Origin of the sequence: Melioribacter sulfuriphilus (genome assembly GCF_051488685.1) — a bacterium.
Classification (GTDB): domain Bacteria; phylum Bacteroidota; class Ignavibacteria; order Ignavibacteriales; family Melioribacteraceae; genus Melioribacter.
The window spans coordinates 173,014-230,684 of the sequence record NZ_JBPSEH010000006.1 but is presented as its reverse complement, the minus strand read 5'-3'; the positions used below and the strand labels follow the sequence as shown (position 1 = coordinate 230,684).

Genomic DNA, 57,671 nt, shown 5'->3' with positions numbered 1-57,671 from the left:
GGATGGCAGAATTGTCTTTATGCGGGTTGCACGATTTTGGCAGTGCCATCTTTCAGAGACAGGATTCCTATAATTGTCGACAATGTAACAACATTGTGCGGTCCAGGAGATTTAATCGATGTCGTAATTACAGAACGTGGTATTGCTATTAATCCAAAGAGAACTGATTTAATAAAAAAAGTAAAGAATAGTTCTCTGCCAATACGTTCAATTGCCGAAATTCAAAAAGAAGTATATGAAATATGCGGTAAACCTGAAAAGCCCAGAATCGACAGACGAAAAGTAGTTGCCGTCGTTAAGTGGGTAGATGGGACTTTACTGGATTCAGTTTATAGGGTAACCGAATAAATTTAAAAGTTACCCTTTTTTACTTTTGCCAGTCCTCCTCCAAAAGTAGCTATCCACAAATTACCGTCGGCAGCAATTTTGATATCGACGACCTGGCTTGCAAGCAATTTTGAATTCGAGGTATTAAAGAAATATCCGTCTAAAGGATTGGTTCTGAATTTAGTCAATCCGTTTTTAGTACCGATCCATTTATTCCCTTCCTCGTCTATATAAATTGACTCAACAAAATTCGAGGGCACGCCGACAAGCTCCACCTGTTCCCAGGTGCCGTTTTTGAATCTTGTCAATCCCCCTAATTCGCCTTTTTCGGGGCTACAGACATGAGCCACATAAACATAACCTTCTTTATCACACGCAATATCTTTTATTGAATTTCCAAGATTTTCACTTAGATTCATATTCGACATATCATAAACTTTCCATTTGTTGCCGTCATACATATTTACTCCAGCGCTGTTTGTTGCCACCCAGATGTTATTAAAATTGTCAACTGCAATTCCAGTTACAAAATCGCTCGACATTCCGGAGCTTCTATCAAAAATTTTCCAGACCGTTCCATCGTATCTTACCAAACCTTTTTGAGTACCGATCCACATTACATCATTCTTATCGAAAATAATGCTGGTAACGTATGAATCGGGTAATTTTGAAGTAAGGTCGACCCACGATACACCGTCGTATTTTTGAAGGCTGCCACTTGTCGCCACGTACAATTCATTGTTGTGTATGTAAAGATGATTGATAAAGTTATATTTGAGCTGAGAATTTGATGTCTGAAAAATGTCAAATTTATTACCGTGAATCCTTACAATTCCTTTGTCTCTTGTTCCGACCCAAACATTATTAGCATCTACAGCCAGGCAAGAAAGGTGGTTGCTTGTCAAATCTGAATTACTGAGATTATAATTAACCCATTTACTTGTATCGTCCAGCTTGAAATTAACGTATTGTATTTTATTATAAGTTACCTTTACAATTGTACTATCTGAACGATGCAGTGGCAAATCGCACCTCAATTTATATTCACCTACTAATAAATCAGTTATATATTTTGGTGTTACGAATCCGGTATTTTTGTTATTCAGATAAATTAAAGCTCCAGCCGGATTACTATTAACATAAATAGTTCCGAAATTTATTGGATTCTGATAAAAGTCAATATAAATAGACTTACTTTCAGCATAACCAAGTTGGACTGCAAAAGTTGTATCTTTGAACAAGTCTTTTTTCAAAGTAACATAGTGCAAACCTTCTGACAATCCTTTAATAGTGTCGGGAGTTACAAATCCCGAATTTTTGCCGTCGATATAAATAAGAGCTGAATCCGGTTTACTATCCAGAATTACCTTGCTTTTAGATAAAATTAGTGGTTCTGTTGAACCTGTGTAAACTTCCCTATTGCATGAAATAAAAATGTTGAGCAGCAGTAAAGCTGACAATAATTTGATGAAACTTTTCATTCTTTCAATCCTGGTATGTAACCAAATGACCTGATATAATCGTGTGTAAATCGGAGTACATAGTAATTCCGATTATAAGCACCAAAAACGCCATATCCACCTTTAATATTTGAATAATCTTTTTCGTCGAGTTTTACGGAAAAAGCATTGTCGGCATTTGCGGTGGTGTTGTAGTAAATGCTCAAATTTTCGTCGAGTGCAATTACCTCCAGAATGCAACTCAGTATTTCAAATTTGCTCTTGTCAGATTCTCCTTCCGAAAGAAGTTTCATCGCTTTATCAATTGTTGTCATATCATAACTGAAACGACTTTGAGTTATTGGCTCCGGATAGTCAGGTACAAATTTGCCCTCGTATTCGACATAACTGTGCGGCACCACATAAATATATCTTTTTTTCGTACCGCCTTCGTGCTTAAAATAGTAAATACCCAATCTTACCACAAAGACCGGTTTGGTTTGATTGCTGTTCCAGACGACCTGAATGTAATCACCTTTTTTGGGAGGAATAAGAGTATCCGACAAAGCTCCGCTGAATGTTATTTGTTGAGGAACTGTTGTGGACGAAGATAAAACCCTTCCGTCAGGAAGTATTGCTTCGATTTCAAGCGGCTGACCGGCTACTGGTTTAAAATTCTCAGCATAATAAATTCTGTAAGGAGATTTGTATTTGTCATCAGGCGCGCGCTCAACAATCGTATCTTTCAGAATTACGACATTGTCATTTCCACTCCATAACCTGACCAGTGCATTTTGTATCGATTTATCCTCCGTATTAGAGTATGGATCAAAATTTTCTGAGATGTAACTTTTCGATAATAACGCCACCTGATAATTTGTATCGGCTCTAACAATGCAATTCAGAACATATTTTTCTTTTAAATCTCCGTATGGGTTGAAGGCATCGTTGCAAGATAGAATAGTTAGCATGAATAAAATCAACATCAAATAAAAAAATTTCATTTTCATAATTCCACCTTAAGTGAGAAAGTGGGAAGAAACGGCAGCATATTGACTCTTTCCCCGGTATCCTTTTTGAAATAAAAAATATTAGCTCTGTCGTAAAGATTAACAATATTGAAATCGAGGTATAAATTCATAAAAGGAAAAATGAACTTTTTAGAAATATTTAAATCGAGTCTGTGATAGTCTGGTAATCTTCCAAGATTTTGAATGCCAATTAATGTATAAGGTTTTCGGGGATCATTGTAATTCCACGAATCGAAGAAATTATCGAGATAAAGTTTGTCGTAATAACCGAGAATTTCAGTAAAAGGAAGACCTGATGAGTAAACCCATATAATACTTGTATGCCAGCTATTACCAAAATCGATGTCCAGCATAACATTAAAATTATGTCGTGTATCGTAACGCGGATAATATCTTTTCCCGTCGATTACTTTGTAGGCATAAGCGTGTGTGTAAGAAGTGGTTAGTTTGACACTCGATGTTGTGATCGATGCGTTAACTTCCAGACCATACGATTCACCCTCACCTGCTTTAAAATCGTTGTCCGTCGCATAAATTTTATCTTTGTTTAATACTGGCAAGTTATTCACAGTTTTATAGTACGATTCAACGCCGAATTTCCAGAAATTTCCGTTATCAAACTCAACACCAAATATTGCATGCATAGCTTTTGCCGGCGGAAGATACGCTGGAGTAATAATCCATGGTTCGAATATATTTATAATTTCGTCTTCATCTGAGACCGTTGTCAATGTTTGTTGATAAATGCCCCACGCGCCTTTAACCGTCAGAAAATTCCAGAATGTATAAAATGCATTTAATCTTGGTTCAATAAAGATTTTCTCTTTGTTTGGTGAAACCGATGCAAGATTAAATCGGAGCCCCGCATCAATTGCGAAGTTATCGAATCTCAAGATTTTATATTTGGTGTAAAGTGAAATATCTGTGCCTTTGTTATTAATATCTGTATCCTCGTCAATCCTGTTTTCAATAAACAAATTTGTATTTATTTGATTAATATGAAATCCTACACCCAACTCGTCCTTTGAATTGAAAATATAAGTCAGATCCATTTTCATCGAAATATCGTTAATTTCATTTCTCGATTTACTGAGTGAGCTCAACTGCGGTAAAACTTCGCCCTGGAAATTGCTTAAAGATAAACCGAGTTCAAGAAAAAGAGGAATATCGCCCACAAAGAACCATCTGAAACCGAACAAATTATTTTTCCATCCGAAATCTTCTATTGTAGGATCCGGATTATCAATTTTATCGCTGCTAAAAAATCCGTTCACAATAAACTTACTGCCCGGTATAAAATCCTGATTCGAGTAATTCATTTTAAAGGATAGATCGTAGAAGTCCGCCGGTACATTTTGATTATCCAGGAATTTCTTAAGAATTTCGGTTGAATAACTTTTTCTACCACTCAAAAAAAACGAGCCGTGAGGCAATGGACCTTCAAGGAATAATTTGGTGGACAAATAACTTGCACTTGCCTTTGCACCAAATCGATTTTTATTACCGTCGTTTGTTTTGATATCGACGACGGACGAAATACGTCCTCCGTAATTTGCAGCAAATCCACCTTTATAAAATTCGATATTATTTATAACATCCGGGTCAATTACACTGAAAAGCCCGAGTGCATGAAATGGATTGTAGAGTGTAATTCCGTCGACTAAAATGAGATTCTGATTGCTTGCCCCGCCTCTTACATAAAACCGTGCCGAAACATCGCCGGTCGATTGAACACCCGAAAGATATTTTAGAGAACGGAATAAATCGGATTCGACTCCTTTGGGAAGATATTCTAAATCCCGACTTAAGATTCTGCGTATACTTATATCCGTTCTGCTTTCTTCAACGAGCTTTTCTACTTTCTCAATTGCTTGCAGTTCAATTTCGGAAGGTAAAAGTTGAACGTCGTAATGTGTTATTTTATTCGGAGAAATTTTAATATTTATCTTTTTGGTATGATAGCCGATATAAGAAATTATCAAAGTAAAATTTTGATTTGCTGGTATAGACGGAATCAGGAAATATCCTCTGGAATCGCTTGCCGTACCTATTCCCAATTCTTTCAAAAATACATTACAGTAAGCCAGCGCCTCAGAAGTTGTCGAATCGGTAACCAGCCCTCTCAATGTACCTGTGTTTTGAGCCGCGATGTTCGAATAAATTATTGCTAACAGTGTAAAGTGATAAATTATATTCTTCATTAAAAGCAGATAAATATTGCATATGCAATATATGATAATTTCATTACATAACATTATTGAATTGGATAGTAAAATAAAAAAGGCTGTTCCAAGCAATCCCGGGTAATGTATCTAGGAGGCTATGAAGTTGTGTTAAAAAACTTCCCCGGTCGGTTCGGAACAGCCTTTATAAGGCGGGGGTGTTAATTGTTTACTGCTACTGGTATTTTCATCAATTTATTCGAAATTTCATGAAAGAACAGATCTGGATTTTCCTTTTCTACTTCTGTTATTTTAATATCTGCAAACATATCATAAAAATTAAAGTAGAGACTTGCCAGTTGAGCTTTGTATCTGATAGAAGGAGTATTTCCTTCTAAAGCCAGTTCGTATAATTTTCTAACCAATCTACTATAATCTTCATTCGGAAATTTGCTTTTGACCTCCATTATATTGAAGATGGAAGATTCAACTATTCCCGAATGTTCGACATTCAGATTGTAAAGAAAACGCTCGTTGACTTTTTCAATCAACTTTTTGTATTCCGGCTGCTGCGCAAAGATATTAGTTGCCAAAAATGTAACTAAAAGCACAGCTGCTATTTTATTAAGTTGCTTCATTTTTTCCTCCTTGTTAATAGTTCGTTTATAACAATTCAAAGCCCGTGCCAGAGTATATAATTTATTAACCTGCACAAATAACAAAAGATTAGGTATTTAGGTATTGCCACATTTTTTCCTAATTTTTGTAGGTTTCGACGTAACTAATAGAAAAATAATAACTTACGGAATTGCACTAATGTGGCACCTGCAGTTTTGTGGCACCCCTTTAGAGAGAATTACGGATTATTTTTTTCTACTGAGTCTATTATTGAGGGCTCTTCTACTTAAACCCAGCAGTCGTGCAGCTATCGACTGATTATTGTCAGCTCGTTTAAGTGCTTCTTTAATAAGTGCTTCTTCAATTTCTTTGAGCGTCGGTAAATTTTCGGGGAATACAATTTTGTCGAGAACTTCTTCTGTCTGTTCGGGAGGGGTATCTTTTTTCATACTGGAAAAAATTTTATCGCGTATCGAGTCGAGCGAAAGCACTCCAAACCGATGTCTACTAACGGCATCGTATATCAAACCTTCGAGTTCTCTAATATTGCCAGGGAAATGATAATTTGAAAGGAGCGTATAGAGTTCCTTAGGTGGAGTTGGTTTTTTCTTATTAAGTTTTTCTGCTGCTCTTTCAAGAAAATGATCGATAAGTAAAGGTATGTCCTCCTTCCTTTCTCTCAATGGAGGAATGTGAATATGATGAGTTTGAAGTCTGTAATAAAGATCTTTTCTGAATTTGTTACTTCCTTTCAAATCTTCGATTTGTAGATTAGTAGCACAAATTATTCTAACATCTGCCTGTTTTGGAAGATCTGAACCGAGCGGATAATACTTGTTATCCTGTATGAGCCGTAATAATTTAACCTGTGATTCGATACTTAAATCTCCAATTTCATCAAGAAAGAGTGTCCCTTTTTCTGCCTGTTCGATCAATCCTTTGCGGTCCTGTTCGGCACCTGTAAACGCGCCTTTTTTATGACCGAAGAGGGTATCGGAAAACAATGTATCGTCGAGACCTGCAACATTGACAGCTATCAAATTGCCGGTTCTTGAACTCACTTTATGAATTGCCCTGGCAATTAATTCTTTTCCGACGCCGGTTTCGCCGGTAATTAAAACTGGCAAAGGGGAATTTGAAATTGCTTCGATATATTTGAAGATTGAACGCATCGATTTGCTTTTTGTGATAATTTCTTCAAAGGCATCGGGATTTTCGATTTTGTCTTTGAGTAAATAATCTTTCAAACGTCGATTTTCTGAAAGCACTTCCCTGTATTCAAGCGCTCCTCTGATGGTTGTAACCAGACGGGTATTGTCTACAGGTTTTAAGATATAATTATAAGCCCCTAACTTTATACTTTCGACAGCACTCTCAACATCGTTCAGAGCAGTTAAAATTATTACAGGTATCTCCGGGAATTGATCTTTGATCTTAGGCAAAAGCTCAAGCCCAGAAATTCCAGGCATATTTACATCGAGAACAATCAACGAGAATTTATCTTTTTCGAGCATATCCAGTACTTTTGTACTGTCGTGCTGCAGTCTAATATTATTAATGCCATCGGAGTTTAATGAAGTCTCGACGCTGTAGAGGAACTGTTCTTCGTCGTCGACCAGTAAAATCGGTAATTCAGGATAATCTGCTATTCCCATCTTTCCTCTTTTAATTTATCGGCAAAAGAATAGTAAATTTGGTTCCGTCAACGTTGCTTTCCACAAGAATATCTCCGCCGTGATTTTTGATAATATTATACGAAACATAGAGGCCCAGACCTGTGCCGCCAGAATTTCTTTTGGTCGTGAAAAAAGGATCGAAAATGAACTTAATATTTTCGGGTTCAATTCCAGTGCCTTCGTCTCTAACTTCAATTGCCACAAAGTTTTCTTTTTGATAGATCGAAATTTCAATACCGCGATTTTTATCCGGCAACGCCTGACATGCGTTTGCAATTAGATTGATCATCACCTGTTCAATTTGCTGTGAATTGCCTTTTATATTCGCTATTTCATAATTGTAATTCACTTTTAAATTATTTGTCGATTTTTTTATGAGATTTGATGTAATCATAACAGCTTTTTCAATCACCTTATTCAGGTCAACCGGTTGATCTAATCGTCCGGAATCTTTTTTTGCAAATTCTTTTAAACTGTTTGTAATTTTTTCAATTCTCGTAGAACCCTCGATAATTCCATCCAGGGCTTGAGTAATTTTTACAAAAGCCTTTTCCGATGGAATACCAGCAACATAATAGTCGTTGTTGATTGTTGCATATTCTTTCAGGACTGGCATGATATCGTCGAAAGCTTTTTTAAGGAACTGTGCATTTAACAGGATGAAATTGTTGGGATTATTTATTTCGTGAGTAATTCCGCTAACCATTGTTCCGAGCGCTACCATTTTATCTGCCTGGATCAATTGCTTTTGTTTCAATTCTGCCAGCTCCTGCGCTTTTTTTAATTCAGTTATATCGTTAATAAGTCCATCGTAATAAATTACGTTTCCGAATTCGTCTTTCGACAAAACGATGCTGTTTTTTACCCATCGAATAGAACCATCTCGATGGATGATCCGATGCTCGAGTGGTTTCACTTCAATTCCTGCGAGAGCGTCTTCAGCTTGTTTCAACACAGCAGGTCGGTCGTCGGGGTGTACCATTCTATACCAGAGTTCAGGGTCGTTTTGATAATCTTCCGAAGTGTATCCTGTAACAGCTGCACAACCAGGTCCATGATAGGTTTTAACTGCTTTGCCGTTTTCGACTTTTACAGAATAGATATAGTCGGTAAGATATCTTATTAGTCTGTAATACCGTATTTCAATCGGGTCTAATTTAAGCTCTTCTTCCATAGCGCCTTCAAATTTACAGCGCAAATTTAAACAATCCCGAACTAATTTGTGTACGATATTACACTAATTATTCTTCCATTGTCGAAATATTGCCGGGGTCAAGACCCAGTGCTCGTGCTTTCAATACACGGCGCATTATTTTACCGCTCCGAGTTTTGGGTAATGAATCGACAAATTCAATACTTTCTGGTTTAGCTATTGGTCCTACTTCGTGGGCAACATGTTTTCTCAATTCTTCGATCAATGCAGTCGATTTTTCATATCCGTTTTTCAGAATAACATAAGTATAAATTGCGTTTCCTTTTACATCATGTGGCAAACCAATTGCTGCGGCTTCGGCAACCGCTGGATGACTAACAAGAGCACTTTCGATTTCAGCTGTACCGAGTCGATAGCCCGATACTTTAATAACGTCATCAACTCTTCCGATAATCCAGTAATATCCATCCTCATCCCGACGCGCGCTGTCGCCGGTCATATAATACCCCGGATATTTACTCCAGTATTGACTGACATATCTTTCTGGGTCCTTATGGACGGTGCGCAACATAGCCGGCCATGGAGTTTTAATAACAAGATATCCTTCTTCGTTCGGTTTGACAGAATTACCATTTTCATCGAGGATGTCCATTTCGATTCCAGGAAATGGTCTTGTTCCAGATCCAGGTTTAAGCGGCACAGACGGCATGGGCGTTATCATAAACATCCCTGTTTCAGTTTGCCACCAGGTATCCATTATGGGGCATTTTTCGTTACCCACAACTTTAAAGTACCATTTCCACGCTTCAGGATTTATTGGTTCGCCAACAGTACCTAACAATCGCAACGAAGATAAGTTGTGTCTTTTAACCCACGATTCGCCAAACCTCATTAAACCTCTGATTGCGGTAGGAGCAGTATAAAGAATGTTAATGCCATATTTTTCTATCATTTGCCACCAGCGATTTGGATATGGAAAATTTGGTGCTCCTTCATAGACAAATGAAGTTGTACCGTTCAAAAGCGGGCCATAGACAATATAACTATGACCGGTAATCCAGCCAGGATCAGCTGCACACCAGTACCTATCTTCTTCTTTAATATCGAATACAAATTTAAGTGTGGTATAAACTCCAACCATATAGCCGCCATGAGTATGCAGGATTGCTTTTGGCTTTCCTGTTGTGCCAGAAGTATAGAGAATAAACAATGGATCTTCAGCATCCATAATTTCGAGAGCACAATTTTGTGTGGCAATTGGGAGATTCATTAAGTCGTGATACCATAAGTCTCTGCCCGCTTCCATGTTAATTTCCTGTCCAGTCCTTTTGACAACGAGCACATGTTCAACCGTGCCGCAGCGTTGAAGTGCTTCGTCAGCAATTTGTTTTAAAGGAACAATTTTTCCTCTCTGGAACGCCCCGTCAGCCGTGATTAATACTTTCGAGTTACTGTCTTCAATTCTTTCCGCCAGAGATTCAACGGAAAAACCTCCATAAACTACTGAATGAATTGCCCCAATACGCGCCGATGCTAACATGGCAATAATTATTTCCGGTATTCGTCCCATATAAATTGTAACCCTGTCGCCTTTATTCACACCCATGCTTTTTAATACATTGGCAAATTTGCAAACTTCGCGATGAAGCGCGAAATACGACATAGTTCTTAATTGTCCGTCTTCTCCCTCCCAGATAAGCGCAAGTTTATTTCGCCTGTATGTTTTAATATGTCGGTCCAAACAATTGTAAACAATATTTGTTTTTGCTCCGGTAAACCATTTATAAAATGGTTTATTGGAATCATCAAGAACCTTTTGCCATTTTTCAAACCAATCAAGTTCATTAGCCATTTCTTCCCAGAAACCTGCGTAATCTTTTGTTGCCCTCTCGTTCAATTCATCCCAGTTCTTAATATTGGCATTTTTAATGACTTCTTTGGATGGATAATAAACTTCACCGGATAGCATAAACCCTCCTTGTTTTTTTTCAGCCAATAATTTATTTTAGGGCAAGAAAATAAGATATAACGTCTATAAATGCAACATCTTTATGCCAGGTAAAAAAATTATAAAAATATTCTCATTATTTAGCCTGACGCTTTATGTTTCAATATTAGGGACAATTTTTTTTCATTCTCATATCAGAAATATACATAGCAATCAAGTTTCTATAGGCAAGCATTATGAAAATGTAGATCCTTATGCCGATAAAAATGGCATTTGTTCGATTGAAGTTTTTCTTCTCTATAATTTTAACTCCGAATCAATAGCTTATTTCAATTTACCCAATTTTGATAATGTTTTAGATACTGATTTAACGCTCGTATTAGAGTTCCCACATATTTTATCTCTTTCATCCATCGACTCGAGAGCTCCACCGTTTAACTCCTGAATTTCAACACTATTTTTTTTCTTAATTAATTAAAAAGGAGCTCTGAAATGAAAGAGTTAATCATTTCTTTTATGCTTTTATTCACTATTGCAATACAGGCGCAGTCCTACTCAATTAAAGGATATGTTTACGACAAAAAAAACAACGAGCCGTTAGTAGGCGTTAATATCTATTTGCAGGAATTGAAAACTGGTACATCCACAGATGAAAAAGGTTATTTTGAATTAGGAAATTTAAAAGAAGGTAATTACACTTTGCGGTTCAGTTATATAGGGCATAAATCATTAACAGAAAAAGTTTATGTCCCCTCGAAAACATTAATGATATACCTTGAAGACGTCACAATTGATCTTAACGAGGTAGTAGTCACCGGCAATCCATTTAATAGCGATCCAAAGGAGTTGTTACAGAGTTCATTGAGCGTTGCTAATTTAGAACTACAAATTAAACGAAATACAAACATCGGTGAAACCTTGAATTTTCTTCCCGGAATTTCGATGCGTTATAATGGCAAAGCTACCGCTCGTCCAGTTGTAAGAGGATTTAGTAATAATAGAATATTGATTTTAGAAAACGGTTTGAGAATGGGCGACCTGTCCAATACATCGAGCGACCATGCTGTTTCAAGCGATGGAGCTATACCTGAGAAAATTGAAATTATACGGGGTCCATCAAGTCTTATTTACGGAAGCAATGCTCTTGGTGGAGTTATCAATATAATTACAGAAGAGATACCCGACTATATACCTGATGGATTTGAAGGCAATTTTTTAGCTGGAAATTCTTTCAACAATAATGAATTCAATTCAAGCCTCGACTTACATTTCGGTACCAATAATTTTGCGGCTCACGGTAATTTAACAAAAAGAAAAGCAGGCGATTATACTGACGGAACCGGCAAAAAAGTTAACAACACTTACCTCGATTTCAGCGGCTACCAGTTTGGACTGTCATATATTCCAGAATTTGGACAGACAGGCATCGGTTATAAAAATTACGAGTTTAATTACGGCATACCGATGCATCAACATCATCATGAAGAAGACAATGAAAGCCACAACGAAGAAGACGAACCGGAAAGCATTGGTATTGAAATGCATAAAGAAGAAGTAAAATTTAATATGTTAAGTGACCTGAAAGGTGTACTCGAAAAAATTTCCTTAAAAGGTGGTTATCAAAATTATAATCACAAGGAAATAAACAGGGTTACAAATGAAATCGGGACAGCATTCGGATTAAAATCATATGTACTAGATATTTCTGCTAAACATACTCCTCTTTTAAATAATTCAGAAGGTCTTATAGGACTATGGTATCAGAATCAAAAATACACAGTCGAAGGCGAGGAAGCATTTACGCCCAACGCCGATTATATGTCCCTTGCATTTTTCGTCCTTGAACAATTTAGAATTCGTAGAACACTTCTTCAAATCGGTCTGCGCTATGAATATAATTCAATTGACATACCGCAGACAGAATTATCCGGCAGATCGATTACCGCCATGCAAAAAATATTTAATACATTTAGTGGGTCAGCTGGTTTAGTTTTAAAAATATCTCCTTATTTATCTTTCTACTCTAATTTTGCTACTGCATTCCGTTCGCCGACAATTGAGGAATTAACCTCTTACGCTATCCACGAAGCCACAGGAACATTCGATATCGGTAATATAAACCTCGATACTGAAAAAAATCTGGGGATCGATTTCGGTTTAAGATATCAATCAGTACAAGTTAATTCAGAATTGAATTTATATTATAATTTAATCGAAGATTACATTTTCAAAATGCCTACAGGCCAATACTATGATCCTTCAGAAATGGAATTTGTAAATACTACAGGGATCCCTGTCTATGCATATACACAAACAAAAGCTTTCGTTTACGGCTACGAGTTCAAAGCACAATTTGAATTTGCCCCCCATTTTTCGTTGACTTTAATGAATGATTATACTGTAGGAAAAAACTCAGTAACAAAAGAGTATCTACCATTGATGCCTCCCCTAAGGTTTGCAATTGAACCGCGATATTCTAAAGATAGTTACTGGCTTGGTTGTCAATTCAACTTAGCTGCTGATCAAAATAAAGTTAGTCCTTTTGAAGAGCGAACGCCGGGATACGGATTAATTAATTTTTATGCAGGCACAAAACTCATAATCGGCAAATATATACTCATATTTACACTTAAAGTTGATAATATTTTTGATACAGCTTATAAGGAACATTTATCTGCAGTAAAAGAATTTATACTTATGCCTGGCAGGGAGATAAAATTAAATTATAGATTTTTATTTTAACTATACGATTATTATATTGGCAGCGCTGATATGAACTCACTTGTTCTTTTCATAATGAGAATATTTATAACTCGGAATCGAGAGATTTTAAACAAGAGAACCAGATTAAGAGTTATAAAAGTGGCGAAGCATTTCGCAGATTAATTAACAAATAATCTGAACGAGTTATATTCTTCGCTGCAGTATTTTCAGCTCGGAGAGGTGGGTGAGTGGCTGCCATCGCCTTTAGGCGAGGTTCCGCCACAGGCGGAAAAACCAACGGTTTGCTAAATATGTTTTATGTTTACATACTAAGAAGCGAAGTAACTGAAAAATATTATATTGGTCATACAGCTAATTATGAAAAAAGATTGAAAGATCATAATCGAGGCAAAGTCAGGTCGACTAAGCCTTTTGTTCCTTGGAAAATTGTTTACTTAGAAGAGTATAACTCAAAGTCAGAGGCTTTCAAGCGAGAGATGCAGATTAAGAGTTATAAAAGTGGCGAAGCATTTCGCAGATTAATTAACAAATAATCTGAACGAGTTATATTCTTCGCTGCAGTATTTTCAGCTCGGAGAGGTGGGTGAGTGGCTGCCATCGCCTTTAGGCGAGGTTCCGCCACAGGCGGAAAAACCAACGGTTTGCTAAATATGTTTTATGTTTACATACTAAGAAGCGAAGTAACTGAAAAATATTATATTGGTCATACAGCTAATTATGAAAAAAGATTGAAAGATCATAATCGAGGCAAAGTCAGGTCGACTAAGCCTTTTGTTCCTTGGAAAATTGTTTACTTAGAAGAGTATAACTCAAAGTCAGAGGCTTTCAAGCGAGAGATGCAGATTAAGAGTTATAAAAGTGGCGAAGCATTTCGCAGATTAATTAACAAATAATCTGAACGAGTTATATTCTTCGCTGCAGTATTTTCAGCTCGGAGAGGTGGGTGAGTGGCTGAAACCAACGGTTTGCTAAACCGTCGTACTCTTAACGGGGTACCGCGGGTTCGAATCCCGCCCTCTCCGCAATATCTAATTCTTTCCAAACAAAAAATTAAGATTTACTACCACCTTCAAGAATAATTCATTTTTTGAAATCCGACAACTCAATAAACAACTTTAACTATTCTGTTACTTACTTAAGTGTTAATTTTGTTTTTAATTTTATATCCCGCGATGAAGCTCCGATTAATATATCGAAATCCCCTGCTTCTGCTTTCCAATTGCCGGTTTGCGTATCCCAAAATGAAAGTTCTTTTTTAGTAAGCTCAATTGTAACTTTTTTTGTTTCGCCTTTTTTGAGATACACTTTTTGAAAACCCTTTAATTCTTTTTCAGGACGTAAAATGCTCGATTCGATATCTTTGACATAAAGTTGGGCTATCTCTGCTCCATCATAATTGCCAGCATTGGTTATATCGAAAGAGACTTTGACTTTCCCTTCTCCATCAAATACGTTCGGCTCTACTGTTAGATTATCATATTTAAACGTTGTGTAAGATAAACCATACCCAAATGGGAAAAGGGGTTCAATTTTTTTTGTGTCGTACCATCTGTAGCCGACAAGTATTCCTTCTTTATATTCGATATTATTGATCGGGAAATCCATATTTAAGTCGTCATCCCAATCTGTATTAAGGTCTGAGCCTTCAGGTAGATATCCATAACCTGGTGAATCTTTAAATTCTTTTTCAATTGTTATTGGCAATTTACCTGAAGGATTGAGATCTCCCGCCAATACTTCAGCCAGTGCTATATTGCCATTTTGTCCTGGATACCATGCGTACAATATGGCACCCGCTTTATCGTACCAGTCGGTCATTCTTATACCACTTCCAGAATTAATGATTATCACTGTATTAGGATTTAAAGACGTAATTCTGAATATGTTTCTTTCTATCTCTTCGGGTAGCGAAAAAGGTCTGTCCCAACCTTCACTATCCAAAGTGCCTGCACTAAGAAATACAATATCTGCATTTTTAATTTCTTCGTCTGTTGGCTCTTTAATATGAGTAATCATATCGCCGAATTTATTTTTCAAGGCATCGTACATTGTAATTATATCATAACCTTCCACGTCTGCAGAACCGCCACCTTTGGGTAATTTTTCTACAAATTCACCTGTCAACAAGATCTTCCTGTTTCCAATCACGGGTAATAAATTATCTCTATTTTTCAAAAGCACTATCGACTCACGTGCAGTTTGAAGAGCTATTTCTTCATGGAGTTTAAAATTATTTAGATATTGTAAATCTTTAACCGGTCTATCATAAAGCCCCATTGCAATAAAAGTTTTGATAATATTTTTTGCCATCCGATCGATATCTGCCTGGCTTACTTTACCTTCTTGAATTAATTTCATTGCATTCTTTTTAATTGTAATATCTCCCCTTTTTTGAAAGGCAGGTTTATCCATCAAAGGGTCGCCTGGCATTTCGAGATCGAGGCCAGATTTAATTACCTTTTCAGGATTCCATGTAGACCACCAATCTGACATTACAAGCCATTTAAAGCCGAGCCTGTTACGCAACAAAGTATCAATTACGAATTTACTTTGACCAGCCCATTCACCGTTGACTTGATTATACGAAGTCATAACGGCCATAGCTCCGGCATCTATTCCGGCTTTAAATGCCGGGGTATAAATTTCGTGTATTGTTCTTTCGTCAACAATTGCATTCGTAGTTCTACGATGGTACTCGTTATTATTACAAAGGAAATGTTTTAAAGTGGCAATCGTACCGGTACTTTGCACCCCTACAACATAATTCTCTATCATTCTTGAAGCTAAAAAAGGATCTTCGCCAAAATATTCAAAGTTTCTTCCATTTTGCGAGATTCTATAGATATTCATTCCAGGAGCAAGTAATACTGCAATATCACCAGCACGGCATTCTTCGCCAATTGAGCGTGCATATTCAAATGCAAGTTGAATATTCCATGTGGCTGTCAGTGCCAGAGGGCAAGGAAAAGCGACCGATTTATCAAGAGATGAACTGAGTTCTTTTCTCAAATGGACACCTTGAGTTGCATCTGAAAGATAAAACTGTGGTATTCCGTATTTCTCGAATCCTTTGATATAGAAAAAGTTATGCCCTCCGACCAATTGAATTTTTTCTTCGAGGGTCATTTCAGATATAATTTTTTCCGCTCTTTGTTCCGCTGTTTTAATATCTACTGGCGGTTTGAACGGCTTATATTGATAGTCAGGATTATAATAGATTTGTGGAATTGAATTAGATGCCATAATAAATACCATAATTATTGTTAATAAATACTAATTCATAAAACCCCCTTCAGCTATAATTTTTTACAATTAAGGCAGAAGCCTCGCCACCTCCAATACACAAAGAAGCTATGCCGTATTCAGAATTTCTCTTTTTCATTTCGTGTAGAAGGGTGGTCAAAATTCTTGCACCGCTGGCTCCTATTGGATGACCTAATGCTACTGCTCCGCCATTAACATTTACTTTATCTAATTGCAATCCGAGTAATTTATTAACAGCAAGAGAAACGACGGCAAAAGCTTCGTTTATTTCGAATAGGTCAATATCTTCGATTTTCATATTCGCCTTTTTTAATACTTTCTGAATGGCATCGGCGGGGGCAGTAGTAAAATGGACAGAGTCTTTTGCAGCTGAACTTTGAGCAATAATTTCTGCCATCGGTTTAAGTCCGAGCTCTTTAGATTTCTCTTCGCTCATAATCAATAATGCAGCTGCACCGTCGTTTATTTTCGATGCATTTGCAGCTGTTACAACCCCTTGCGAATCAAATGCCGGCTTCAATTTTGGAATCTTATCAAAGTCAACACGTTCGGGTTCTTCATCTTTTTTTATAATAGTTTCGCCCTTCCGTGATTCAATTTTTACTTCGATTATTTCATCGTCAAAACGACCTTCCCGTTGAGCTTTAAGCGCTCTATTGTATGATTCAACTGCGAATGCATCCAATTCTTGCCGAGAGAAATTAAATTCTCGGGCACAAATTTCAGCACAATTTCCCATATGAATATTTTCATATACATCCACAAGTCCATCGATTAAAATCGAGTCGTAGATGGTTGAGTTACCCAGACGGAAGCCAGACCTTCCATCTTTTATAAGATACGGTGCATTAGACATGCTCTCCTGTCCGCCGGCAATAATTATATCTGCATCCCCGCACTGGATTGCCTGAGCTGCCAGCATAACTGCTTTAAGACCGCTGCCACACATTTTGTTAATTGTGAGACATTCAGTTTTATCTGGAAGTCCTGCATATAAAGCTGCCTGGCGAGCAGGGGCCTGACCGATACCTGCTGTCAATACATTCCCCATTATTACTTCGTCAATCATGAAAGGATCAATATTTGACTTCTCAAGAATAGCTTTGATAACTCTACTTCCAAGCTGTGGTGCGCTTAATTGACTCAAACCCCCATTAAAGCTCCCAATTGGAGTTCTAAAAGCATGTGTGATTACTACTTTTTTCATCTAACTCCTTTTGTTTTAATTTACAAATCGAGCATATTACCATTCTTTTTAAGCCAGTTTCTTCTTGCATAATAATCAGGCATCAATTCAGCAACTTTATCCCAGAAGACTTTTGAATGATTTTTTATTCTTAAATGCACTAGCTCATGGACGACTACATAATCAATTATATCTACCGGCGCCATAATCAATCTCCACGAAAAATTCAGATTCCCATTATAACTGCACGAGCCCCATCTCTTTTTTGCACTTGTAATTCTAATCGACTTAAATTGATAACCAAATTTCGACGCATAATAGAACACCCGCTCTCTAATAATTTCCTTTGCCTTATCTCGATACAGGTTTTGAATTAATTTTTCAGCAATATGTTTCTTTTTAGGATTAATGTAAAGGTTATCACTTAAAATTATATTCTTAGTTATGTCGCTGTATATTAACGTATAATTATTACCTAAAAAAAGGAATTGCTCACCCTCTGAAAATTCTTTTTTCATAACAAATTGATTCTTTAGCAGCTCCTTTTTTTTTATAATCCAGTTACTATGATTTAATATAATTCTGTCGAGTTCTAACTGTGTAATATTTTTTGGAGCTCTAACAATCAATTTGCCACCGGGTAAAATCTGAAGCAAAACTGTTTTTCGGTTAGTCTTGTGGAGTTTATCTATTTTAATCATGATTCTCTTTATTTGGATTTCTTTCATAAAGATCGATCAGATATCTGTAATGTTTGCTCAAACCCTCTGAGAGCTGATCCCAACTAAATCTCCAGGTCCAGTTCCCATCTGGTTTACTTGGGAAATTCATTCTTGCCGAACTGTCGAGATTAAGAATATCCTGCATCGGAATTATAACGATATTACCCACAGATGAATAAGCCAGTTTAATCAGAGCGTGGCACATATCATCGCCGTAATAATTCATGTAGTCCTGTGCATGATAAAAAACGTCGGAATTTTTTTCTTTTTCTTTTTCAAAAAATCCGCGTGTTGTATCGTTGTCATGCGATCCAGTATAAACCACACAGTTATTAATAAAATTGTGAGGAAGAAATCTTTTTTCGCCTTCTTTTCCAAAAGCGAATTGAAGAATTTTCATCCCGGGGAAATCGAATTTATCTCTAAGTTCTTCAACTTCTTTGGTAATTACTCCAAGATCTTCAGCCAATACTGGTAGTGAACCAAATTCTTTTTTAAAAGTAGAGAACAATTTTTCGCCTGGTGCTTTTACCCATTCGCCTGTTTCTGCTGTTGGTGCATCGCCGGGAATTTTATAATATGCTTCGAATCCTCTGAAATGATCGATGCGCACAATATCAACGAGATTAAGGATTGCTTTGAAACGGTCAATCCACCACCTGAAATTATCTTTTTCAATTACGTCCCAACGATATAAAGGATTGCCCCATAATTGTCCCGTTGCACTGAAATAATCTGGCGGAACTCCAGCCACGAATTCCAGTTTTCCCTTCTCATCAATTGTAAAGTATTTTTTATTAGCCCACAAATCTGCACTGTCGTATGCGATGTATATCGGTACATCTCCAATAATTTTTATACCCTTTGAGTTGGCATATTCTCTTAGTTTTTTCCATTGACTGAAAAATTTAAACTGGACGAACTTATGAAACTTAATTTCTTCCTTCAATTTATTTGTCCATTTTTCGATAGCGCCTTTTTTTCTGAATGCAATCTCTTCTTCCCACATACTCCAGACAATTCCGCCATGATAATTCTTGCATGCCATAAAAAGTGCAAAATCATCTAACCAATCTTTATTGGTTTCGCAAAATTCTTCGAACCCGTCTTTGCCCGTATCATTATAATTCGTAAACGCACGTCTCAGCATTTCATACTTCGAACCGATTATTTTTCCAAAATCGATATAATGTTTTTCGTTTGTTATAATTTTCAATAAATCATCGTCGCTTAAAAGTCCTTCTTCTTTCAAAATGTCAGGACTTATTAATAACGGATTGCCAGCAAATGCAGAAAAACACTGGTAAGGTGAATTACCATATCCGGTGGGACCAAGCGGCAGTACCTGCCAGAGTGTATTTCCAGTTTCAACAAGAAAGTCAATAAATTTATAAGCCTCTTTCCCGAGGTCTCCTATGCCGTAATTACCAGGCAATGATGTCGGGTGCAGTAAAATACCGGCTGAACGTTTAAATGTCATACAAATTTCCTCTCAATTTTTTTAGTGATAAAACTACACAATTTTATAATCACTCAAAAATTTTTATTAACCAGCTCTGCAATTACTTATTTACGACTTAGAGAATTAATACAAAAAAATTTTATTGAAAGATGAAAATGTTTCTTTTCGCTCTTTTATTTTATTCAACAATAAATAACCACCATTCCAATTCTGTTCCTTTTAATATAGGTCTTCTTCAATTTATTCTGTTCATTTTAATCGTATCATATAGCGGTAGTTAATTTCAAATCCTCTACAAATCTTTTGTTAACTATTGTTATGAAATTCTCTAATCTTTTGAAGAAAATAAGCTTTCAGTATTTATTAATTTATGGCTTACGCGGATCTTTTACTCTCTCTCTGTGTGACGGATCTAAGTAATTTTGAACTCAATCAAAATTACATTACATTTTCAGAAAAAAAAGGAAGGTTTATATGAAATTCTTAAAAGGGAGGAAAATTCTAATCATTAAATTTATTTTAATCTCTTTTATAATACTTAACGCACAGCAAAAAGAGCCGATCATCCCGAAATTTACTCCGCCTGATTGGACAAAGAATGTTGTTATGTACGAAGTAAATGTAAGGCAATACACACCCGAGGGAACTTTCAAAGCGTTTGAAAATCATTTACCCCGCTTAAAAAAAATGGGAATCGATATTTTGTGGTTTATGCCGATTCATCCCATTGGAGAGAAGAACAGAAAAGGAAGTCTTGGCAGTTATTACTCAATTAAAGATTATAAAGCAATTAATCCTGAATTCGGCACTGAAGAAGATTTTAAACATCTTGTCAATAAAGCTCACGAAATGGGATTCTACGTAATGCTTGACTGGGTGGCAAATCATACAGCGTGGGATAACGTGTGGGTGGAATCACATCCGGAATTTTTTAGTAAAAATGAAAAAGGCGAATTTTATCCACCAGTGCCAGACTGGCAAGACGTAATTGACCTCGATTATTCTAACAGAGAATTATGGAAATATATGATAGACGCCATGAAATATTGGGTAACTGAATTTGACGTCGATGGATTTCGATGCGACTATGCTAATGGTGTGCCTCTCGAATTCTGGGAAGAAGCCAGAAAAGAATTAGAAAAAGTAAAACCTCTTTTCATGCTTGCCGAAGCTGCCGAGCCTGAAATGCACATTGTTTTTGATATGAGTTACAATTGGCAATTAAAAGATATTATGAACAAAATTGCTAAAGGCGAATTGAATGCAACCGCACTGTCCAATCATATATTGACCGAAAAAAAAGAATATCCAGGAGAAGGTTACAGACTCAACTTCACTACAAATCACGACGAGAATTCATGGAGTGGAACTGTATTTGAAAGGTTAGGCGAAAGCGCCGAAATGTTCTCTGTTCTAATCGCTACAATTCATGGCATGCCCCTCATCTATAGCGGTCAAGAAGCGGGACTAAATAAGCGCCTCCGCTTTTTCGAGAAAGATACAATCGACTGGTCGAACATTATCTATGAAAATTTATTTACTAAATTGTCTGAGCTCAAAGAAAAGAACAAGGCTATATGGAGCGGATTTTACGGCGGCGAAGTTGTACTAATCGAAAACAGCAATCCAGAAAATATATTTTCCTTTTATCGTGAAAAGGACAGCCATCGTTTGATTGCATTTTTTAACACTTCACCAAAGGAACAAAAATTCTCGTTTAATTCTGAAAAGCTTGTCGGTTCTTACAAAAATTATTTTACTTCAGGCAAAATTAAACTAAATACTGAAAACACATTAACTCTCAAACCGTGGGAATATCTCATTCTTGTTAATAAATAAAACAGGTAACATATGGAAAAACCCCGTTTAAGTTTCTGGCAAATATGGAACATGAGTTTTGGATTTTTTGGAATCCAGTTCGGTTTTGCCCTGCAAAACGCAAACGTAAGTAGAATATTCGAAACATTAGGCGCTAACATAGATGACATTCCCATCCTCTGGATTGCCGCACCTGTAACAGGATTGATTGTACAGCCAATAATCGGACATATGAGTGATCGAACGTGGAACAGACTCGGTAGAAGAAAACCCTACTTTTTAACCGGAGCAATCTTAGCCTCGCTTGCCTTAGTTGTTATACCTAACTCTCCTGCGCTCTGGGTTGCAGCTGGTATGTTGTGGATTATGGATGCTTCGATCAACATTTCGATGGAACCTTTTAGAGCTTTTGTCGGCGATATGCTCCCTTCATCTCAGCGTACTCTGGGTTTTTCAATGCAAAGCTTTTTCATTGGAACTGGAGCAGTAATAGCATCTGCTTTGCCTTATTTAATGACAAATTGGTTTGGAATCAGTAATGTTGCACCAGCAGGTAAAATTCCAGACAGCGTAAAATTTGCTTTTTATATCGGCGCCGTCGTCTTTTTCCTTTCTGTGCTCTGGACGGTTACTACATCAAAAGAATATTCACCGGAAGAACTCGAAAAATTTGCAGAAAATACTAAATCAAAAGCAACTGGCAATTTTGAAGAGCAATTTGTAGAAAGCAAAAAATTAATTAGAAACGGAATTATCTGGTTATTAGCCGGACTGTTTTTGTATCTTATTTTTTATTATAAAATTTATATCGATTATGGAGTGGGACTTTTCTTACTTGGTGCTGCTGCATTCGGATTGCTCCAGTTAGTTGCTGGATTGTTAATCAAAAGCAACAAGAAAAAGAACGGATTCGTAGTTATCATTAACGACCTTTACAATATGCCGAAAACGATGGTGCAATTGGCTTATGTTCAATTTTTTTCCTGGTTTGCTCTTTTTTCAATGTGGATTTATACGACACCTGCAGTAACGCATCACATTTATGGCGCCACCGATACTGCCTCCATCTTATATAACGAAGGTGCCAATTGGGTTGGAGTTCTGATGTCTGTTTACAATGGATTTGCTGCATTAATGGCATTTGTGTTAATTGTAATGGCAAAAAAGACAAGCCGGAAAAAAGTTCATGCAATAAGCCTTGTTTTCGGTGGCATCGGTTTAATCTCTTTCTATTTTATAAAGGATCCAAAATTACTACTCATTTCAGAATTAGGAATTGGACTTGCATGGGCTTCAATACTTGCCATGCCATATGCAATCCTGACTGGTTCACTCCCACAAAATAAGATGGGAGTTTATATGGGCATCTTCAATTTTTTCATCGTCATTCCACAAATAACTGCAGCGGCAATTTTAGGTTTTTTTGTAAGAACAATCTTTGCAGGCGAAGCTATTTATGCACTCGTGCTGGGAGGCATTTCAATGTTTCTTGCTGCTCTCCTGGTTAATTTTGTACAGGATAAAGACAATATAACATAATCGTTAAACATACTATCTCGATTTTCAGTAATAATTGCTTCCATGCTAATGTTGATTGAAAACTGATAATCTCGCAAAGCAAGTTATTAAATTTTATATATGAAGTCGTTTCACAATTTCAAAAAGTTTTCCCACTATTTGTCTTTTCTAATTTTTGCGGCTTTAGTTATTATGAAACCCACTGAGATATTCAAGCACAAATGGTTCTTTGTCCTGTGTGACTTTAATGGTTTATAATATTTTCCTCTCGGATTATACTCACACTTATAATAGAAAAAATCATTAAATTTGTAGCTTACTTTTTGAATACTGAGGTAATATGAATAATATACGTAACATTGCAATAATTGCACATGTGGATCATGGTAAAACTACATTAGTAGATCAAATACTAAAACAATGTAATATCTTCAGGCAAAATCAGGTCGTACGGGAAAGATTCCTTGATTCGAATGACCTCGAACGTGAAAGAGGAATTACAATTTTAGCAAAGCATATAAGCATTCCTTATAAGGATTATAAAATTAATATTATCGACACACCTGGACACGCGGATTTTGGAGGTGAAGTTGAACGAGTTTTAAAGATGGCCGACGGCGTTCTCCTTCTTGTAGATTCCTTCGAAGGTCCTATGCCACAAACACGTTTTGTGCTTGAAAAAGCCCTGAACCTGAACCTATCTCCAATTGTAGTCATCAATAAAATAGACAGACCAGACAACAGACCCGCAGAGGTTTTAAACGAAGTTTACGATTTATTTATCGACCTTGGAGCAGACGAATCTCAACTTGAATTTCCAGTCTTTTATGCCAGCGGTCGAGAGGGTTGGGCAGTCTCTGATTTATCTCACAAAAAAGTTGACATTACACCATTGCTCGAATCGATAATTAAAGACATTCCTCCTCCGCCAAATAATCCAGGTTCAACTCAAATTCAAATTACAACACTCGATTACAGCGATTATATTGGAAGAATTGGCATAGGTAGAGTATTTAGAGGTACTCTGGAAAAATCTCAAAGTTTATCAATAATAAAACGCGATGGTAAAATTCACCCGGTATCAATTAAACAAATTTTTGTTTTTGACGGTTTGAATCGATTGGAAGTCGATTCAGTTGAATGCGGTGATATCTGTGCAATTGTAGGAATTGAGGATATCGATATTGGAGATACAGTTGCAGATTCAAACGACCCGGAACCACTTCCTCTGATTACGATTGATGAACCGACAATCAGCATGACTTTTACAGTTAACAACTCGCCTTTTTATGGCAAGGAGGGAAAGTTTGTAACTTCACGCCAGCTCAGGGATAGACTTTTTAAAGAACTTGAACCTAACGTTGCTCTCAGAGTTGAAGAGACAAGTACCCCCGATTCATTCAAGGTCTCGGGCAGGGGAATTTTGCACTTATCGATATTGATTGAGAACATGAGACGCGAAGGATTCGAATTACAAATACGCGAACCAAAAGTAATCTATAAAGAAATTAACGGCAAGAAAGCCGAACCGATCGAAATACTGGTAGTTGACGTTCCCGAAGAATATTCGGGTAAGGTTATCGAACTCGTCGGTAAACGACGAGGCGAATTGGTTAAGATGGAAAACAAAGGCTCGGTTCAGAATCTTATCTTCCATATTCCCTCGCGAGGATTAATGGGTTTGAGGACAAAATTACTTACTGTAACATCTGGCGAAGGAATAATGCATCATCGTTTCTATCAGTACGAATATTTTAAAGGTTCAATTGAAAGAAACAGAAACGGCGCAATTATATCGATGGATGACGGCCCTGTCACTGCATACGCTCTCGATTCATTGAAAGACCGGGGCAAATTTTTTGTCGAACCCGGAGATTTAGTTTATCGCGGACAGGTTATTGGCGAACACAATAAAGACAATGATATTGAAGTCAATATTCAACGCGGTAAAAAATTGACGAACATGCGCGCTTCGGGCTCAGACAAGGCTATAAAAATTCCACCTCCAATTAAATTTACACTCGAGGAAGCGCTCGAATATATCAACGAAGACGAAATGGTTGAAGTTACACCTAAATCAATTCGGCTACGTAAGCTCTTCCTGGACCCGAACGAACGTAAACGTTACAATCTTAACAAAGCCGTTTAATAGATAACGAGCGTATGTTACAATCTTAATAACTATTTCGTTTCATACGCTCATTAATTAAAATATTTTTACTAATTTATTTTTTTTAGCCGACTCGAACGCTCTTTGAAGAGTTACCATATCTTTGTAACCTTCTTCAAAAGGACTGAGGTTCTTTACATTTTTAGTAATAATCTTATAAAAATGCAGGAATTCGTTCTCAAATCCTCCGTCTGTCATTAAATCAATTTTTTGTTCTTTCTTGCCCTCTCCTTTAATAATAATCTGGTTATTGTTCCTAACCATCAAAGAACCTTTTGTGCCAAAAATTATCAATTCGTTGCTATAAAATCCTCTTACAGAAAAAAAGATATTAAGCACACCGTGTATTGATTCATTAAAACTAAAGAGAAAAGAGAATGTATCTTCCGTGCCAATTTCTGGATTGATCGTTTTCATTGATGCAAAGCCGAATTTGATATCGCCGAAAAGCATTCGAAGTGCAGCTATATTATGTACTCCGCCGTCGTATACAAATCCACCAGGATATTTATTCTTCTGACGCCACAAAGTTTGAGCATATTTATTTTTCAAAGTAAGATTGTTAAATACATTCCACACAACCGAATAGACATCGCCAATTACTTTTTTATTCAATAATTTTTTTATTTCAAGGTAGAGGGAGTCGAAGCGATAATTTTCCGCAAGGAAGCAAACTCTGTTCGTCTTTTTTTGCAGAGCAATCAATTTCTTTCCTTCTTCGGGCCTGGCTGCCAGTGGTTTTTCGAGAAATAGATGCTTGCCCCACTTTATTGCTTCCGCAGCAAATTTATAATTCAATTCGATTGGAACAGCAATAACAACCGCATCGATTTCGGGATTTTTAAATATTTCCCTGCAATCTGTAGTATATGGGATACCGCCTATGAGTAGCGAATATTCTTTTGCCTTCTTTTCTGTTCTGTTACACGCAGCTACAATTTCAAATTTATCTTTATGCTTTTGTATTGCAGGTAAATGCAGCTCCCTGGCCGCTATACCGCAACCGATAATTCCAAGCCGAACTTTTTTCATCTTAAATTTCCTTTTATTAGTGAAATATATTCTGCATGGTATAAAAATAAAAATCCTTGAAAAATGCAATTTGTCTCAGATATTTTCTCATCATCAAGTTTTGTTGGAATAAAACAAATGATTGGGAGCAGTGAATTATTAATAAAAAAGGCTGCCCTTTTGGGACAGCCCTTATTTATTTTATGGAAAGATAAGTCAATTTGTAAGGAGCTTATCTTCTTTGCGTGATATTTGTTTTGTTTTGCCGTCCCCATTGCCGTGGGGCTTAAATTCACCTTTCGTTTCAAAATTGAATTTTGCTATCAGTTCGCGCAGATTATTCGTCATTCTGTTGAGTTCATCTGCGGCGCTTGCAATTTGTTGAATTCCAGCTGCACTTTCGCTTGTTACTTTGCTAATTGTTTCGACGTTGTGATTAATCTGCTCGCTTGTAGCACTTTGTTCTTCGCTTGCAGCTGCCACTTGATTAACAACATCGAGCACAGCGTCGGATGCCTGTATAATTTCTTCAAGAGATTTACCTGCTTTTTGAGCTAATTCTTTGCCTGTTTCTACTTCGTCTTTTCCTTCACTCATTGAAACAACTACATTCTCAGTTACTTCCTGAATACGTTTAATCATATCCGAGATTTCTTTTGTAGCCTTAGTGGTTCTTTCTGCAAGTTTTCTTACTTCGTCGGCAACAACTGCAAAGCCTCTTCCCTGCTCGCCTGCCCTTGCAGCTTCGATTGCTGCATTCAAAGCAAGCAAATTAGTTTGATTTGCAATATCGTCGATTACCTGTACAATTTCACCGATCTGTTCGCTGTTTTTACCGAGGTTCTGTATTTTGCCCGCAGCGTTAACAACGAAATCTGCAATTTTATTCATACCTTCGACTGTTTTATTAACCACCTGGCCACCTTCACGAGCTACCTGACCAGCTTTTCTTGAAGCTTCAGAAGCAAGCGTAGCGTTTTTAGATGTGCTCATAATTGTTCTTGTCATTTCTTCAACCTGAAGAACGACTTCGTTTGCCTGAGCTGTTTGTTCCTGAGCACCTGCTGCCATCTGTTCAGTCGACGAGGATATTTGTTCGCTTATCGAAGCTGTTAAATTCACCATCTCGGCAATATTACTCAAAATATCTGTCAGAGACTCGCCAAGAGAATTTATGCTATTTACAATTAACTTATGGTCACCTTTGAAATCGCCTCTGACACGGGCATTGAAATTGCCTTTGGCCATTTCGGCAAGAACATCCACACTAACTTTGATTGGTGTAAATAATGCATCGAGCGTAGCATTGACTCCGGCTACGATTTCTTTATAAGCTCCGTCGAATTTCTCTGGATTGCCTCGCTTGGTAACTTTTCCTTCAATAATTTCGTCAGTGATTGATTTAAATTCATCGATTAAATTTCTTAAGTTACCAATCATCTTGAGCATGCTATCGGAAAGCTCGTCTTCTTCAGAAAGGACTTTAATTTCAATATCCAGATTACCTTTTGAAATTTCCGTTGCTGCTTTAATTTGTTCATGCTGCGAGTGTCTCAATTGTTCCAGCATATTTGCAAGTTCACCAAACTCATCTTTAGTTGCCACTTCAACTTTATCTTTAAAGTTACCGATCGAAAATTTACTAACAACAGATTTCATGTATTGTACTGGTTGCATCAAAGATTTAACCATGTAGAAGAATACGAAGAAGAAAAATAACGTACCAAGAACAACTCCGATAAAAATAACCACACGGGAGGAAGTAATTGCGTCGGAAAGACTTGAATTCAGCACTTCACCTTTGTTGTTCAGATTATCCTTTAGATTTTTAAAGTTACTCAACATTTTTTTGCCAATTTCTTCGCCGGATGTAGTAGCAACAACCGCAGCGAGTTCATAATCTTTTATTGCGGCTGCACTTATCGTGCCGTCGATTACAAGACTTTTATAATCGTTCCAGCTTTGATTTATGTTAGTCAGATCGGCTTCTATACTCGTGACAGCGTATTTTTGTTTGAGGCTTGCGAGTGCAGAATCAATTACTTCTTTCGACTTTGAAAGCGATGCAAGATTACTGTTGAGTTCGGGTTCGAAGCTCGGGATGGAAAACTTTAGTAGTGTGTTTTTCAATCCTTCGAACTCCCGGTAAATTTTATCAACTTCGTTTGAAGGCGCAATGTAATCGGCATATATCTGATCTTTATAATTATTTATCTTGAACATTTGATAAAGGTCGTTACCGATTACTCCAGTACAGATAGCGCCAAGAATAATATACGAAACACGAAGTTTTGTTTTGAACTTTAGATTCTTAATTGAAATCATGGCTCTTTCTCGTCTAATTTAATTTAAATACAAATGACATAGTAAGTTTAACTTTGACGGGTTGACCACCTTTCATACCCGGTTTGAATTTACTCGACTTGAGTACTCGTTCAACTTCTTCGCTGCATCCGCCTCCAACACCTTTAATTATTTTTACATCGTCAACATTACCATTTTCATTTATATATGCCATTGCAATAACTCTTCCTTCCTGTCCTGTTTTTTTTGCCATATCAGGATATTGAATTTTTTTCATTAAATTAGCCAATCCTTCAACCGGTTCCGGCATTACTTCGGCGATTGGCAAATAATCTTCGTCACCGGGCATTAATAAGTTATAAGACGCAGGAATATCGATTTTCATTAACAGCAGCATCAAAAGTAACATATACAGGTTTCTTACTTTCATTTCATTACTCCATTATATTTTTATTAATAAATCCCTTTTTCATTCAAAAAATTCGAATATGCTTGATCCGAGCCTTTAATGTGCTTTGTTAACCAGTTTGTCAGAAAATTCATAACATCGAGCGACAGGCCAGTGCGATGGTTCTGAAAATCTTCGTAGAATTTTCCGACTGTTTTTACGAATTCGTCGTGCTCTTTTTTATGCAATACTTTATTAGGATAATTAAATTTTTCAAATAAATCTTCTTCCGATTGGAAATGTGTTTTTGTATAGCCAATTAAATCGAAAATAATCTTTCCTAACACTTCATTCGATTTTCCCATTTTCATTCCATCATGAAGCGTATTGATCATTTCAACAAGTCGCTTATGTTGGTTGTCGAGCATTCTAACTTTGACACTGTAAGTGTCGTTCCAATTAATTAGAGACATTTTTGCTCCTTCTATATTATATTATCGGATGATTTAGGATTTTTTTAAATAACACTATTATTTATTCATATTATTCAGTTGAATTTTTTCCTGAGTAGATAGAATTTTTTCGATGTCAATAAGAATCAATAATCTGTCGTCGAGTTTACCTACTGCTTTTATAAATTCTGCATTTACACCCGCTACAATATCCGGCGGTGGTTCGGTAATTCCGACAGGAATTCTAAGTACTTCGGTCACAGCATCAACTATGAATCCAACAGTTTTCCCAGCCACTTCCACTACTATTATTCGCGTGTTTTTATCATGTTCTTTTCTTGGCATTCCAAGCTTTGCTCTAAGGTCAATTACTGGAATAATTCTGCCTCTCAGGTTAACTACACCATCGACGAAGTCGGGTGAATTTGGAACTTTTGTTATTTCCATCATCCGAATAATTTCTTGTACCAGAAGAATATCCACTCCATATTCCTCGTCGCCAATTAGAAAACTTACAAGCTGAAGTATTTCAGAATTCTCCACTTTTTGTATAGTTTGTGCGGTCATTTTTTCCCCATTTTTAATCCACCTACATACTATTATCGAAAATGTACCCAAATAGTTAAGCTTTGTTATCCCTTTTTAAAGAAACATTTTTCTTTTATATGGATTTTTTTTGAAAAAATTTGAATATTGCTTCAGAGTTCTTCAATAAGAAATAAATAAGGTATAATTAATTAAAATATGCTTTTAAGCAGACGGGTGTGATTCAGATGAAAAGAGAGAAAGGAAAACAGGCCAATGAATTGCACAAGAATTTTGAATCACTTAAACGCAAGTATAACCGTTTAACTAAAAATTACGAAAAACTCCTATCGGAAAAAGAAAATTACAAACTTCTGATAGAAAACCAGACGGACCTAGTTGTTAAAGTAGATAGAGAAGGAAAGTTTTTATTTGTCAGTCCTTCCTATTGCGAATTGTTCGGCAAAAAAGAAAAAGAATTGATAGGGAAAAAATTCATTCCTTTAGTCCATCGAGACGATCGTAAATCTACCGAAGAAGCTATGAAAGCGTTATACGTTCCTCCACATTCGTGCTATCTTGAGCAACGTGCAAAAACTAAACGTGGTTGGAGATGGCTTGCATGGTCAGACAAAGCTATTCTCGACAAAAACAAACAGGTTGTAGCTATTGTTGGAGTTGGTAGAGATATTACCGAGAAAAAAATATTAGAAGAAAAAATTAAAGAAGACGAACGGCAATTACGACTTTTTTACGATAACATGTTCATTGGTGTCTACAGAACTACACCCGACGGTAAGATCTTATTCGTTAATCCTGCGTTGCTCAATATGCTTAAATACAATTCCTTCGAAGAACTCGCAAATCGCAACTTAGAAGACGAGGGTTTCGAACCAGGCTACGATAGAACCACATTTAAAGCTATAATGGAAAAAGAAGGACAAATTATTGGATTCGTATCGAAATGGAAGTGTAAGGATAATACGTACATCTGGGTCCGCGAAAGTGCGAAAGCAATATACGACAAAAACGGAAAAATTATTTATTACGACGGTACAGTAGAAAACATTACCAAATGGAAAGAAGCTGAAGAAGAACTCGAAAAAGAACGAAACTTGTTACGCACACTGATCGATTCGATCCCTGACCAGATATTTGTTAAAGACAAAGAAGGCAGATTTCTGCTCAATAACAAATCGCACTTAAAATCGCTCAATCTGAATAACCAGCTCCAGGCCATCGGTAAAAAAGAAGCCGATTTATCAACTGCGTATGATAGCGCTTCTGACAATATCGACGAGATTACTTCTTCTGGTATACCCTTGCTCAATAAAGAAGAAATCTATATCACTGCCGAAAATAAAATGGGACGGGCTTTAACATCTAAAGTACCACTAAAAAGTAAAAATGGGAAAATAATTGGTGTAATTGGCATAAGAAGAGATATCACGCAGTTGAAAGAATACGAACAGGAGTTGCAAGAGAACGAAGAGAAATTTAGAACCGTTATTGAACAACTCTACGACGGAATTATTTTAGTTAACGAAAAAGGTGAAATAATTGAATGGAATAACGCAATGACGAATTTCACCGGCTTGAAAAAAGATGAAGTAATAAATAAGAATTACAAGGATATTGCCACAGCCCTCCTTCCTGATACCGAACAACGCCCCCCTTTTCTTAATATAACAGATATTCCCCTGCCCGACATTATAAAGAGTTACGGGCATATCTATTTCCATAAACCGTTCGAATTTTCTCTGCGCCAGTCTAACGGTAACGAGTCAATATTTCAAATAATTTTAACGCCTCTCAGGACTAAATATGGTAATAGCATATGCGCCATCGTTAGAGATATTACACAGTCAAAGAAGTATAGTAAAACCCTTGAAATTTACCTCGAAGAACTCGAGAAGAAAAACGAGGAATTGGAAAAGTTTACATACACTGTATCTCACGATTTACGAAGCCCAGTAATAACAATAAAAAGCTTTGTAGGCTTAGTACTTGAGGATTTAAAATCAGGCAGGACAGATAAAATTTTGCCCGATCTGCAAAAAATATCCAATGCTGTTGATTCAATGTCTCAAATGCTGGACGGCTTGCTTAGATTATCGAGAATATCCCGCCTTCAAAACACTATTTCAAAAATATCGATGAATGAAGTAATTGGTGAAGTAGTGAACTCCCTTCAAGGGATTCTACCCCCAGATACGAAAATCAACATTAATCCTTCATTGCCATCGATCGAAGGTGACCGATTTAAAATAAAAGAAGTGTGGCAAAACTTAATTGAAAATGCAATTAAGCATTCAAAAAGAGAGAAAAATTTAATAATCAATATCGATTATACGCAGGACGACAAGTACGTCACATACATCATTCATGATAACGGGGTGGGAATACCGGAAGGAAAATTAAAAACAATTTTCGATCTTTTTGAAAAGGGAAAACCAAAAGAACCAGGCACAGGTATTGGCTTATCAATCGTAAAAAAAATTGTTGAATCACATAAAGGTTCCATTTGGGCTGAATGCAATGGAGCCGGTAAAGGAACAAGCTTTTTTGTTAAACTGCCCTCAAGTAGTAATCCAAAATTATCGTGAATAACTCTGTGAGAGGGAATTATGGCTACCAAAATATTGATAGTTGAAGACGACGATAATCATTATGAATTACTGGAACGAGGATTCGATAAAAAACCCGGCGAATATATATTAAAAAGATGCGAGACACTAGCCGAAGCACTAAGAGCCATCGAAGAATTTAATCCAATGCTGATACTCGCCGATTGGAAACTACCTGATGGCAATGGTACATTTCTACTACAAAAAGACGACGACGGCAATTTACTTTTTCCACTTATATTAATGACAAGCTACGGTAACGAATCGATTGCCGTAGAATCAATTAAGCTTGGAGTAATGGACTATATTGTCAAATCGCCCGACACATTCCTCGACATAACCCATATTGTAGAACGCACTCTAAGAGAATGGAATCATCTTTTAGAAAAAAGAAAAATTGCTCTTGGTTTGAATCTTTTGTCACACGCAATTGAACAAAGTAGAGTAATTGTAGTTATTACAGACCATGAAGGTTATATTCAGTATGTCAATCCAAAATTCGAAAATATCACTGGATACAAAATTGAAGAAGCTCTTGGCAAAAAGCCATCGATTTTGAAATCGGGTAAAGTAAATCCGGAGATATATAAAAATTTATGGGAAACAATCTTATCCGGTAAATCGTGGCACGGCGAATTCCTGAACAAATCAAAATTTGGAGAATACTACTGGGAGTCGGCTACCATTTCCCCGATAAAAAGTATTAAAGGTAGAATTACACACTTTATTAAAATCTCCGAAGACATAACTGAAAAAAAGAATATGGAATTAACTCTAAAGGCAGCCTTAGAAAAGGCCGAAGAATCGAATATTCTTAAAACTTCCATTTTGAGCAATATGAATCACGAAATTCGCACACCTTTAATGGGCATTCTTGGAATGACCGAGTTAATGATGGAAGAAATTCAGGATGAAAATCTACGTGAAATGTTACTCCGCATTCGCAGCTCTGGCAAAAGATTAATGAAGACATTGAACTCAATACTTGAATTATCTGAGCTCGAAAGTAGTCAAATAAAAGTAAAACGGGAAGATTATAATCTTACACAAAACATCGAACTGATAATCGAACCTTACAAAGATATAATCCAGCAGAAAAAGCTTGAGCTTATACTTTCAATTACACCTGAGGAATTAATTGTTTCGGGCTATAAAGATTTTATAGAGCAGTCGATTTCGAATATTATTGACAATGCAATAAAGTACACTCCAAAGGGATCCATAACAGTTAGAATTAGTAAAGAGTCGATAGCGAAAAAAAATTTCGCTAAAATTATTATTTCTGATACAGGGATCGGGATACCGAAAAAGAAAATCGGATTAATTTTTCAAGAATTCCGTCAAGTAAGTGAAGGGACAAACAGATCATACGAAGGTGCAGGATTGGGATTAACTACTGCAAAAAAAATGATTGAACTAATGGATGGCTCACTTTCAGTCGAAAGCAATGAAGGAGAAGGTTCTACATTCACTATCCTCTTGCCTCTCGCACAAGAAACTGAAACTAAACAAGAATCAAAAAAAGAAAAGTTATCTTTCAACAAAAATAACTTTTCAATACTCTACGTTGAAGATAATATCATAAATCAAGAAGTAATAAAATCTTTTTTGAGTGAAAAAGCTGAAGTCGACAGTGCTCTGAACGCAAAAGAAGCTTTGAGAATGATTGTTCAGAAAAAGTATTCGATGATATTAATGGACATCCATCTTGGGATGGGAATGGACGGTATAAAACTCACAAAAGAATTGCGCAAGATAGAAGAATATAGAAATATTCCTATCATTGCCGTAACAGGTTATGCAAGTAATCTTGACCAAGAGCGATTTCATACCTGTGGGTTTAATAAAATTCTTGTAAAGCCATTCACTAAAGAAGAGTTATTAGAAGCTTTAGAAAGTGTTTTAAAAGAATAAAAAAAGGCGGACATATGCCCGCCCGAAGGAGTATGTATGAAATGATAAATTAACTTTCTTTTAATTCTTTTAAGATTGCCTCAGCTACTTTATTTATTACTTCATCTGAATCGTAAAACTTCGAGCTAATTTTTTGTTTAATTTCCTCCAATTTTTTAGACGCAGCTTCATTTTTTGCGAGTTCTCTTGCAGTTGAAGAAATTTCGATTTTGTCTGTATCCTTCGATTCAGGCTGTTTAACAGAAACCTTCTTCAACTGATTGGGATCATGCGTAAAAGTCGTATTATTTGATATTCCTTTTATATCCACTTTATCACCTGATATAATTGACAATTTTTCTCTGGCTGTTCAAGGCTGAAATTTCTTTTTCTACTTTTTTCAACTCACTCCTGAACTGCTCTATAATATTATCGTATTTTTCTTCAATAAGTTTAGCTTTTTTAAGGATATCCGGTTCATTTTTTTCGAAATATTCTTTTCCCCATTTTTTGCAAACATCTTTTTTAAGCTTCTGGATAACCATCATACTTTCCATAGCTTCCTGAAATTTATCGTCAAAATTATTTGTATTTATCGAATCGAGTTGCAATGTCAATAAATCCATCAACTGATTCATTGCCGCCAATTTATTTTTCAATTCACTATCCATAATAACCTCTAATAGCCTGTCGTTGACGAACTAAATAGAGAAAAATAATTTTGAGAAGATATAATCGATGCCAGCTGAACCTGCAATTTTTGATAACGGAGTCTGAGTGATTCGGCATACTTATCAATTCTTGTTTGAGCGGCTTCGATGCTTTCGCTTAGCGATGATATTGTGGAATCGTATGTCGACTTAGTCTTTGCGATATATCCATCAGCTCCCAGATACGGACTAATGCTGTCATACAATTTTGTGGCAATTCCACTGGTTGAAGTAAACAGCTCAATTACCTGATCGAGATTATCTTCAATAGCACTTTCGAGTTGGTCGGAATCAGACAATGACAGTCCACTATCGATATTGAAGGTGATGCCAATTTTTGATAATGTATTAATTTTATTTGAGGCTATACCGTCAACAGCCGAATATGCAACCGTATTTAACAAACTTATGAGTGTCGATGCAGTAGCATCACCTCTGAGAGAACCTCTTGATGTTTCTGTTGTTTTAGTCTGCTCTCTCAAATAACTGTAAAGGTCATTAAACTTTGTAATGAACTCGTTTATTTTATCTTTAATTTTCGATACATCTTTAGTAACACTAATATTAACGTCGGCATCTCCTGATTGCATAACAGATTTTAGCGTAATCGTAGTGCCCGAGATCAAATCTGTTATTACGTTCGAATTTCTTTCGACGTTAACGCCATTAAAGTTAAGTTTTGCATTAAGTAAATCTGTGGAATATATATAGCCAGGAGTATCATCTCCAACTGAACTGTTCTGTACAAACGATTGACGCGTAGCTCCAAGATTCAATCCGACGGCAGCCAATGCCGTTCCACTTCCTGTGTCTGAAAGGTCTGTTATTCGATAATCATAGCCGGAGTCTTGCGCGGTAATTCTTAACTGAGAACTACCGCTTGAAGGAGTAAATACGGAAGCATTTACCAGACCAGATGCACCCTTTTCCTTTGTAACACTGACACCCAATTCCGTTAGTAGTGTTCCTGTATCGTTTTTGATAGTAATATATTCGGATGAATCATTAACTGTAATTTTAAGCTGATAATCCGAGCCGTTCACAATTTTTTCGGCCGTAATACCATCTATATCATTTAGCTGAGTAACAATACTATCGAGCACGTCGCTGTATGTTCCTGCGGAATAATTTATAGTTGTTTCAGTGCCATTCAGATCAACGACGAACGAGCCACTTGATGCAGTACTACCCGTTACTGAATTTGAAAGAACAATTGCCTTATCGGTATTTATCGCGTTTTGAATTTTTGTCATCAAAGTTTCATTTGTGATGTAACCGGATGTAAAATCAGCAGCATCGAAAGTAACCGAAATTTTACTGATAAACTCACCGCCTTCACCGTCTCCGGTTTTTATTGTGAATTCGTGTGTTCCAGGTGCAGTAATTACAGCAGATGCAGCAGATGAACTCAAGTCAATCGATAATACGGCGTCGTTTTTCGCAAGTTGATTAATTCTGATTGTGTTATTCCCTTCAGTAGCACCTGTATTTGAAACTGCAGTAACAAAATCTGTATTTGATGACGAAGCGGCTTTGGAGTAAAATATTGAGTCGGATGCGGTGCTCTTTAAATCGTTCAGTAAGGATTTAAATAAGTCGAGCTTACTGCTAATTGTTGAATATGCAGAAACGATATTTTCGTATGAAGTTTTACGTGTAGTAAGTGGAGTTACTCTTTTTTGAGTTTCATTGGTAATGTAAGAATTGACCAGATTATTTATACCTGACGTTGTCAGAATATCGTAGGCCATTTTCAACCCATATTTTTAATAGCATCCAACCATGTCTGCTTTAATTCTGTCAATATTTTCAGGACAATTTCATTATTTTTTTTGCGCATTTGATCCTGACAAAATGTATAAAGGCGAAGCAGACCGGTAGAAATTTCTCGGGCAGCGGGATCATCAAAATTAAGTGAATTAATTAGAACCTGGATCGCCTCATTTGTTCTGATCATATCATTTTTATGACATTGCTGAATTGCAAAGTCGTATACTTTAAGGGTTAGTTCTTGAGGAGTTGAATTCTTTATCTGATTAATTAGATAAGGATTAGTTTTTTTAGTCAGATAGTTTGCTGTATACATGGCTTTCAGTAGTTTAGTTAATAAATTCCCTCTCCCCGAAGGGAGAGGGATCAGTCAGGAAAAATTCCCAATTAACGGAAGAGGCTCAATATCTGTTGAGGAGCAGTATTCATTTGAGCGACCATTGCAGTTGCTACCTGCGCACCAATTTGTCCTTTAGTAGCATTCAATTGTTCCATAGCAACATCGGCGTCGAAGATATTACTGATAGTAGCTGTGTTGTTGGCAATTGCTGCTGTGAGATATTCTTCTCGTGAATCGAGTGTCTGTCGTAAGTTACCGAGACGCAGCAATGAGTTCCGAACATTGGCTGCTACTGTTGTAGTATCAAAGTCCAGGACAGTTGAATCTGTAGTGCTTTGCAGATTACTGGTTCCAATTGCTGTTGCGAGTGTGCCTACATTTAAGTAGGAATTGCTAGCAAAATCTACAGAGAATGTAGAACCTCCAACGTCAAATGTTGCATCGGATAAAGCGGTAGAACCATCAGTACTTGCAAGCAACTGTGTACCGTTAATGTTGGTGTTCTTAAGTATAGAATCAATTTCTTTAGCGAGGGTTCTAATGTCATCGGCAATTGCAGCAGAATCTTTCAATGGATCATCTGCGTCGGTCTGTTTAGCTTTTATCTGGTTTAATTTGTCAGCAATCTGCTGTAAAGCGGATTCAGCGGTAGCCAGATAGTTTTTAGCCGAAGCAATGTTGTTCAACTGAGCTTTTTGTGTAAGAGTTTGAGCTTCGAGTTGTTTACCGACGTTATAACCGGATGTGTCGTCTGCAACGCTGTTGATTTTTTTCATTGTTGCAAGACGAAGCTGTGCTTTTTCAGTTTGTGCATTGATTTTTGCCAATGCATTGTAAGCATTAAGAGCACCAACGTTTGTGTTAATTGAGAATCCCATAATTACCTCCTTGTATTTTTTTTAAATTCGCTCAAGCATCCTTGCTTGAGCTTGTTGATTAATGAGATTTATTTCTCACTAATATTATCGCATAATGCTTATAAAAGTTTAGCAAATCCTTTATATAAATTTTATATCAATGTCAATAAATTATACAGTTAATGAAACTTTATAGAAAAGATTTGAATAAGAACATACATGTAATTAAAACTGAGAAGTCTGGTTCGGAGGGAGTAAATTATACAGCAATACTTTTTAACTTTTCCTTAATCAGTTTTACCTTCTGAATGATGTTCCCCATCTGACTGAAAGAATTTTCTAAGTGGTCAAAGATATGAATCGCCTCAGAATATTTTCTTGCTTTTAAATAAAATGATGCCAGATAAAAAAGTGCAGCTGGATCGTTATTAATAATCTCTTTGTTGTTTTCCATAAATTTTAATGCTTCTGAAATAGCGCCGGTTTGATCGTAGAGAAGTGCCAAATTTTTTATAGCCTCTGTATTTTTTGGATAGAGCGAATGAATGTAATTAAAAAGTCTGAACTTGATTTCATTATTCTTTTGTTGCTCAAGAACAGTAATTAGTAAATCGAGATTGTATTTGTTGATATTTTGTTCAATAATGTCGGCAATCTCTTCATTAATTTCTCTGCCGTTGAGAACATTTTCCATCAACTTAATAAGTCGAATTTTACGATTAGCACTTTCGTCTTTTACTATTCTGTATAGCTCTCTGATAAAGTATTCAGTATAATCTGGATCTTGCGTTTTAAATGAAAGATATAAGCCATAATAAATTATTTCTCTATCGTCAACAAAAATTGTTTGTTTATTGAACAACTCATTTTTGTTTATACATTTATTAGTTTCCATTGCTTTTTTTGCATACAGCTTGGCTTTGTACAAATTTTGCTGACGTAAATAGATTTTCGACATTAATAGATAATAATATGTCTGTCTTGGATTTAGTTCTATTGCCTTATCCATCAATTTTTCGGCATACATCGGATTAAAATTCGAATGCTCAATTTGTGCGAGGTAAGCATAAGCTTCTGCTTTAAGTATGTTATCAAAGTCTTGCTTGCTTATCAATTCAGAGAAAATTTCTCTGGCTTTATCATAATTTTCCAATATATAGTATGTCTGTCCAAGCTGGAATAAGCTATATGAAGATTTGCTTAGATTATATTCTTCTATCAGAAGTTCGAGATTTCTTTTTGCTTTTTTCTCTTTTTCTTCTTTAGCAATGTCATATCCGATGTGGTTAATTATAATTCTGGAATGCTGAATTTGATAGCCATTTTCAATCAGGGAGTCGGTAATTTGTTCGTGTACTTTACCGGCAAATTTAATGTCTGGCGAGTTTTTAAATAATCTCACATAACGTATAGAATAGTCTCTATCGTTTTCATTGTCGATATTCATTACGGTGCAAAAATAACCCGCCTTAGTAACTGTATTTAATATTTTCTTTAATTCAGGTAATGAATTAGTATCCAGTCGTTCATCGGCATCCAGATACAATATCCAGTCACCAGTAGACCTGGAAAGCGCATAATTTCTGGCAGCTGAAAAATCGTTTATCCAATCGAAATTATAGATCTTGGCGTTGTATTCTTTTGCGATAGAGATAGTATTATCTGTCGAACCGGTATCCACAATGACAATCTCATTTACAATATTCTTAACAGATTCAAGACAATCTTTCAGATATTTTTCTTCGTTTTTGACAATCATCGAAAGCGTTAGAGTTCCCATGGCTAACTCACCTCTAATGTTGAATGATTTAATTCGTAACCGAGCAAATTATTAACATTAGCCAAAGCATCGACTGCTGAAGTATTGTTGGGATCATTTTTAACTGCCCATTCGAACATTACTTTGGCTGCTTCTAAATTATTTTGCATCAGAAATACCTGTCCTAATCCAAAGCAAGCCGATGATGATTGTGGATTCAAGTTGAGTTCTTTTTCGAAGTAGTGCTGAGCATCTGAAATATTACTATTGGCAAGAAATATATTGCCGGCTAAATTCATTAGGTCATCATTATCAATAATACTAGCATTACCTTCTTTATAATTTTCTATTGCTTTTACTATGGATTCTTCAGCTAGCCTTAATTCATTATCTTTTAGAAATACCTTAGTTCTTTCGAAATACTGTTTGCAAAGATCAATATCTATAGGATAATATATTTGATGTGATTTTATACTTTTGTTTTGTAACCATATTTCATCAGGATCGGCTCCCCATTTTTCAACAAATTTTTTTCTATTAATTTCCAATCTTTTCTTGTATGCTTCAATACCGTTTGCTTTAAAACTCTTTGAACCATAGTGATGGATAAAAACGTCTTTTGCAATTACAGTTTTGAAGCCAGCTAATTGTGCTCTCAAACAGAAATCATCATCTTCAAAATTACCAGGAGTAAACCGTTCATCGAGCCCCCCAATTTTATCAATTACTTCTCGTTTTATTAAAGTACAAAGAAAAGCTACTCTCGGAAATTGCAAGATTATCCCTTTGTTCTTTTCTTTTAGCGACCTTGCATATTCATGCATTTCCTCAAGCGAATTATATTTGGCATTATTGTCTTTTTGCAGACCGCTTACCTCATTACTAAGAGGAGCTACGAGACCTATACAAGAATCACTTTCGGCAATTTCAATCATACGTTCTACTAAACCTTCTGTCAATACTGTATCATTATTCAGAACTAGTATATAATCACCCAAAGAGTTCAAGATACCTTGATTAATAGCTACAGGAAAACCGTAATTATATTCATTTCGATAATATTTTAGTAAGCCATCATTATTAAATAATTGTTTCATTGTCCCATCATTTGAAGCATTATCAATTAAGACTATCTCATAATTTTCAGTTACATACTTTTGAATACTTTGTATACATTTTTTTGTGTACTCAATTTGATTGTAAGCAACAATAATAATACTCACTTTTGGCGGAGATGAAAATTTGAGAGCAGAAGTACTTTTTAGAGACTGTTTGGTATGATTAAAAATGAATTGTATTCGCTTTCTCATTTGGCTGCTTGAATATTGAGAAGCTATAAGTTCTTTACCTTTAGCTGAAAATTTTGACCATAATTCTTTATTATTATATAACTCAACAACTAACTCGGCAAATTTTTCTGGGATATCACTTACATAGGCGTGTAGACCGTGCTCAATTCCCATTCCTTCCGCACCTATTGAAGTGGTTACAATTGGAAGTCCATTCGCGAGTGCTTCTCCTACTTTACCTTTATTACCTGCACCATACCTTAAAGGAACAACTTCAATACGGCACCTATCAATGTATTCTTTTACATCTGGCACCCATCCAGTGACGATAATATCATTACTATCAAGTACTTTTATGTTTTCCGATGGGTTATTACCTACAATAAATAATTTTATATCTGGAAGATTTAATTTTATTTTAGGGAATATTCTTTTTACAAAGAATAGAACCGCATCTTCATTCGGTTTATGATTAAAGTTACCTACAAATAGTAAGTCTTTCCTATCCTTATAGGAAGGAGTATTTTCTCTTATAATATGAACATCCGTTAATATGAAGATAGGTTTATCTTTAATATACTTCCTTAATTCAGCTCTGTCTGATTCAGTTACAGTAGTAATTACATCTGCCTTTGAATAAACTAATAACTCCCTTTTTTTATTTTCTTTTATTTTTTCCATTAATATCGCATTATTTGAAAGAGCGCATTCACGTTCTTCTCTAAGATAGTGTATATCCATAGTATCAATTAAAATTGGGATGTTAGGTACTTGCGATTTAATAATGTCGATAAAGTATTCAGCTATGTGCCAGAACGCAATGTATATAAAATCATAATAGCGATCTCTAAGTTCAAGTGATGCTATTAATGACTTAATATAATTGTTTCCCTCTTCTGTGTATCTAATATTATACCAATACTCATAGTTAAACCAAATAAATTCAACACCACGCATTCTAAAATCAGTTAGATATCTTAAAGCATAGTAATCAGTATATTGTTGACCCATTAAATGAACATAAGTTACCTTATAGCCGAGGTTAATCATTTCATTAAGAGTATGGAAATGTCTTAACGCACCAGCTGCCCTATCTGGAAGTGGCGGTATATCATCGATTATAAGAATTCTTTTACCTTTATTTCTATCAGAGAATAAAAACCTTAAATTTGGGTTGCTGGGATATTGTTTTTTTAATTCTGTTCGCCATTTCTCAATAAACTTAGAAGAATTAACAACCTGATATTTCTTAAAACCAGAATTGAGGTCTGTCCCAGCGGTAGTTCCTTCGTGATGAATTACTTTGGAAAACGGATTGTAATAAACTTTATAACCGATTTTTCTTACACTAAAACACAAGTCAGTATCTTCATAATATGCAGGCGAGTATCTTTCATCAAATTTTCCGATTTGGTCAAATAAATCTTTTCGTATCATCAAGGCGGCTCCAGAGCAATAATCAACTTCTCTGCAATATGAGTATTTTGAATCATTCGGTGAATTACCTCTTCCGTAATTCCAGCCTGAAGCATCATTAAATATTATGCCTCCAGCTTCCTGAAGTTTACCATCGGGGTAAATCAGCATTGAACCTGCAGCTCCTGCATCTTTATGATAATCAAATGTATGAAGGAGATGATTTAACCATCCCTGCTGCGGTTCCGTATCATTATTAAGAAATACTATGTAATCACCTAACGCAAATTGACTTGCATAGTTGTTACCTTTTACAAATCCCAGATTTGTATTTGAACGAATTAATTTAATGGCTTCACCAAAACTCAAAAGATAGTCAGGTGTATCATCAACAGAACCATTGTCAAGAACAATTACTTCATAATTTTCATAGTTTGTATTTTCAAACAATGCACTGAGACATTTTTTGGTGAAATCAACCTTATTATAGCAAAGAATTATTATTGATATAAGAGGTAAAGATTTTTTTTCCTCAAGCAGAATTTTTGAACTTGACAATAAAAAAGATTTGTTTTGCTTTTCTATTTCTCGGAGCTTGAGAGATATATTTTTGAGCAGATGCTTGAGCTCAGGATTTACAGAGTAAATTTTATTTAATAAAAGTATTGCTTCCTGTTGTCTGTTAGTTTTCCAAAAGATTTCGGCTAAATAAAATAAACAATTAAACTGTTTTATGGAATTATCTACTAACTCACAAAATAATTTTTCAGCATTCTCTAACTCATTGCGAAAGAAATATTCACGTGCAAGATAAAATTTTAAGAAGCTTTTATTTTCTTTAGATAAATTATTATTGTCCAGAAGTGAGATTATGAAGTTGACAGTTTCATCTGAGCGTGATGAATCATAAAGACTTTGAAGGTCATTTAAGAACTTCTGATTTTCAAACATCTATTCATCCCCTTTCTCTGCTATAAAAAATATTTGTTCACCACCTAGATAGCCATACTCCTTTGAGTAAGTGAAAAGCGCATATGAAGTTTTATATCCGGCGGCTTTAAGTTCATCCAGCAGTTCCCAGCCAAAGTGATAATAGCATAAGCAACCATCAGTTCTGCCTAACGGGTCGCCATGGTATTCTGGTGGTAGAATATGATTAATACTGCCATCCTGATTGATAACAGCTCTTATAAGATTCTTTTTTTCATTTCTGTCAAAAGGTACAGTGAAGAAAAATTTTCCATTTTTTTTTAGTACCCTGTAACTTTCTCTTATAGCTTTTTTATAATTAGGGATATGCTCAAGTACTTCTAGTGAAATTATTAAGTCAAACTGCTCATCTCTAAATGATAAACTCGTGAAATCTTCATTTCTTATCCCATTATGATTTATATGTCCTGGCGGAACTTCGCTGCCTAAAAATTCACTTCCAATGATTTGAGGATTTTTTTGTTGTAAAAGTCTGAACAAGATTGTTGTCTGCTCTGTTGCATAAACAGAAATTTCTTTGAAATTGGGAAATATTTCTTTGATTATATGATACGTTAGTCTCATCCGGTTGTTTAGATTACAATTCGGACATATTAGTCTTTCTCTCCAGTTAGGGACACGCTCGCCATTAATGTTATATGCTTTCCAGTAATCTACTTTGAAAGGCATAATATCGTCACAAACAATACAAAAGCCGTTATAAGTAAATTCTTCAGCATTAGAATCTATTATTTCTCTTTCTAGTCTTTCTCTCTTTTTGAATTCTAGTCTTGTTCTGTGTTCATAATTAATAAATTCTTGATAATTATTGATTTTGGTAAAAGATAAGGGGATCTTAAAATTTTTCCTAAGTCTCTCTGCAACATAATCTTTTTCTAAAAACTTATAATCAATTAAATAGGATATATTATTCCATGCTATTTCATTATTAGGATTTATCAGAAGGACTGAGATAATATTATCTAGCGCCTCTAAATAATCCCTTCTTAAAATTTTTATATATGCTAGGTCATTTAATGCATCTTGATTACAAGACTCATCAGAAAGTATTCGTGATAAGATTTTTTCTGCATCTTCAAGTTTCCTTTGGTTGATTAGCTTTTCGGCCTCCCAAAGAAGACTACGATTGTTAAATGGTAATTTGTCATTAAAATTTTTTTCATTATACCATCCTTGATTTTTATTTTTCTCAGGTTTGATAGGAGTTGCAATCACATTTATATTGCATGGAATAGGCTCATCTTCCCAATTAACATTTTTAATTGAGATAACATCAAAACCGGTATCTTTTAATAACTGAATTATTTTTTCTTTTGTGAATATATCTTTATGTATTTGGCCCAATTTATTTCCAGAGTTATATTCTCCATGCGTATATCTCGATACTTCATACAAATTAAATACTTCACTGACATTACCCGGCTTCTTATTTACATAAGCATCCACAACTATATCAAAATCTGGAATAGAATTGATAATTAATTTGCCTCCAGGTTTTAGAATTCTCCTCCATTCCTTTAATGCAGGAATTTGCTCGAAAGTATAAAGATGTTCAAATACTGCGTTCATAAATATTTCATCAACTGAATCATCTTTAAAGTAGTCAAGATTTGTAATATCAAGTTTTAGTTCTGCATTATTATTATAAAGGTCAATATTTATATAGTCATCTAATATTTTATCGCCACAACCCAGGTGTAATTTTATCATATCAGAACTATAGATTTTATCATAATAAAATAGTTTGCCATAACTTCTCAGTTTTGATACAAGTTTTTTACCAAATTTATTAACATCAAATAGTTGGAGTCCTCTCCAAGTCTCTGGATATACTGGATGAAAGTTTTTTATGTACGGATTGAATTTTAAATAAATCTCCCGATACCATTTATCCCAATCTATATCATTAGCATGCATGAAACTATTTACTTTTGTCCAAATTTGCTCGTCTGTTTCTCTTACATATGAAAAATGAATTATCTCAGGATTATCATATGGCATCGTTGTTTCTTGTAAATTGATCTTTCTTGCAAATGTAAACGCTGCTTCTAAAGTTGGTTTTACATAAAATAAATTTGTTTCATATGGAGGAGAGACACAAAAACTAGCATCTTTGATGAAGGTTAAATAAGGGATTCTTAAAGCTAAGGGATTATGCTCTTTAATAAAATTTATTATTTTTTCAAAAGATCCCGGTAGGAAAATTTCGTCACAGTCAACAATAAACGCTCCACAATGTCCTTTGGATTTCGAAATTGTTAATAAAAAATTTCTTTGAGTTTGTTCATCGGGGAAAATATCGCTGTATATAGATATTTTATCACCAAATTTCTCTTTTACTTTTTGGATGACTTTTTCTGTTTCTTTTAAATCAACTGCCTCACCGTACCATGGTTTGAGTGTCCTTGCGATTAAAATTTCATCAACATATGGATAAACACTTTCTATAGATTCTTCAAGGAAAAAATCATAAGTATATAATACGTAATGTGCTGCGTAAGTATTTTTTTGTGTATACATAATTCATTATCCAATGAAATAATAAAATAAGTTGTTATTAATAATTGTAACATCTACTATTAATTTAGCTAACCAATGATATTTCTTTACTAATTTTAAAATTATTAAACTCATGTAAAACTTTATCCAGGCTAATTGCTTTTACTGCTTTTTCACTATATCCATTTTTATAAAAAAACTCTTTTAAATATGGAGATATAATTTTTTTTTGAATTCCATAATCATAGATTTCACTTGCACTTGTACATAAAAAAAGTGTAATACAATAAATATTTGAACCTAGTGCCAAATGCATTGGTAAGCTGTCTCCACTTATAAGTAATTTATGGTTTTTAATATCAGCAAGATGCATTAGTAATGAAGGTCGATGTGGTAATACATTTACATTCCAACCTTTTTTAATTAAAATCGAAATTAGGTCATTATAAAATGCCCAATTTTTCATTGGCCACCTTTCTCCAGCAGTAGGAGCTATAGCAATATCACCAATTAAATATGACTCTGGAGTCTTCGGTAAAATGTATTGTTCACCTACGAAATTATATCCTAGTCCTTTAAATATAATTTCTTGAAAAGATAATTTATTATTGAATTTTAATTCATCTGCTTTATCTTTACCGTATCTGCTAATAAGACTCATATCAAACCAACCAGCAGAATCTTCCGTATATACTAACTTATTATTATTGTCTAAATAACAACCAAAAATTTCTTTTGATTTTAACATTGATACTATTTGTGCAGCCTTAATATTATCCTCTAAATTTATTATTAAATCGTAATTATGGAATTTAACTTCTTTGATATTTGAGAGCGTCAGTACTCTTGATATCATTGGATTATCATTAAGAAGGACAGCGTTTTGATCTGAAGTAATCCAATCTATATTTTCATTTTTGAATAAATGCAAGAGTGGAGTAGTCCTCACTACATCTCCTGAAGCACCAAATTTTAAAATCAGTATTTTCACATCATTGTTCATTTTGTTATTTTCTTATACTTGTCTTTCAAAAAAAATGCCATGCATATTTCTATTCTTATCCAATCATTTTGAATATTCATATGAATAATATTGGTGTGATGGCTAATATTAGACAGGCAGTACTTATCGGACAGTGTTGAGTGTTTCTGTAAATTTCTTGATATTTTCTTCTATCTCTTCAGTTATACGCTTACGATGTTTCTCTCTTTCTTCCTGTATTTCATCAATTTGTTTTTTGTGCTGTTCTATACTGGCTGTGATGCTATTCCTCATTATCGTCTCTTTGTCTTTTGAGTATTCCTCTGCTTCTTTTATAAGGCGATCCCTCTGTAATTTCAAACTATTAAGTTTTTTTACAAGTTTTTGTTTCTCATCGATCCTATCAATTAATACAAAACCTGCTATGACTCCAGAAATTAATACACCGATTAGGAAACTTATAATTCCCCACCTTAGTCCTGATATTATTATCATCATGATCGTGGAATTATATCCTGCAGAATATCCAACCGCTTCGTTTGAATACCCCGCCAAACCACCAATTAAAAATACTATAAGCGCAATAATTGTATTATTAACCATATTTGCCGAAAATGATTTTGCTGGGTTATATCTTTCAATGTGTGGTAACTGCAGTATTCTTTCTTCTATAATTTGCTTTTCATCTTCGTAATTCGAATTAATGTTTTTAATTGTTTCGTCTAAGTTACTTTTAACCTTTTCATGGAATGTATCTAATTCTTTTTTCAAACGTTTAATTGTTTCTGAATAGTCATTTATCGCTTTATCGTATTTGACAAGACTCTGTTCAATTTCCTTGTATTCTCTCTTTTTCTTTTCTTCGATAATCAGATCGAGCACTTCATCATATTTACGTCTAAATTCAGGATACATACCAATTATAAGCGTGTTGTTGGATTCAGCATAAGTTTTAATAATCTTATCCAGCAGTGTAAAATGCTTATTTATATCTTCTGTAATGTACTCGTCGACTTTTAATTCTTTTAACAGCGTAATTTTATCTGCTATTTTCTTTAAAGAATTTTCTTCAGTTAATCTGTATTGACTCAGGGTATCTGATATTAATTGTGCCGCCGGTGCAAAATCCTTTTCGTAAAATAAATTGTAAACCAGAGCATTTATCAGGAAATAGTTGAACATACCGAAATTGTTTACATCAAGGGCTACAATCATTCTATGAAAATCGTATGTAATTACCTCTCGAATGTAGTACTCAACAATTTCTCTATTGTTTAATTTTAGTTCACACAAAGCACTGTAAATTTTAGCAGTTATGCCGTTTTGTTTTGTTTCAACAGCCTCTTTAAAAAGATTATTTGCATCTGCATATTTCTTTTCTTTGAGATAAAGAAATCCATGGAAAAGATTTACGATATAAAGCAATTCATGCAATACCTGATCTTGCAATTTCAAAGTCGATACCATCTGTTTTACTTCGTTGAAGAGACCGTCTGCCTTTTGAAAATTATAAATAGCGTTATGATATGTATGAAGTATCGCCTGAATAATGAACTTAAAGAAATTATGTTTATAAATATCGCGTTCAATAAAACTCATCGTCAGGTTGGCATAGTATTCTTTTTCGCCTCTTATTTGTGCCGTTGCCCATTTGGAATAATTCTCTTTAATCGATTTGTGCAAATCGAAATATTTAGCTCGGTTGAAATTTGCTTTCATATATTCTTCAATTTGCGCCAGCAACCAGGAATCATAAACCCAATAAATAGGCGCAACGTTGAAGGGAATGAAAATTTCTTTGAGTTCTTCAGGAATGTCAAAAGATAATATCTTAATATTGTCTTTAATATGTTTTATATAATCGAACTCCCCTTTAAAAGAGAGTTCAAATAACTCTCTACCGAGTTTATAGAACTTCGGGATAATTTCTCCTTTATCACTGGTCTTTACAATATGGTTCTCTAAGGCTTCGGGCATTTATTCCCTTCCGTAATCTTTGTATTCAAAAGTAATCACAATTTGAGTACCTTTATTCTTCTCACTATTAATTTCGAAATTTCCGTTCATAAGTTTAGTCAACTTGTAAGCAATCGTCAGCCCCAGTCCTAATCCTTCATAAGGTCTGGTGTAACCTTCAACTTCCTGACTGAAAGGAGATAATAGTCGCTCTATATCTCCTGGATTCATACCGATACCGCTGTCTTCAATTATAATTCTAATTTTTGTTCCTTCAATTCTGCTGCCCAGATAAACATATCCTTTATGAGTATATTTAATGGCGTTGTCAACCAGCAGTTCTATAATTTTCTCAAGTTTTACCCAGTCAACTTCAATCATGGCTTCGCTATCACTCAGCTCCATTCTGAATTCGAGCCCTTTCTTCTCGGCTTCTCTATATTTCTTGTCGTAGACGTGCTTAATTATCTGATTACAGTTTAGAACAACATTTTCAATTTCGATTTCGCCCGATTCAATCTGCGATAAGTCTACAATATTTGTAAATAATTCTAGAACGCGTCCCAATACATCTTTCATTTGTTCCGTTATTTCTTTTATGGCGACGTAATCTTTTGCTTCGAGGCAATCGTTGATAATCTCTGAGTAACCAATAATTCCGTTAAATGGGGTTCTGATTTCGTGCGAAATATTAGCCAAAAAATTCGACTTCATTTTATTTAATTGGACTTCTTTCAGATAGCTTACTTCGAGCTGTTCCCTGTATTTCTTCTCTTCTGTTATGTCCTTTAGAGTAACTATGAATATTTTGTCGTCGCCAGCACCTGCATTTGTATACGTTACTTTGCAATTATAATGCCTATCTTTTTTACACTCGTAACCAAATTCATATAATTCCAGAGGACCGTTTTCTATCTCAGAAATCGACTGTTGAATTTTATTATATAAATCTTCTGAAATAATATCACTTAATTTTTGGTTCATTATTTCGGACTTGTTCAGTTCAAACAATCTACAAAAATTATCGTTGGCATTGTCCAATACGAGATTGCCATTTTCTCTGCGAGTTATTAAAAGGAGGTCCGAAATGTTTTCGATAATGAGCTTTTGTTTCTTTTCTGATTGTTCGATTATTTGTTTTTGATAAATAATCTCAGTTAAATCGTGTGCACTTATAATAAAACCACTGTATCGATTATATGTGGCGACAAAGGGATGAAGATGTATGTCCCAGAATTCTTCCTTTTCTTTTCCTTTCAAAGTTATGATTTTTTTCCAACCAGTTTTAGAATCGACAGCCCGCAAAAACAAGTCATACTCGTCGTTCAAAAATTCTTTAAATAGTGTTTTAATGTTTAGATAAAAGAGCTCTTCAATACTTTTATCGAGTATGTTTTCAACTGAATGAGTTGCAAAAACAATGTTTCCTTTGTCATCCGCAATTATTATGGGAACATTTCCTAAGTCGAGTGCCGTGTGGAGTGAATCGATTTTCCATTCGATTTCCTTGCGATTTTTCTGGGTGTCGACGTTGATTAGAAAAAACTGTTCCCCTTTTATAAATATTCTTTCTATATCAACCTGAAATGGATTTGACCCATTATCATAATCTGTATTAATAGTAACGTCGAATGTTAAATTCCTGAAATTCTTATTGAGGAACCCTTTAATAAGAAATAAAAATTCTGAGGTTGGATTTAATCGGTGTAGGCTGTCATTGATATTTAAATGAAAAATATCGGTGAAGAGCGAATTGCAATACAGTATATTCAAAGAAGAGTCGACAATAACAATTGCCCTGCTTGCCGGCAATTCCTTATAGAGCTTTAAATCCTCAACGAAATTCGTATTATCTTCTGCAATGTATTTATTATGCATAAACTATTTTATCTGAATACTTTTTATTTTGAAATCATGCTCGACACCTTCATTACTTGTTATATCTATCTTTTTAGATAAATATGTCTCAATAAATCTCAGGAGGCAATTGTTTAAAAAGAAGAATTCTTCTTTCAATTCATTTTTAGAATCCGCATAAAGAGTATCGAGCGTTAAGGAGTCGGTAATGATATTCGGTTTCGAAAGAGTAACTTCCTTGATATGCTCGAAAAAGGCTTTCAGTTTGTCCATTTTTTGGGAGGAAATGATATTTTTTTTAGTCTCAGAGAGAGGAGCGGAAAGGCTTATCGTTATAGTAACTTCAGTTGAATATTTATTTACTGATTTGCTTACCCGATAATTGATCTGACGATATTTTGATAATTCGATTAATTCGAGCGAGGCGACAAATAAAAAATTCTCATATTCAAATGAAATTTCAATTTTATCATTGCTGCTGCTAAAATTGTTCAATTTCCAGCCGTAACTGGATAATAATGCAGTGGCTGGCGAAATTGAAACTGTGTCGTTGTTAATTATTGAAGAAAAGGCATAAGGATTGCTTTTGCGATTGAGCTTATAGTTACCGCTGGATTTTTTATAATCGGTATTAGGACTAATATTGACTATTTTTTCGAGCATACCTTTTCCTCCGATATTATTATCGAAGGAAAAGGCAAATTCTTTAGATTAGTCGGTTTTGATCATTCTGTTTTCGTCAATATAGTCGACTACCTCTGGATTTTTGAGATAAATCAATTGCTGAACGAATTTGTTAATTCTTTCGACAGATTCTTTCATTACTTTGAGGTCGTCGGCCAATTTCAATTTATTTTCGTCACTAAGTTCATTTTCAATGGATTTTAACGAAAGCATTAAACTACTGAGAGGATTATTAATTTTATGTCCGATTGTGCAGGCAAGGTCGACAACGGCTTTACTATGTTCCGCATTTTTTAATTCATTTTGAAGGTTATAAATGCGGATTCCTGACCTGATGCGGGCAAGCAATTCCTGATTTTCAACCGGTTTTACCAGAAAATCATCTGCACCAATATCAAGTCCCATTATTCGATCTTTCAATGACGAACGCGCTGTCAATATAATAAAATAGATCGTCTTTAATTTTTCATCCGCCTTTAAAATATTACAAAGCGAAAGTCCGTCTAATACAGGCATTGTCCAATCTGCAAGTATTACTTTCGGACTAAAATTTTTCAATATTTCGAGCGCATCCTCGCCATTAATCGCAGTTGCCACTTCATAATTGTTACGAGTAAGTAGTTTCTCCAGTATAAATCTGGTATCTTTTTCATCTTCTACAACAAGAATTTTATCTTTCATATACCAACCTGTTTACTTTTTGTAAAAATAAGTCGATACTCACTATCGGTTTCAGGACGTAATCGTCTGCTTTGCTTTCAATTAATAAACTGCCGCCATCTTTGCTCTTCGAGTATGCTGTAACTAAGAGTATTGGCACGTTTAAATTAACAAAATTTTCTTTAATATACCGCGAAAGTTTAGAACCGTCGATTTTTTCTTTTCCCAGATATGTATTTCTTAGACTTACGTCCATTATAATCAAAGCTACATCATTACCATTGAGATAAGAAAAAAGCTCCTCAGTATCTTCCGTAATAATGGTATCAAATCCAATTTTGTCGAATAAAATTCGGTAAAAATCCTGTAATAGTTGGTCGTCTTCAATGATCAATATTTTTTTCTTATCAGATGTCATTTAATCATTTGAATATTTGAGAGTGATGCTTATTCTTCTGTTAATTGAGCTGTAAGGATCATTCTGGTCACGCAGGCGTGTATCGGCATAGCCACTAATTTCATCGATCTGTTTTTCGGAAACACCTGCTGCCACAAGAACGCGTTTGGCTGCATTAGCTCTATCAGTACTGAGTTCAAAGTTAGTATATCCAGTACCGTCATTTCTATACTGCCGTGCATCAGTATGTCCTTCGATAATAATTTTATTATTCATTTTAGAAATTTCTGTACCTATTTTACTTAAGATGCGCCTAGCTTCAGGTTTTAGTTCAGCAGTGCCAACTTCAAAAAAGATATCGTTAGCAGAATCGATTAATTCAATTCTTAAACCTTCTTTGACAACCTCGATTTTAACCTGGTCGGAAAGGTTTTCTAATTCTGTTTCTTTGGCAAGTTCTTCCTTTAATTTTTCTCCCATCTTTTCGAGTTCTTGTCGTTCTAATTCTTTCCTCTCGATTTCCGAGAGAATTTTGGAATCTATTAAAGAATTTGAATTGCCTTCAAGAATGCTTTTACCTTTAGTTGAAAAACCAATAGGGTCGCTAAAGTAGCCAGCTACAGCTTCTTTAACTTCTTCGCTTTGACCGAGAACCCACAGCACAATAAAAAGAGCCATCATGGCCGTCACAAAATCGGCATAAGCTACTTTCCAGGCTCCGCCATGATGTCCTCCATCGACCTTTTTTATTTTTTTTATTATTGGTGGTTGTTCGTCGTACGAAATACTCTGAGGAGGCTCTTCCTGCTTTTTTAATGTGGGTCTTTTATTCGATGCCTCAGCCATTTTATTTCTTACCTCTTAAAGCATTTTCAAGTTCACTGAAAGTAGGACGGTGATCTGAAAAGATTGTGCGCCTTGCCATTTCAGCTGCTACAAAAGGAGGATTCCCCTTTGCATAAGCAAGTATGAATGTCTTTATTATTTTCAATTCCTGGACTTTGTCTGCTACAATATGATGCAGGTTTGCAGAAATTGGGTTGACAAAACCGTAAGAAAGCAGAACTCCTAAAAATGTACCTACTAATGCTGCAGCTACGTGGTGACCTACAGCTTCGGCTCCTTCATTAATTGAACCCATGGTAATAATTACACCGAGTACTGCCGCTACAATACCAAGACCTGGTAACGAATCACCGACACGGCCAATAGTTTCTGAGACAGGCTTATTTTCGAGTTCAAATGTTTCAATCTCTGCATCCATTAAGTTTTCGAGTTCATGCGGAGGTACTGAACCTGCCAACATCACTTTCATTGTATCGCAAAAAAAATCTTTTTTAATTGGATCCTCTATCAATAGTTTACTCTTCGATAGGATGTCGCTTTTATCCGGTTGTTCGATATGTTTTTCAATTGCCAACAAACCTTCTCTTTGTGCAGTAAGAAAGAGCATACTGAAGGCTTTCAGCATCTCAATGTAATCTTCTTTAGAAGCAGAATGACCTTTGAAAAGTGTAGGTAATTGTGCTATTATTTTTTTCAACAGTACAGGTGGAGACGCAATTAAAATACTTCCGATTGCGGCACCTCCAATTGTAATAAATTCGGAAATCTGAATAAGAAGTACAAGATTACCGCCTGCAATGGTAAAACCCGCAACTACTGAAATAAATACTACAGCAATACCTACAATTACGAACATTTTAACACCTTATTTAGAATTAAGAATTTCGAGCACTTCGATTTCGTTAAACAAATTTTCAATTGAGTTTTCAATTGTACGCCAGTCATTATTATTATCGGAAATTTTACCTTCAATTTCAGCACAAATACGAGAAAGATTTCTAAAACCGACTGTACCACTGCTCCCTTTTAATTCATGGATAATAGTCATTAACAGTTCTCGTTTTTCACTGACGAGTGCGTCTTTGATGGCTTCGATTTTAGAGGGTAAATTCGAAATAAAAAGTTTTTTTATGGTCTCCTTTATTTCTTTCTTTTCTTCGTTACTCAATAGCTTTTGGTTTCTGAGTTCTGAAAAAAAATCGTCTCCAAGCGCTTCTTTAATCGATTTGATTAAAACAGATTTTGTTAATGGTTTTGAAATGACATTAACCGCTCCTGATTCAACTGCCTCGATAACGTTTTTTTTGTCTGTGTGTCCGCTAATTACAATTACTGGAATGTTTTTCAGGTCGTCAAGAATTTTAATAACTTTCAGCATTCTTAGTCCATCAAGATTGGGCATCATTATATCGAGAAAAATTAATTTAGGTTTATATTCGATGGCTTTCTGGATGCCCTCGAGTCCATCGCTCGACATTATGACTTCAATATTATATTCCTTCAGAAAATTTTTAACTACATTACGAATAATGTCTGAATCATCGATCACCAGGATTCGCACTTTATTGTCAAAAAAGGTCGTCATTTATTAACCTTTTTAATTTTGTATTTCGACAAATCGACATTTTCGACGCCTTTCTGTTGCGAGGCTTCGCGTGAAATCTCGATTACCTTTTCGTAAATTTCTCCCCGATAAATTTCTACTGAGTCTGGTGCCGATATTCCGATTTTAACGTGGTTCTCTGAAATTGATAAGATTTTAATCGTTATATCGGACCCGATTTTAATTTCTTCGTTTACTTTTCTTGATAAAATTAACATGGCTTACTCTGTAAATAAATTGTAATAGAGTGAATATTTTTCCTCGTCAAGAATTTTCTGATAGCCCGTTTTGTTATCCTGGTTAATGTATACAGGTGCTTTCATGTTGATTGTTATCTTTAACGGGTCAGAATTCAGAATTACGATTCCAAATGCTTCATGATTCTCAACCTGTGGATACTCTTCGTCGATTAACCTAAGTCCGAATAACGGGAAAGCTATATCCGGATTTTCGATCGAGTTAAGCCAGTAAAAAAGAGTATCTTCCGGTTTTATCAAGATAAATTTACGAAGAGTTTCGAAGCCGACCAAACCTTCTTTAAAATTAAGAATAAGGTCGTCGGGAAACTCAATTTCGCCGAATTGTTTTGTTTTAACCTTCATAGCTTCTCACTTTAATATTACTATGTCTACTCTTCTATTTAGTGCCCTTGTTTCGGGCAAATCGTTCGAGGCTATTGGTTTATATTCTGAATAGCCCACGATTGAAACTTTATCTGGCTTAATGCCTTCATCCTTAATTAGATAATATGCCGTGCTGAGCGCTCTGTCAACCGACAAGTGCCAGTTGGAAGGATAGCGTGCTGTGTTAATTGGTACATTGTCTGTGTGACCTTCTATTCTGATATCATTTGGTAATGCTCTAATAACACGCGCCAATCTCTGCAATACAAGTTTTGCGTTTTCGTCCAGAGCTGCCTGTCCAGATGGAAATAAAATGTCATCCAGAATGTGGATTGTTATTCCACGCTCATTCTCTTCCAGCCTTATAGATGAACCGTAATTATATGTTTCGATCAAACTCGATAACTGGTCGGCTAATTTTTCTTTTGGACTAGGGATTATTTTTCCATCTTCCAATACAGATAGATTAGCCGAACTTCCAAATATATTTCCCATAGCAGCAACCACATTTTTATATTTGGCAGTATCGATATTCGACATTGCATACAAAATGATGAACAAACCCAATAAAAGAGTAATCAGGTCGGCGTAAGTAATCAAATACCGATCCTTATCACTATCTTCTCTGAAAAGGAATTCTTCTTCGTTATCTAAGCGCTTATTTTTTCGTACTGTTCGGAAGTCGGAAGCATTCCAACCAGACGCGCTTTCATTATCGAAGGAATCTCTCCACTTAGGAGAGTAACTACTCCCTCCAGAGTTACTTCCATCATATTTTTTTCTTCCAAATGGCATTTTTTAAGTCTGTCTCCAATTGGCAACCAGATAATATTTGCACTGAATACACCCCACAAAGTGGCAATGAAGGCAGTAGCAATATTTTTAATCAACGAGTCCGGATCAGCTCCTGCATTTGCGAGCGTCATAATCAAACCCATAACGGTACCAATAATTCCCATTGTGGGAGCATAACCTCCCATTTTTGTAAACAAAAAGATATTTGAGTAATGCCGTTCCTGCATTGCCTTTATTTCCATCTGTGCAAGGGAATAAATCGATTCGGGATCAATTCCGTCGATTGCATATTTTGTCATTTTCCTGGGAAAGCTGTAAGGAAATTTGACAATATCTTTTTCAATGGCAAGTAGTCCTTCCTTTCGGGCTTTAATCGACAATTCAATAAATATATCCACAATCTTTTTTATATCGTATTTGGGCGGAAAATATGCAAGTCGGATTAATTGAAATATTTTGCTAAAGTTATCAAGCCCGAATCCAATAATTACTGCAGCGAATGTACCGCCAAAAACGATTACAAGCGACGAAACGATAAAAAGAGCTTTTATCGAACCACCTTCGATTATAAAAGCTCCGAATATTGAAAAAATTCCTAATGTTAAACCAATAAAAGCTCCCGATTTTCGCATTACATATAGTCCAGAATTGATTTGGGTAAAATTGATGAGGCTAATTTATATGACAACTGCAGTAGATAATCTTGATACTGTAACTTAATCGACAATTCAGCAGGATCTATTTCTTTCCTTTTCGAAAGCATGTCCTGAGCATCAAGTTTTTGGTTATCGAGGATTGTATAGATGTCCTCCAATCTGTTATATTTTTCACCGGTCAACGACTCTATCGAAAGGATTTCTTTGTATGCTGCATTCAATCTATCTTTTAACGTTTGACTTGGTACAGTGCCTGAATCGAGCGAGTCTATAATGTCGTTGATTGTAGATAGCAAATCGCTGCTTTCGATTTTAGAGCCTGGGACATTGATACTATCCTTGATACCACTGGAGATCTGCACTTTGACCTCGCCGCTCATGTCGGCAGAATTTGTAACTACCTCCCCATTACTGTCAATTGACCATGGATCAGTCGAATAATTTGTACCTGCAAATAAATACATATCGTTGTATTTTGCGTTCAAATTTTGCACAATCGCTTCTAACGAAGCACGTACAGACTGAGCGACCGTGCTAAAATTAGCATTTACCGCATTATCTATG

General features: G+C 35.5%; 48 protein-coding genes, 1 tRNA gene and 1 pseudogene (2 of these 50 only partly in view). 11 read left to right on the top strand and 39 right to left on the bottom strand.

The annotated features are described in order from the left end of the window. Positions 1-348, top strand: partial view of a citrate lyase subunit alpha gene (citF, locus tag ACSSV9_RS09980; protein WP_437347107.1) — the 3' portion only. 1,206 nt of this gene lie to the left of the window's left edge; only the last 348 of its 1,554 coding nucleotides appear in the window; the start codon falls outside the window, past its left edge; its stop codon occupies positions 346-348. 2 nt (positions 349-350) lie between these two features. On the opposite strand, the gene ACSSV9_RS09975 is transcribed toward citF, so the two are convergent. From ACSSV9_RS09975 to acs, 7 genes are all read right to left on the bottom strand, one after another. Continuing rightward, on the bottom strand, positions 351-1,808 hold the full coding sequence (locus ACSSV9_RS09975; protein WP_437347106.1) for a two-component regulator propeller domain-containing protein: 1,458 nt from the start codon (positions 1,806-1,808) through the stop codon (positions 351-353). Next, positions 1,805-2,776: a DUF4249 domain-containing protein gene (locus ACSSV9_RS09970; RefSeq protein WP_437347105.1), complete on the bottom strand. Its 972-nt coding sequence runs from the start codon at positions 2,774-2,776 to the stop codon at positions 1,805-1,807. Before ACSSV9_RS09970 ends, ACSSV9_RS09975 begins: the two co-directional genes overlap by 4 nt. Next, the gene (locus tag ACSSV9_RS09965) at positions 2,773-4,998 is read right to left on the bottom strand and encodes a TonB-dependent receptor (RefSeq protein WP_437347104.1); all 2,226 of its coding nucleotides are present in this window, start codon (positions 4,996-4,998) and stop codon (positions 2,773-2,775) included. Before ACSSV9_RS09965 ends, ACSSV9_RS09970 begins: the two co-directional genes overlap by 4 nt. Positions 4,999-5,180: 182 nt before the next feature. After that, the gene (locus ACSSV9_RS09960; RefSeq protein WP_437347103.1) at positions 5,181-5,597 is read right to left on the bottom strand and encodes a hypothetical protein; all 417 of its coding nucleotides are present in this window, start codon (positions 5,595-5,597) and stop codon (positions 5,181-5,183) included. A gap of 225 nt (positions 5,598-5,822) precedes the next feature. Continuing rightward, positions 5,823-7,232, bottom strand: a complete 1,410-nt coding sequence (locus ACSSV9_RS09955) for a sigma-54-dependent transcriptional regulator (RefSeq protein ID WP_437347102.1) — start codon at positions 7,230-7,232, stop codon at positions 5,823-5,825. A 10-nt stretch (positions 7,233-7,242) separates the two neighbouring features. Beyond that, positions 7,243-8,427 carry a sensor histidine kinase gene (locus ACSSV9_RS09950; protein WP_437347101.1) on the bottom strand — a complete coding sequence of 395 codons (1,185 nt, stop codon included), beginning with the start codon at positions 8,425-8,427 and terminating at the stop codon, positions 7,243-7,245. 67 nt (positions 8,428-8,494) lie between these two features. Next, positions 8,495-10,375 carry an acetate--CoA ligase gene (gene acs, locus ACSSV9_RS09945; RefSeq protein WP_437347100.1) on the bottom strand — a complete coding sequence of 627 codons (1,881 nt, stop codon included), beginning with the start codon at positions 10,373-10,375 and terminating at the stop codon, positions 8,495-8,497. Positions 10,376-10,457: 82 nt separating this feature from the next. On the opposite strand from acs, the gene ACSSV9_RS09940 reads away from it, so the two are divergent. From ACSSV9_RS09940 to ACSSV9_RS09920, 5 genes are all read left to right on the top strand, one after another. After that, positions 10,458-10,799, top strand: a complete 342-nt coding sequence (locus ACSSV9_RS09940) for a hypothetical protein (RefSeq protein ID WP_437347099.1) — start codon at positions 10,458-10,460, stop codon at positions 10,797-10,799. A 47-nt stretch (positions 10,800-10,846) separates the two neighbouring features. After that, positions 10,847-13,096, top strand: coding sequence for a TonB-dependent receptor (locus tag ACSSV9_RS09935; RefSeq protein ID WP_437347098.1), 2,250 nt, complete (start codon positions 10,847-10,849; stop codon positions 13,094-13,096). Positions 13,097-13,305: 209 nt separating this feature from the next. Beyond that, positions 13,306-13,611, top strand: a complete 306-nt coding sequence (locus ACSSV9_RS09930) for a GIY-YIG nuclease family protein (protein WP_437347097.1) — start codon at positions 13,306-13,308, stop codon at positions 13,609-13,611. A 54-nt stretch (positions 13,612-13,665) separates the two neighbouring features. Further along, positions 13,666-13,971 (top strand): GIY-YIG nuclease family protein, encoded by a 306-nt coding sequence (locus tag ACSSV9_RS09925; RefSeq protein WP_437347097.1) that lies wholly within the window; start codon positions 13,666-13,668, stop codon positions 13,969-13,971. A 40-nt stretch (positions 13,972-14,011) separates the two neighbouring features. After that, positions 14,012-14,100, top strand: a tRNA-Ser gene (locus ACSSV9_RS09920). A 109-nt stretch (positions 14,101-14,209) separates the two neighbouring features. Here the strand turns inward: ACSSV9_RS09920 and ACSSV9_RS09915 are convergent. From ACSSV9_RS09915 to malQ, 4 genes are read right to left on the bottom strand one after another with little or no spacing between them, the layout of a single operon-like run. Beyond that, the gene (locus ACSSV9_RS09915) at positions 14,210-16,321 is read right to left on the bottom strand and encodes a beta-glucosidase (protein WP_437347096.1); all 2,112 of its coding nucleotides are present in this window, start codon (positions 16,319-16,321) and stop codon (positions 14,210-14,212) included. A 49-nt stretch (positions 16,322-16,370) separates the two neighbouring features. Next, positions 16,371-17,549 carry a thiolase family protein gene (locus ACSSV9_RS09910; RefSeq protein WP_437347095.1) on the bottom strand — a complete coding sequence of 393 codons (1,179 nt, stop codon included), beginning with the start codon at positions 17,547-17,549 and terminating at the stop codon, positions 16,371-16,373. A 20-nt stretch (positions 17,550-17,569) separates the two neighbouring features. Beyond that, on the bottom strand, positions 17,570-18,229 hold the full coding sequence (locus ACSSV9_RS09905) for a M48 family metallopeptidase (RefSeq protein ID WP_437347094.1): 660 nt from the start codon (positions 18,227-18,229) through the stop codon (positions 17,570-17,572). After that, a complete protein-coding gene (malQ, locus tag ACSSV9_RS09900; RefSeq protein WP_437347093.1) occupies positions 18,222-19,730 on the bottom strand; it encodes a 4-alpha-glucanotransferase in 1,509 nt (502 codons plus the stop codon). The genes ACSSV9_RS09905 and malQ overlap by 8 nt, the downstream gene beginning before the upstream one ends. Positions 19,731-20,186: 456 nt before the next feature. Between malQ and ACSSV9_RS09895 the strand changes: the two genes are divergently transcribed. The 3 genes from ACSSV9_RS09895 to typA all read left to right on the top strand — a co-directional run bounded on the left by ACSSV9_RS09895 (position 20,187) and on the right by typA (position 25,197). Further along, positions 20,187-21,551, top strand: a complete 1,365-nt coding sequence (locus tag ACSSV9_RS09895; protein WP_437347092.1) for an alpha-amylase family glycosyl hydrolase — start codon at positions 20,187-20,189, stop codon at positions 21,549-21,551. A 12-nt stretch (positions 21,552-21,563) separates the two neighbouring features. After that, positions 21,564-23,069, top strand: a complete 1,506-nt coding sequence (locus ACSSV9_RS09890; protein WP_437347091.1) for an MFS transporter — start codon at positions 21,564-21,566, stop codon at positions 23,067-23,069. Positions 23,070-23,388: 319 nt separating this feature from the next. Beyond that, positions 23,389-25,197 (top strand): translational GTPase TypA, encoded by a 1,809-nt coding sequence (gene typA, locus ACSSV9_RS09885; protein ID WP_437347090.1) that lies wholly within the window; start codon positions 23,389-23,391, stop codon positions 25,195-25,197. Between the two features lie 57 nt (positions 25,198-25,254). On the opposite strand, the gene ACSSV9_RS09880 is transcribed toward typA, so the two are convergent. The 5 genes from ACSSV9_RS09880 to ACSSV9_RS09860 all read right to left on the bottom strand — a co-directional run bounded on the left by ACSSV9_RS09880 (position 25,255) and on the right by ACSSV9_RS09860 (position 29,940). After that, positions 25,255-26,250 carry a Gfo/Idh/MocA family protein gene (locus ACSSV9_RS09880; protein ID WP_437347089.1) on the bottom strand — a complete coding sequence of 332 codons (996 nt, stop codon included), beginning with the start codon at positions 26,248-26,250 and terminating at the stop codon, positions 25,255-25,257. Between the two features lie 195 nt (positions 26,251-26,445). Beyond that, entirely contained in the window at positions 26,446-28,554 is a 2,109-nt protein-coding gene (locus tag ACSSV9_RS09875; protein WP_437347088.1) for a HAMP domain-containing methyl-accepting chemotaxis protein, read from the bottom strand. 13 nt (positions 28,555-28,567) lie between these two features. Next, on the bottom strand, positions 28,568-28,963 hold the full coding sequence (locus tag ACSSV9_RS09870) for an energy transducer TonB (protein ID WP_437347087.1): 396 nt from the start codon (positions 28,961-28,963) through the stop codon (positions 28,568-28,570). Between the two features lie 23 nt (positions 28,964-28,986). Next, positions 28,987-29,394, bottom strand: a complete 408-nt coding sequence (locus ACSSV9_RS09865) for a bacteriohemerythrin (protein ID WP_437347086.1) — start codon at positions 29,392-29,394, stop codon at positions 28,987-28,989. A gap of 57 nt (positions 29,395-29,451) precedes the next feature. Further along, positions 29,452-29,940 (bottom strand): chemotaxis protein CheW, encoded by a 489-nt coding sequence (locus ACSSV9_RS09860; protein ID WP_437347085.1) that lies wholly within the window; start codon positions 29,938-29,940, stop codon positions 29,452-29,454. A 206-nt stretch (positions 29,941-30,146) separates the two neighbouring features. Here ACSSV9_RS09860 and ACSSV9_RS09855 point away from each other — a divergent pair, with 206 nt between their 5' ends. Further along, positions 30,147-32,504 carry a PAS domain S-box protein gene (locus ACSSV9_RS09855; protein WP_437347084.1) on the top strand — a complete coding sequence of 786 codons (2,358 nt, stop codon included), beginning with the start codon at positions 30,147-30,149 and terminating at the stop codon, positions 32,502-32,504. Between the two features lie 21 nt (positions 32,505-32,525). Beyond that, on the top strand, positions 32,526-34,439 hold the full coding sequence (locus ACSSV9_RS09850; RefSeq protein ID WP_437347083.1) for a response regulator: 1,914 nt from the start codon (positions 32,526-32,528) through the stop codon (positions 34,437-34,439). A 49-nt stretch (positions 34,440-34,488) separates the two neighbouring features. On the opposite strand, the gene ACSSV9_RS09845 is transcribed toward ACSSV9_RS09850, so the two are convergent. The 23 genes and pseudogenes from ACSSV9_RS09845 to ACSSV9_RS09735 all read right to left on the bottom strand — a co-directional run. Beyond that, entirely contained in the window at positions 34,489-34,773 is a 285-nt protein-coding gene (locus ACSSV9_RS09845) for a flagellar biosynthesis anti-sigma factor FlgM (RefSeq protein WP_437347082.1), read from the bottom strand. After that, complete coding sequence (locus tag ACSSV9_RS09840; RefSeq protein ID WP_437347081.1) at positions 34,754-35,089, bottom strand: hypothetical protein; 336 nt, start codon at positions 35,087-35,089, stop codon at positions 34,754-34,756. Before ACSSV9_RS09840 ends, ACSSV9_RS09845 begins: the two co-directional genes overlap by 20 nt. An 8-nt stretch (positions 35,090-35,097) precedes the next feature. Then, complete coding sequence (fliD, locus tag ACSSV9_RS09835; protein ID WP_437347080.1) at positions 35,098-36,879, bottom strand: flagellar filament capping protein FliD; 1,782 nt, start codon at positions 36,877-36,879, stop codon at positions 35,098-35,100. A gap of 2 nt (positions 36,880-36,881) precedes the next feature. Next, positions 36,882-37,214, bottom strand: coding sequence for a flagellar protein FliS (locus ACSSV9_RS09830; protein ID WP_437347079.1), 333 nt, complete (start codon positions 37,212-37,214; stop codon positions 36,882-36,884). A gap of 71 nt (positions 37,215-37,285) precedes the next feature. Beyond that, the gene (locus ACSSV9_RS09825; protein WP_437347078.1) at positions 37,286-38,116 is read right to left on the bottom strand and encodes a flagellin; all 831 of its coding nucleotides are present in this window, start codon (positions 38,114-38,116) and stop codon (positions 37,286-37,288) included. Between the two features lie 238 nt (positions 38,117-38,354). Then, positions 38,355-39,875 (bottom strand): tetratricopeptide repeat-containing glycosyltransferase family 2 protein, encoded by a 1,521-nt coding sequence (locus tag ACSSV9_RS09820; protein ID WP_437347077.1) that lies wholly within the window; start codon positions 39,873-39,875, stop codon positions 38,355-38,357. A gap of 2 nt (positions 39,876-39,877) precedes the next feature. Further along, positions 39,878-43,510, bottom strand: a complete 3,633-nt coding sequence (locus ACSSV9_RS09815) for a glycosyltransferase (protein ID WP_437347076.1) — start codon at positions 43,508-43,510, stop codon at positions 39,878-39,880. After that, entirely contained in the window at positions 43,511-46,069 is a 2,559-nt protein-coding gene (locus ACSSV9_RS09810) for a methyltransferase domain-containing protein (protein WP_437347075.1), read from the bottom strand. A 64-nt stretch (positions 46,070-46,133) separates the two neighbouring features. Next, positions 46,134-47,039 (bottom strand): glycosyltransferase family 9 protein, encoded by a 906-nt coding sequence (locus ACSSV9_RS09805; RefSeq protein ID WP_437347074.1) that lies wholly within the window; start codon positions 47,037-47,039, stop codon positions 46,134-46,136. Between the two features lie 135 nt (positions 47,040-47,174). Then, on the bottom strand, positions 47,175-49,007 hold the full coding sequence (locus ACSSV9_RS09800) for a hypothetical protein (protein WP_437347073.1): 1,833 nt from the start codon (positions 49,005-49,007) through the stop codon (positions 47,175-47,177). After that, positions 49,008-50,864 (bottom strand): PAS domain-containing sensor histidine kinase, encoded by a 1,857-nt coding sequence (locus ACSSV9_RS09795; RefSeq protein WP_437347072.1) that lies wholly within the window; start codon positions 50,862-50,864, stop codon positions 49,008-49,010. Between the two features lie 3 nt (positions 50,865-50,867). Continuing rightward, a complete protein-coding gene (locus tag ACSSV9_RS09790) occupies positions 50,868-51,506 on the bottom strand; it encodes a hypothetical protein (RefSeq protein ID WP_437347071.1) in 639 nt (212 codons plus the stop codon). A gap of 48 nt (positions 51,507-51,554) precedes the next feature. Then, positions 51,555-52,208: a response regulator gene (locus ACSSV9_RS09785; protein WP_437347070.1), complete on the bottom strand. Its 654-nt coding sequence runs from the start codon at positions 52,206-52,208 to the stop codon at positions 51,555-51,557. Continuing rightward, positions 52,198-52,605, bottom strand: a complete 408-nt coding sequence (locus tag ACSSV9_RS09780; protein ID WP_437347069.1) for a response regulator — start codon at positions 52,603-52,605, stop codon at positions 52,198-52,200. The genes ACSSV9_RS09785 and ACSSV9_RS09780 overlap by 11 nt, the downstream gene beginning before the upstream one ends. Continuing rightward, the gene (locus ACSSV9_RS09775; RefSeq protein ID WP_437347068.1) at positions 52,606-53,430 is read right to left on the bottom strand and encodes an OmpA family protein; all 825 of its coding nucleotides are present in this window, start codon (positions 53,428-53,430) and stop codon (positions 52,606-52,608) included. A gap of 1 nt (position 53,431) precedes the next feature. Beyond that, complete coding sequence (motA, locus tag ACSSV9_RS09770; protein WP_437347067.1) at positions 53,432-54,286, bottom strand: flagellar motor stator protein MotA; 855 nt, start codon at positions 54,284-54,286, stop codon at positions 53,432-53,434. Between the two features lie 9 nt (positions 54,287-54,295). Next, positions 54,296-55,015: a response regulator gene (locus ACSSV9_RS09765; protein WP_437347066.1), complete on the bottom strand. Its 720-nt coding sequence runs from the start codon at positions 55,013-55,015 to the stop codon at positions 54,296-54,298. Then, on the bottom strand, positions 55,012-55,251 hold the full coding sequence (gene csrA / locus ACSSV9_RS09760; protein WP_437347065.1) for a carbon storage regulator CsrA: 240 nt from the start codon (positions 55,249-55,251) through the stop codon (positions 55,012-55,014). The genes ACSSV9_RS09765 and csrA overlap by 4 nt, the downstream gene beginning before the upstream one ends. Before the next feature lie 3 nt (positions 55,252-55,254). Continuing rightward, on the bottom strand, positions 55,255-55,635 hold the full coding sequence (gene fliW / locus ACSSV9_RS09755; protein WP_437347064.1) for a flagellar assembly protein FliW: 381 nt from the start codon (positions 55,633-55,635) through the stop codon (positions 55,255-55,257). A gap of 6 nt (positions 55,636-55,641) precedes the next feature. Beyond that, a complete protein-coding gene (locus ACSSV9_RS09750) occupies positions 55,642-56,151 on the bottom strand; it encodes an OmpA/MotB family protein (protein ID WP_437347128.1) in 510 nt (169 codons plus the stop codon). After that, a pseudogene (locus ACSSV9_RS09745) lies at positions 56,152-56,262 on the bottom strand (flagellar motor protein MotB); the annotation flags it as partial. It abuts the gene before it with no gap. A 44-nt stretch (positions 56,263-56,306) separates the two neighbouring features. Next, positions 56,307-57,083, bottom strand: coding sequence for a motility protein A (locus tag ACSSV9_RS09740; protein ID WP_437347063.1), 777 nt, complete (start codon positions 57,081-57,083; stop codon positions 56,307-56,309). Continuing rightward, positions 57,083-57,671: the 3' portion of a flagellin family protein gene (locus ACSSV9_RS09735; protein ID WP_437347062.1), read on the bottom strand. Its footprint extends 287 nt past the window's final position; only the last 589 of its 876 coding nucleotides appear in the window; its start codon lies off the right edge, out of view; the stop codon is at positions 57,083-57,085. Before ACSSV9_RS09735 ends, ACSSV9_RS09740 begins: the two co-directional genes overlap by 1 nt.

What these genes read in the sequence shown, in the direction of transcription:
- fliW (WP_437347064.1), bottom strand. Translation starts at nt 55,635, where the DNA reads ATGAAGGTTAAAACAAAACAATTCGGCGAAATTGAGTTTCCCGACGAC.
- ACSSV9_RS09855 (WP_437347084.1), top strand. Translation starts at nt 30,147, where the DNA reads ATGAAAAGAGAGAAAGGAAAACAGGCCAATGAATTGCACAAGAATTTT.
- ACSSV9_RS09780 (WP_437347069.1), bottom strand. Translation starts at nt 52,605, where the DNA reads ATGACATCTGATAAGAAAAAAATATTGATCATTGAAGACGACCAACTA.
- malQ (WP_437347093.1), bottom strand. Translation starts at nt 19,730, where the DNA reads ATGACATTTAAACGTTCAGCCGGTATTTTACTGCACCCGACATCATTG.
- ACSSV9_RS09970 (WP_437347105.1), bottom strand. Translation starts at nt 2,776, where the DNA reads ATGAAAATGAAATTTTTTTATTTGATGTTGATTTTATTCATGCTAACT.
- ACSSV9_RS09940 (WP_437347099.1), top strand. Translation starts at nt 10,458, where the DNA reads ATGCCAGGTAAAAAAATTATAAAAATATTCTCATTATTTAGCCTGACG.
- ACSSV9_RS09750 (WP_437347128.1), bottom strand. Translation starts at nt 56,151, where the DNA reads ATGGGAAATATATTTGGAAGTTCGGCTAATCTATCTGTATTGGAAGAT.
- ACSSV9_RS09800 (WP_437347073.1), bottom strand. Translation starts at nt 49,007, where the DNA reads ATGCCCGAAGCCTTAGAGAACCATATTGTAAAGACCAGTGATAAAGGA.
- ACSSV9_RS09915 (WP_437347096.1), bottom strand. Translation starts at nt 16,321, where the DNA reads ATGGCATCTAATTCAATTCCACAAATCTATTATAATCCTGACTATCAA.
- ACSSV9_RS09870 (WP_437347087.1), bottom strand. Translation starts at nt 28,963, where the DNA reads ATGAAAGTAAGAAACCTGTATATGTTACTTTTGATGCTGCTGTTAATG.
- motA (WP_437347067.1), bottom strand. Translation starts at nt 54,286, where the DNA reads ATGTTCGTAATTGTAGGTATTGCTGTAGTATTTATTTCAGTAGTTGCG.
- ACSSV9_RS09785 (WP_437347070.1), bottom strand. Translation starts at nt 52,208, where the DNA reads ATGAAAGATAAAATTCTTGTTGTAGAAGATGAAAAAGATACCAGATTT.
- ACSSV9_RS09795 (WP_437347072.1), bottom strand. Translation starts at nt 50,864, where the DNA reads ATGCATAATAAATACATTGCAGAAGATAATACGAATTTCGTTGAGGAT.
- ACSSV9_RS09820 (WP_437347077.1), bottom strand. Translation starts at nt 39,875, where the DNA reads ATGGGAACTCTAACGCTTTCGATGATTGTCAAAAACGAAGAAAAATAT.
- ACSSV9_RS09890 (WP_437347091.1), top strand. Translation starts at nt 21,564, where the DNA reads ATGGAAAAACCCCGTTTAAGTTTCTGGCAAATATGGAACATGAGTTTT.
- ACSSV9_RS09765 (WP_437347066.1), bottom strand. Translation starts at nt 55,015, where the DNA reads ATGACGACCTTTTTTGACAATAAAGTGCGAATCCTGGTGATCGATGAT.
- ACSSV9_RS09840 (WP_437347081.1), bottom strand. Translation starts at nt 35,089, where the DNA reads ATGGATAGTGAATTGAAAAATAAATTGGCGGCAATGAATCAGTTGATG.
- ACSSV9_RS09790 (WP_437347071.1), bottom strand. Translation starts at nt 51,506, where the DNA reads ATGCTCGAAAAAATAGTCAATATTAGTCCTAATACCGATTATAAAAAA.
- fliD (WP_437347080.1), bottom strand. Translation starts at nt 36,879, where the DNA reads ATGGCCTACGATATTCTGACAACGTCAGGTATAAATAATCTGGTCAAT.
- ACSSV9_RS09895 (WP_437347092.1), top strand. Translation starts at nt 20,187, where the DNA reads ATGAAATTCTTAAAAGGGAGGAAAATTCTAATCATTAAATTTATTTTA.
- ACSSV9_RS09965 (WP_437347104.1), bottom strand. Translation starts at nt 4,998, where the DNA reads ATGAAGAATATAATTTATCACTTTACACTGTTAGCAATAATTTATTCG.
- csrA (WP_437347065.1), bottom strand. Translation starts at nt 55,251, where the DNA reads ATGTTAATTTTATCAAGAAAAGTAAACGAAGAAATTAAAATCGGGTCC.
- ACSSV9_RS09740 (WP_437347063.1), bottom strand. Translation starts at nt 57,083, where the DNA reads ATGCGAAAATCGGGAGCTTTTATTGGTTTAACATTAGGAATTTTTTCA.
- ACSSV9_RS09960 (WP_437347103.1), bottom strand. Translation starts at nt 5,597, where the DNA reads ATGAAGCAACTTAATAAAATAGCAGCTGTGCTTTTAGTTACATTTTTG.
- ACSSV9_RS09955 (WP_437347102.1), bottom strand. Translation starts at nt 7,232, where the DNA reads ATGGGAATAGCAGATTATCCTGAATTACCGATTTTACTGGTCGACGAC.
- ACSSV9_RS09860 (WP_437347085.1), bottom strand. Translation starts at nt 29,940, where the DNA reads ATGACCGCACAAACTATACAAAAAGTGGAGAATTCTGAAATACTTCAG.
- ACSSV9_RS09850 (WP_437347083.1), top strand. Translation starts at nt 32,526, where the DNA reads ATGGCTACCAAAATATTGATAGTTGAAGACGACGATAATCATTATGAA.
- ACSSV9_RS09910 (WP_437347095.1), bottom strand. Translation starts at nt 17,549, where the DNA reads ATGAAAAAAGTAGTAATCACACATGCTTTTAGAACTCCAATTGGGAGC.
- ACSSV9_RS09775 (WP_437347068.1), bottom strand. Translation starts at nt 53,430, where the DNA reads ATGGCTGAGGCATCGAATAAAAGACCCACATTAAAAAAGCAGGAAGAG.
- ACSSV9_RS09825 (WP_437347078.1), bottom strand. Translation starts at nt 38,116, where the DNA reads ATGGGATTCTCAATTAACACAAACGTTGGTGCTCTTAATGCTTACAAT.
- ACSSV9_RS09865 (WP_437347086.1), bottom strand. Translation starts at nt 29,394, where the DNA reads ATGTCTCTAATTAATTGGAACGACACTTACAGTGTCAAAGTTAGAATG.
- ACSSV9_RS09875 (WP_437347088.1), bottom strand. Translation starts at nt 28,554, where the DNA reads ATGATTTCAATTAAGAATCTAAAGTTCAAAACAAAACTTCGTGTTTCG.
- ACSSV9_RS09935 (WP_437347098.1), top strand. Translation starts at nt 10,847, where the DNA reads ATGAAAGAGTTAATCATTTCTTTTATGCTTTTATTCACTATTGCAATA.
- ACSSV9_RS09975 (WP_437347106.1), bottom strand. Translation starts at nt 1,808, where the DNA reads ATGAAAAGTTTCATCAAATTATTGTCAGCTTTACTGCTGCTCAACATT.
- ACSSV9_RS09810 (WP_437347075.1), bottom strand. Translation starts at nt 46,069, where the DNA reads ATGTATACACAAAAAAATACTTACGCAGCACATTACGTATTATATACT.
- typA (WP_437347090.1), top strand. Translation starts at nt 23,389, where the DNA reads ATGAATAATATACGTAACATTGCAATAATTGCACATGTGGATCATGGT.
- ACSSV9_RS09815 (WP_437347076.1), bottom strand. Translation starts at nt 43,510, where the DNA reads ATGTTTGAAAATCAGAAGTTCTTAAATGACCTTCAAAGTCTTTATGAT.
- ACSSV9_RS09830 (WP_437347079.1), bottom strand. Translation starts at nt 37,214, where the DNA reads ATGTATACAGCAAACTATCTGACTAAAAAAACTAATCCTTATCTAATT.
- ACSSV9_RS09950 (WP_437347101.1), bottom strand. Translation starts at nt 8,427, where the DNA reads ATGGAAGAAGAGCTTAAATTAGACCCGATTGAAATACGGTATTACAGA.
- ACSSV9_RS09905 (WP_437347094.1), bottom strand. Translation starts at nt 18,229, where the DNA reads ATGATTAAAATAGATAAACTCCACAAGACTAACCGAAAAACAGTTTTG.
- acs (WP_437347100.1), bottom strand. Translation starts at nt 10,375, where the DNA reads ATGCTATCCGGTGAAGTTTATTATCCATCCAAAGAAGTCATTAAAAAT.
- ACSSV9_RS09880 (WP_437347089.1), bottom strand. Translation starts at nt 26,250, where the DNA reads ATGAAAAAAGTTCGGCTTGGAATTATCGGTTGCGGTATAGCGGCCAGG.